This is a genomic window from Mucilaginibacter sp. P4_A11 (assembly GCF_056402535.1).
The window spans coordinates 1-57671 of the sequence record NZ_JBFUHE010000013.1; the positions used below are offsets into that span (position 1 = coordinate 1).

At 42.9% G+C, this 57671-nt stretch carries 50 protein-coding genes and 1 pseudogene (1 of these 51 running past the window's edge); 30 read left to right on the top strand and 21 right to left on the bottom strand.

Features of this window, described 5'->3' with window-relative positions:
- Positions 1-175 precede the first annotated feature (175 nt).
- Positions 176-832 carry a 3-oxoacid CoA-transferase subunit B gene (locus AC1DUD_RS22385; protein ID WP_477378502.1) on the bottom strand — a complete coding sequence of 219 codons (657 nt, stop codon included), beginning with the start codon at positions 830-832 and terminating at the stop codon, positions 176-178.
- 140 nt (positions 833-972) lie between these two features.
- Entirely contained in the window at positions 973-1671 is a 699-nt protein-coding gene (locus AC1DUD_RS22390; protein ID WP_477378504.1) for a CoA transferase subunit A, read from the bottom strand.
- 168 nt (positions 1672-1839) lie between these two features.
- Here AC1DUD_RS22390 and AC1DUD_RS22395 point away from each other — a divergent pair, with 168 nt between their 5' ends.
- Positions 1840-2397 (top strand): hypothetical protein, encoded by a 558-nt coding sequence (locus tag AC1DUD_RS22395; RefSeq protein WP_477378506.1) that lies wholly within the window; start codon positions 1840-1842, stop codon positions 2395-2397.
- 100 nt (positions 2398-2497) lie between these two features.
- Here the strand turns inward: AC1DUD_RS22395 and AC1DUD_RS22400 are convergent, their stop codons facing one another.
- From AC1DUD_RS22400 to AC1DUD_RS22415, 4 genes are all read right to left on the bottom strand, one after another.
- A complete protein-coding gene (locus AC1DUD_RS22400; RefSeq protein WP_477378508.1) occupies positions 2498-3583 on the bottom strand; it encodes an SGNH/GDSL hydrolase family protein in 1086 nt (361 codons plus the stop codon).
- Between the two features lie 91 nt (positions 3584-3674).
- A complete protein-coding gene (locus tag AC1DUD_RS22405) occupies positions 3675-4037 on the bottom strand; it encodes a VOC family protein (RefSeq protein WP_477378510.1) in 363 nt (120 codons plus the stop codon).
- A gap of 207 nt (positions 4038-4244) precedes the next feature.
- Complete coding sequence (locus AC1DUD_RS22410) at positions 4245-6608, bottom strand: endonuclease MutS2 (protein WP_477378513.1); 2364 nt, start codon at positions 6606-6608, stop codon at positions 4245-4247.
- A 4-nt stretch (positions 6609-6612) separates the two neighbouring features.
- Positions 6613-7182, bottom strand: coding sequence for a DUF4296 domain-containing protein (locus AC1DUD_RS22415; RefSeq protein ID WP_477378515.1), 570 nt, complete (start codon positions 7180-7182; stop codon positions 6613-6615).
- Between the two features lie 43 nt (positions 7183-7225).
- On the opposite strand from AC1DUD_RS22415, the gene AC1DUD_RS22420 reads away from it, so the two are divergent.
- From AC1DUD_RS22420 to AC1DUD_RS22435, 4 genes are all read left to right on the top strand, one after another.
- A complete protein-coding gene (locus AC1DUD_RS22420) occupies positions 7226-7915 on the top strand; it encodes a YggS family pyridoxal phosphate-dependent enzyme (protein WP_477378517.1) in 690 nt (229 codons plus the stop codon).
- Positions 7916-8452: 537 nt separating this feature from the next.
- Positions 8453-8956, top strand: a complete 504-nt coding sequence (locus tag AC1DUD_RS22425; protein ID WP_477378519.1) for an N-acetyltransferase family protein — start codon at positions 8453-8455, stop codon at positions 8954-8956.
- A 12-nt stretch (positions 8957-8968) separates the two neighbouring features.
- Positions 8969-9766 (top strand): DUF3298 and DUF4163 domain-containing protein, encoded by a 798-nt coding sequence (locus AC1DUD_RS22430; protein ID WP_477378521.1) that lies wholly within the window; start codon positions 8969-8971, stop codon positions 9764-9766.
- A complete protein-coding gene (locus AC1DUD_RS22435) occupies positions 9767-11023 on the top strand; it encodes an aspartate kinase (protein WP_477378523.1) in 1257 nt (418 codons plus the stop codon).
- Positions 11024-11091: 68 nt separating this feature from the next.
- Here AC1DUD_RS22435 and AC1DUD_RS22440 read toward each other — a convergent pair whose 3' ends face one another.
- Positions 11092-11565, bottom strand: coding sequence for a DUF4920 domain-containing protein (locus AC1DUD_RS22440; protein WP_477378525.1), 474 nt, complete (start codon positions 11563-11565; stop codon positions 11092-11094).
- A 115-nt stretch (positions 11566-11680) separates the two neighbouring features.
- Between AC1DUD_RS22440 and AC1DUD_RS22445 the strand changes: the two genes are divergently transcribed.
- Complete coding sequence (locus AC1DUD_RS22445; RefSeq protein WP_477378527.1) at positions 11681-12541, top strand: YitT family protein; 861 nt, start codon at positions 11681-11683, stop codon at positions 12539-12541.
- Positions 12542-12628: 87 nt separating this feature from the next.
- Here the strand turns inward: AC1DUD_RS22445 and AC1DUD_RS22450 are convergent, their stop codons facing one another.
- Entirely contained in the window at positions 12629-13012 is a 384-nt protein-coding gene (locus tag AC1DUD_RS22450; protein WP_477378529.1) for an acyl-CoA thioesterase, read from the bottom strand.
- A gap of 82 nt (positions 13013-13094) precedes the next feature.
- Positions 13095-14093, bottom strand: a complete 999-nt coding sequence (locus AC1DUD_RS22455; protein ID WP_477378531.1) for a beta-ketoacyl-ACP synthase III — start codon at positions 14091-14093, stop codon at positions 13095-13097.
- A gap of 219 nt (positions 14094-14312) precedes the next feature.
- Between AC1DUD_RS22455 and AC1DUD_RS22460 the strand changes: the two genes are divergently transcribed.
- The 3 genes from AC1DUD_RS22460 (at position 14313) to AC1DUD_RS22470 (ending at position 16323) form a co-directional block, all read left to right on the top strand.
- Positions 14313-15053, top strand: a complete 741-nt coding sequence (locus AC1DUD_RS22460) for a dioxygenase family protein (protein WP_477378533.1) — start codon at positions 14313-14315, stop codon at positions 15051-15053.
- Positions 15054-15119: 66 nt separating this feature from the next.
- Positions 15120-15623, top strand: coding sequence for a hypothetical protein (locus AC1DUD_RS22465; RefSeq protein ID WP_477378535.1), 504 nt, complete (start codon positions 15120-15122; stop codon positions 15621-15623).
- A gap of 1 nt (position 15624) precedes the next feature.
- Positions 15625-16323, top strand: coding sequence for a pirin family protein (locus AC1DUD_RS22470; protein ID WP_477378537.1), 699 nt, complete (start codon positions 15625-15627; stop codon positions 16321-16323).
- Between the two features lie 362 nt (positions 16324-16685).
- On the opposite strand, the gene AC1DUD_RS22475 is transcribed toward AC1DUD_RS22470, so the two are convergent.
- Positions 16686-17450, bottom strand: a complete 765-nt coding sequence (locus AC1DUD_RS22475; protein WP_477378539.1) for an SDR family NAD(P)-dependent oxidoreductase — start codon at positions 17448-17450, stop codon at positions 16686-16688.
- Positions 17451-17560: 110 nt separating this feature from the next.
- Positions 17561-18352 (bottom strand): carbon-nitrogen hydrolase family protein, encoded by a 792-nt coding sequence (locus tag AC1DUD_RS22480; protein WP_477378541.1) that lies wholly within the window; start codon positions 18350-18352, stop codon positions 17561-17563.
- Positions 18353-18539: 187 nt separating this feature from the next.
- On the opposite strand from AC1DUD_RS22480, the gene AC1DUD_RS22485 reads away from it, so the two are divergent.
- Together AC1DUD_RS22485 and AC1DUD_RS22490 are read left to right on the top strand one after the other, a co-directional pair.
- Positions 18540-19583: an NAD(P)-dependent alcohol dehydrogenase gene (locus AC1DUD_RS22485; RefSeq protein WP_477378543.1), complete on the top strand. Its 1044-nt coding sequence runs from the start codon at positions 18540-18542 to the stop codon at positions 19581-19583.
- A gap of 183 nt (positions 19584-19766) precedes the next feature.
- Complete coding sequence (locus AC1DUD_RS22490; protein ID WP_477378545.1) at positions 19767-20303, top strand: hypothetical protein; 537 nt, start codon at positions 19767-19769, stop codon at positions 20301-20303.
- A 543-nt stretch (positions 20304-20846) separates the two neighbouring features.
- Here AC1DUD_RS22490 and AC1DUD_RS22495 read toward each other — a convergent pair.
- Positions 20847-22525, bottom strand: a pseudogene (locus tag AC1DUD_RS22495) (GH39 family glycosyl hydrolase).
- A gap of 233 nt (positions 22526-22758) precedes the next feature.
- Between AC1DUD_RS22495 and AC1DUD_RS22500 the strand changes: the two are divergent.
- From AC1DUD_RS22500 to AC1DUD_RS22515, 4 genes are all read left to right on the top strand, one after another.
- On the top strand, positions 22759-23592 hold the full coding sequence (locus AC1DUD_RS22500) for a phosphatase PAP2 family protein (RefSeq protein WP_477378548.1): 834 nt from the start codon (positions 22759-22761) through the stop codon (positions 23590-23592).
- A 133-nt stretch (positions 23593-23725) separates the two neighbouring features.
- Entirely contained in the window at positions 23726-24127 is a 402-nt protein-coding gene (locus AC1DUD_RS22505) for a BlaI/MecI/CopY family transcriptional regulator (protein WP_477378550.1), read from the top strand.
- A gap of 16 nt (positions 24128-24143) precedes the next feature.
- Entirely contained in the window at positions 24144-25739 is a 1596-nt protein-coding gene (locus AC1DUD_RS22510) for a M56 family metallopeptidase (RefSeq protein ID WP_477378552.1), read from the top strand.
- A gap of 155 nt (positions 25740-25894) precedes the next feature.
- Complete coding sequence (locus AC1DUD_RS22515; protein WP_477378554.1) at positions 25895-26743, top strand: hypothetical protein; 849 nt, start codon at positions 25895-25897, stop codon at positions 26741-26743.
- Between the two features lie 173 nt (positions 26744-26916).
- Here the strand turns inward: AC1DUD_RS22515 and AC1DUD_RS22520 are convergent, their stop codons facing one another.
- Positions 26917-27495 carry a Crp/Fnr family transcriptional regulator gene (locus AC1DUD_RS22520; RefSeq protein WP_477378556.1) on the bottom strand — a complete coding sequence of 193 codons (579 nt, stop codon included), beginning with the start codon at positions 27493-27495 and terminating at the stop codon, positions 26917-26919.
- A gap of 133 nt (positions 27496-27628) precedes the next feature.
- Here AC1DUD_RS22520 and mgrA point away from each other — a divergent pair, with 133 nt between their 5' ends.
- The 6 genes from mgrA (at position 27629) to AC1DUD_RS22550 (ending at position 37736) form a co-directional block, all read left to right on the top strand.
- Positions 27629-28624: an L-glyceraldehyde 3-phosphate reductase gene (gene mgrA / locus AC1DUD_RS22525; RefSeq protein ID WP_477378558.1), complete on the top strand. Its 996-nt coding sequence runs from the start codon at positions 27629-27631 to the stop codon at positions 28622-28624.
- A 591-nt stretch (positions 28625-29215) separates the two neighbouring features.
- Positions 29216-29809 (top strand): RNA polymerase sigma-70 factor, encoded by a 594-nt coding sequence (locus AC1DUD_RS22530; RefSeq protein ID WP_477378560.1) that lies wholly within the window; start codon positions 29216-29218, stop codon positions 29807-29809.
- A 56-nt stretch (positions 29810-29865) separates the two neighbouring features.
- On the top strand, positions 29866-30948 hold the full coding sequence (locus tag AC1DUD_RS22535) for a FecR family protein (protein WP_477378562.1): 1083 nt from the start codon (positions 29866-29868) through the stop codon (positions 30946-30948).
- A gap of 159 nt (positions 30949-31107) precedes the next feature.
- Positions 31108-34452, top strand: a complete 3345-nt coding sequence (locus AC1DUD_RS22540; RefSeq protein ID WP_477378564.1) for a TonB-dependent receptor — start codon at positions 31108-31110, stop codon at positions 34450-34452.
- Positions 34453-34482: 30 nt separating this feature from the next.
- Positions 34483-36039: a RagB/SusD family nutrient uptake outer membrane protein gene (locus AC1DUD_RS22545; protein WP_477378566.1), complete on the top strand. Its 1557-nt coding sequence runs from the start codon at positions 34483-34485 to the stop codon at positions 36037-36039.
- Between the two features lie 212 nt (positions 36040-36251).
- A complete protein-coding gene (locus AC1DUD_RS22550) occupies positions 36252-37736 on the top strand; it encodes a family 43 glycosylhydrolase (RefSeq protein WP_477378568.1) in 1485 nt (494 codons plus the stop codon).
- A gap of 62 nt (positions 37737-37798) precedes the next feature.
- Here AC1DUD_RS22550 and AC1DUD_RS22555 read toward each other — a convergent pair whose 3' ends face one another.
- Positions 37799-38896, bottom strand: a complete 1098-nt coding sequence (locus AC1DUD_RS22555) for a redoxin domain-containing protein (protein ID WP_477378570.1) — start codon at positions 38894-38896, stop codon at positions 37799-37801.
- 212 nt (positions 38897-39108) lie between these two features.
- On the opposite strand from AC1DUD_RS22555, the gene AC1DUD_RS22560 reads away from it, so the two are divergent.
- Positions 39109-39543: a CBS domain-containing protein gene (locus AC1DUD_RS22560; protein ID WP_477378572.1), complete on the top strand. Its 435-nt coding sequence runs from the start codon at positions 39109-39111 to the stop codon at positions 39541-39543.
- An 18-nt stretch (positions 39544-39561) separates the two neighbouring features.
- On the opposite strand, the gene AC1DUD_RS22565 is transcribed toward AC1DUD_RS22560, so the two are convergent.
- Positions 39562-40527 (bottom strand): TolB family protein, encoded by a 966-nt coding sequence (locus AC1DUD_RS22565; RefSeq protein ID WP_477378574.1) that lies wholly within the window; start codon positions 40525-40527, stop codon positions 39562-39564.
- Between the two features lie 115 nt (positions 40528-40642).
- Here AC1DUD_RS22565 and AC1DUD_RS22570 point away from each other — a divergent pair, with 115 nt between their 5' ends.
- The gene (locus AC1DUD_RS22570) at positions 40643-41938 is read left to right on the top strand and encodes a DUF885 domain-containing protein (protein ID WP_477378576.1); all 1296 of its coding nucleotides are present in this window, start codon (positions 40643-40645) and stop codon (positions 41936-41938) included.
- 124 nt (positions 41939-42062) lie between these two features.
- On the opposite strand, the gene AC1DUD_RS22575 is transcribed toward AC1DUD_RS22570, so the two are convergent.
- Entirely contained in the window at positions 42063-42689 is a 627-nt protein-coding gene (locus AC1DUD_RS22575) for a CatA-like O-acetyltransferase (RefSeq protein ID WP_477378578.1), read from the bottom strand.
- A 151-nt stretch (positions 42690-42840) separates the two neighbouring features.
- Here AC1DUD_RS22575 and AC1DUD_RS22580 point away from each other — a divergent pair, with 151 nt between their 5' ends.
- Both AC1DUD_RS22580 and fabF read left to right on the top strand, forming a co-directional pair.
- Positions 42841-43680: an isocitrate lyase/PEP mutase family protein gene (locus AC1DUD_RS22580; RefSeq protein WP_477378580.1), complete on the top strand. Its 840-nt coding sequence runs from the start codon at positions 42841-42843 to the stop codon at positions 43678-43680.
- A 166-nt stretch (positions 43681-43846) separates the two neighbouring features.
- On the top strand, positions 43847-45091 hold the full coding sequence (fabF, locus tag AC1DUD_RS22585) for a beta-ketoacyl-ACP synthase II (protein WP_477378582.1): 1245 nt from the start codon (positions 43847-43849) through the stop codon (positions 45089-45091).
- A gap of 58 nt (positions 45092-45149) precedes the next feature.
- Here the strand turns inward: fabF and AC1DUD_RS22590 are convergent, their stop codons facing one another.
- The 4 genes from AC1DUD_RS22590 to AC1DUD_RS22605 form a co-directional block, all read right to left on the bottom strand.
- Entirely contained in the window at positions 45150-46823 is a 1674-nt protein-coding gene (locus AC1DUD_RS22590; RefSeq protein WP_477378584.1) for a patatin-like phospholipase family protein, read from the bottom strand.
- Positions 46824-46916: 93 nt separating this feature from the next.
- Positions 46917-47090, bottom strand: a complete 174-nt coding sequence (locus AC1DUD_RS22595) for a hypothetical protein (RefSeq protein ID WP_477378586.1) — start codon at positions 47088-47090, stop codon at positions 46917-46919.
- Between the two features lie 510 nt (positions 47091-47600).
- Entirely contained in the window at positions 47601-48779 is a 1179-nt protein-coding gene (locus AC1DUD_RS22600) for a GAF domain-containing sensor histidine kinase (protein ID WP_477378588.1), read from the bottom strand.
- Positions 48780-48951: 172 nt separating this feature from the next.
- Entirely contained in the window at positions 48952-50769 is a 1818-nt protein-coding gene (locus tag AC1DUD_RS22605; RefSeq protein WP_477378591.1) for a PAS domain-containing sensor histidine kinase, read from the bottom strand.
- Positions 50770-51065: 296 nt separating this feature from the next.
- Between AC1DUD_RS22605 and AC1DUD_RS22610 the strand changes: the two genes are divergently transcribed.
- From AC1DUD_RS22610 to AC1DUD_RS22630, 5 genes are all read left to right on the top strand, one after another.
- Positions 51066-51533, top strand: a complete 468-nt coding sequence (locus tag AC1DUD_RS22610; protein ID WP_477378593.1) for a nuclear transport factor 2 family protein — start codon at positions 51066-51068, stop codon at positions 51531-51533.
- A 175-nt stretch (positions 51534-51708) separates the two neighbouring features.
- Entirely contained in the window at positions 51709-54615 is a 2907-nt protein-coding gene (locus tag AC1DUD_RS22615; protein ID WP_477378595.1) for a ligand-binding sensor domain-containing protein, read from the top strand.
- A gap of 2 nt (positions 54616-54617) precedes the next feature.
- Entirely contained in the window at positions 54618-55244 is a 627-nt protein-coding gene (locus tag AC1DUD_RS22620) for a response regulator transcription factor (protein ID WP_090524105.1), read from the top strand.
- 297 nt (positions 55245-55541) lie between these two features.
- A complete protein-coding gene (locus AC1DUD_RS22625) occupies positions 55542-55904 on the top strand; it encodes a VOC family protein (RefSeq protein WP_477378599.1) in 363 nt (120 codons plus the stop codon).
- Positions 55905-55919: 15 nt separating this feature from the next.
- Positions 55920-56786: a helix-turn-helix domain-containing protein gene (locus tag AC1DUD_RS22630; protein ID WP_477378601.1), complete on the top strand. Its 867-nt coding sequence runs from the start codon at positions 55920-55922 to the stop codon at positions 56784-56786.
- Positions 56787-57577: 791 nt separating this feature from the next.
- On the opposite strand, the gene AC1DUD_RS22635 is transcribed toward AC1DUD_RS22630, so the two are convergent.
- On the bottom strand, positions 57578-57671 hold the 3' portion of the coding sequence (locus AC1DUD_RS22635) for an alpha-galactosidase (protein WP_477378603.1). It continues 1985 nt past the right edge of the window; 94 of the gene's 2079 nt are visible here — the last part of the coding sequence; its start codon lies beyond the right edge, outside the window; it ends in the stop codon at positions 57578-57580.

The window sequence follows — 57671 nt, forward strand, 5'->3', positions numbered from 1 at the left end:
TTCCGTTACAAGTCCTCGCCTTTCCTACCCGCAACCCTTACAAACGCTGTGGGCTTTTCACTGCAATCCCTAACGCGGCCCCTGCACAACATCCCTAAAATATATTTTTTCTACGTCATTACGGTTTTTTCCTGGGTTCCGTGGTGGATACTCGCAATGACGGTTGAGTAATGGATTAAACCGCTATTTCCGGAATCTCCCCCTCTACAATAAGCTTCCCGGCCGTAGCCTGTTTTATTTCCTCAACGCTTACACCTGGCGCACGTTCTATGAGCCTGAAACCTCCTTCGGGTAAAACATCAAATACACCCAGCTCAGTCACGATTTTTTTAACGCAGTGAACCCCGGTTAGGGGCAGTGAGCATTGAGGCAACAGCTTTGATTCCCCTGCTTTGTTTACGTGTTGCATGGCTACAATGATATTTTCGGCCGATGCTACCAAGTCCATAGCTCCGCCCATGCCTTTAACCATTTTGCCGGGAATTTTCCAGTTGGCGATATCGCCGTTTTCGGATACTTCCATAGCGCCAAGAATGGTTAGGTTCACTTTCTTAGCTCTGATCATCCCAAAACTCATAGCCGAATCAAATATGGCCGAGCCGGGCAGCATGGTGATGGTTTGTTTGCCTGCGTTAATGGTATCCGGATCTTCCTCTCCCTCAAAAGGGAAAGGACCCATTCCTAATAAACCATTTTCAGATTGTAATACCACGTCCATGGTATCCGGGATATAGTTGGCTACCAGCGTAGGAATGCCGATGCCGAGGTTAACGTAGTAACCGTCTTTTATTTCTTTCGCAATTCGCTTTGCGATGCCTTGTTTGTCTAACATAGATTCAATTTGAAAATGTATTAACTCCCCGTCATTGCTGTAAGGGTAAGAAGCAATCCCCGAGAAGCAGAGCGGCTAAGCAAGTCCCTCTGTATTGTTCGCGATTGCTTCGTGCCTCGCAATGACGTGGTGTTTAAAGCTTATTGTTTGCTCCTTACTGTCGCATGCTCAATCCGTTTTTCATAATTTTCTCCCTTAAAAATCCGGTGCACATAAATGCCGGGAGTATGAATGTGATCAGGGTCAAGCTCGCCGGGTTGTACAAGCTCTTCTACCTCGGCAATGGTTATTTTACCGGCCATAGCCATTACAGGGTTGAAATTGCGTGCTGTTGACCGGTATACAAGGTTTCCCATGGTATCACCCTTCCAGGCTTTTACAATGGCAAAATCGGCATCAAAAGCCATCTCCATTAAATAATCCTTGCCATTAAAGTTGCGTACTTCTTTGCCCTCGGCTACTTCGGTGCCGATACCTGCAGGAGTGAAAATTGCAGGCATACCATAACCAGCGGCCATGCAGCGTGTGGCTAAGGTGCCCTGGGGGATCAGTTCAACTTCAAGTTCGCCGCTTAGCAGCTGGCGTTCAAACTCGGCGTTTTCACCTACGTACGATGAGATCATTTTTTTTACCTGGCGCTGCTTCAGCATCAGGCCAATGCCAAAGTCGTCAACCCCGGCATTGTTGGAGATACAGGTGAGTTGTTTAACCCCCTTTTTAACGAGTGCGGCAATACAATTTTCGGGCAATCCGCATAAACCGAAACCGCCTAACATCAAAGTCATGCCGTCGGTAATGTCGCGGATGGCCTCATCGGCACCACTAACTACTTTATTCATATATTATAATTGGTTGCTATAAAAATAAGTAAAATAAGCCTTAAGCTTATTGTTATGTAGATAACTTATTATTCCCCGACTCTGTTTTTATCTACGTCGATTTATGAGTTTATTAAAACAATTGGAAATTAATTCTATTAATAATTAATACATCAACTATCAAAACCTATGGAATTAAAAGATAATGAGTTCAGGAGCGATGAGCTTAATCGGCCCGAACATGAAGAAAACAAACCCAATGCTTACCGCGTGGACGACGATAGCAATGAGGAGGAAAAAGACCTGAAAAGAAGCTTCCTGTTTGGCAGTTCGGAAATGAAAAGTCCGGATGATGAGGGTATGGAAGGCAAAGGCATGGGCGGACAAAATTTCGGCCAAAATAACATCACGCCGGCCGGGAACGATAAAGACAATCCATCGCAAATGGCGGGTAATAATAACGAATATTTTAATCGTACCCAGCCTGCGGAAGAACATCCTGAAAACAGCAACTTCAAAGATCCAAACCAGGCAGGTAACGCCAATTACAGTAATGTGATCAACGTGTCACAAAACGGGCGTTCGGATGAAGGTGAAGGGCAAACAGAAACCAATGATAAGAAACCCAATCCCCAGCAGCAATACCAGGAAGGGACTGCGGACGATGACGGAGATAGCGAAAGTAAACAACAAACTAATATTCCGGGCCCAAATGAAGTGCCTGACCAGCAAAAGGTAGGGGAGTAAGGTTAAATTTATGTCATTGCGAGGAGGGACGACGAAGAGCGGCTCTGCCTCTGTGAGGTTGCCACGCTATGCTCGCAATGACATATTTTATCAACTTTACCTACCATTTAACCGTCTTCTCCAAAAAGGGGATCAGATCATCGGCCATGGCCTGCTGCTCTTTTAAACTCGGGTGACCGGGAGTGTTTTTATACGGGATAAAGTGGGTATAAATCTGATTATCGTTAAGCGCAGCAACTGCTTTTTCAATATAACCGGGCCATGGAGAACCTGCTTTGGTTGCATCCATACTGCCCAATGCACAAACGATCTGCGCTTTGGGATAAACCTTGCGGATGCTTTTCACAAACTCTTTATAAGCTTTAATGAGCTGCTCCGGCTCGGGTGCTTTGTTGCCAAAGCGATCTTTAAACTGAGGGTTGTTGGGCTGATTTACGATCCATGAATCATTCTGAAACAGGTTGATCACTACCACATCAGGCGTGTATTTTTTAAAATTCCAAATGCTTGTTGGGTCGGTAGGGTCAAGGCGGTTATACATTTCGGGCATAATGAGCGGGAACCAGCTCACGGTAACACCGATACCGCTTTTTGAGGTGCATACGTACTGTGCATCAAAATAACGTGCCGTTAGGGCTGCATAGCTCAGGTAGCCGTTTTCATATGGGGCGCTGCCGCGATCCTGTCCGGTGGTATCTTCGTCGGCATAACCGCAGGTGATGGAATTGCCGAAAAACTCGATCTTGCGCTTTTTAAGCTCCGGTGGAGAAAGGGCTGTTGCATCTTTGGCTAAGGTAAACTGGTAAAAAAGGGTTTTTCCTTTGTCCCATTCAGTGCGTTTAAATAACTCAAGGGTATGCTTGCCCTCGGGTAAATTTTCGGCAAGGGTATAAGCCTGTTTAGTATTATCGAGGTGAATGGTATTGATCACCTTGCCATCAACGATGATCGTATAATAGTTTTCGCCTCGTTCATCCTGCATTAGGGCCGATGCGCCGGTTCCATTAAAGTTGATCTTTAAAGATGAGCCTGTCCAATAGAGTTCGGCTGCTTCGTCGGTTTGGTTGATACGCCCGGTATAACGGATGCGCTGGTCTTTGCTTTTTAAAATAACGCTTTGAGCGGCGCAGCTTATTGTTGAACCGGTAAATACAATAAAAAGTACAAGGAAATAGAGTTTGCGCATTTTATGAGGGTTTGGCTGACTTAAAAATAGGAAACTTATATAAAAGCGGAAAGGCTATTAACCTATCCGCAAAATATTTGTTAAGAAAGTATTATTCAATCGGCATCCCGAATTGTAGCAGATAGCCGTTAAAATCAAAAACGCCAAACTCGCGCATGCCGTAATTGAAATCTTCAATAGGGTAACAAATCACAGCCCTGTCTTTCAGCTCGCTCCATAAAAAATCAACTTTATCGGTACGGATATAGAAAGAGCCGGTAAATTTCGGCACAGTGAATGACGTATTATCAACAGGCAAAGCCAGCATGATCTCAATATCATCGCGGCTTACGGTTGCCCATCCCCAATCCTCATCATAACCAATGCAGGTAAACCCGAGGTTGTTTATATAAAAATCAACACTTTCCCGTACCTGCCGGGTGTATAACATAGGGGCAATAGATTTTAAAGACATATTATTTTGAAATAAGTTAGGTTGCACTGGTGTTAAACAAAATGCGTCATGGCGAGGTACGAAGCAATCCCAAACTATACAGAGCCGCCCTGCAGATCGGGGATTATTAATAATTATAATTTGATTTTTATAGATATTAATGAGCTCCTTACGGTCGGTTGTCTTCGTACCTCGCAATGACGTTTTTATGATATTTTAACGTTATGGTTACTTCAAATATACATAAGTTATTCCATCTCCGCCGCGATCGGCATGCTCATCTTCCATACGGTCAACCTGCTCATATTTTTTGAGATACTGCCTGATCATCTTTCGTAAAATGCCATCGCCTTTACCGTGAATGATCTTAAGGCTGTTAAAGCCCATCATCAGTGCACGGTCGAACAGTTTTTCAATGGCGTGCAGCGCATCTTCGGTACGTTGTCCGCGCACGTCTATCTCCGGACTAAAACTGGCCATATCATTGGTTTGTGCGCTGAAACTTCGTCTGATCTCTTTAGGCACAGATGATTTGGAAACTTTGATCACCCGTTTCTTTTTAGCAACGGTACGCAAATCGCCAATGGCTATCACAACGTTCTCTTTTATGATCTCAATCACCTGACCTGTAGTTTCCGAATCGGTGAGTTTTACCCAGTCGCCCGGTTTTAATTCCTCATCAACGGGGGCAGTTTGTTTTGGTGCTTCAACCTTAACGGTGTTCTTTTTAAGCTCAACATGCAGGTTTTCACGCAACTGGCGGGTTTTTTCCTTATCGGCATTACTGCTCTTGATTTCGGATATGGTGTTTTCAACCAGCTTGTTAGCGTTCAGGATAATATTCTTAGCCTGATCTTTAGCCTCCCTGATGAGTGAGCGTTGATTTTCCTCGAGATAGCTTTTCAGCTTCTCGTTTTCGGCCAGCAACTCGTTTACCTTACGTTGTTGCTTATCCAATTTTTGTTTAGTTTCAAAAATTGAACGTTTTTCGCGTTCCAAATCAACTAACAGCGTATCAACCTTTTTTTGCCCTTCGCTTATTTTGTTTTTGGCGAGATTAAGCACGTTGGCCGGTAATCCTATTTTCTGGGCTATTTCAAAAGCATATGAGCTGCCGGGCTTGCCAATTTCTAACTGGTAAAGCGGCCTCATCTCAATATTGTTGAACAGCATCGATGCATTTTCGATGCCCTCGGTATTACTGGCAAATATTTTAAGGTTGGAGTAGTGGGTGGTTACCATGCCCTTAACCTTTTTTTGGTTAAGCGATTCAAGTACGGCTTCGGCAATCGGGCCGCCAAATTGTGGGTCGGTACCGGTACCAAACTCATCTATCAGGATGAGGGTTTTACCGTTAGCCTGTTCCACAAAGTTTTTCATTTTAGATAAGTGGGCGCTGTACGTACTCAAATCACTTTCTATCGACTGATCATCGCCTATATCAACAAAGATTTGTTTAAATACGCCAACCACACTGGTTTCATCGGCAGGGATGAGCAAGCCGGCCTGCACCATCATCAGAAGCAAGCCCACGGTTTTCATACAAACAGATTTACCGCCTGCGTTAGGCCCGGATACCACGATGATGCGGGTACCTTCGTCTATCTGCATATTAAGCGGGACAACTGTTTTCTTTTCGGCCTTAAAATTCAGGAACAACAGCGGGTGACGTGCATTATATAGTTTAACCCTGGATTCGTTTACTATCTGCGGCATTTCGGCCTCTATATCAATAGCAAACAGTGCTTTAGCACGAACAAAATCAAGTTTGGTTAACAGACTATGATAGGAAAGCAGTAGTGGCACATAAGGCCTTAATTCGGTAGTTAAGGCGGTCAGGATCTTTACTATCTCACGGCGGCGTTCAAACTCCAGGTCGCGGATGCGGTTGTTGAGCACAAAAACCTCTTCTGGCTCCATGTAAACCGTTTGGCCTGATGCTGACTCGTCATGCACAAACCCTTTCAGTTTACGCTTGTTTTCGGCCAGCAGGGGGATCACCAGCCTGCCATCGCGTACGGTTAATGAACCATCAGCAGCCCAACCGTTTGATGTGGCATTTTTAAATACCATATCAATCTTTTTGCGGGCTTCCTGCTCGGCCTTAGCAATGCCACTGGTAATTTCCATCAGCTCGCGCGAGGCATTGGGTCTGATCTTGCCTTTTTGATCAATCACGGCATCTATCTTTTTAAGGATAGCTTTTTCAATAGGCAGGTGCTCAAAAAGGGCTTCAAGATTTGGGTACAAACCTTCACGTTCGTTAAAGTACGCTATAACGGAAAATACGGTATTGAGCGAAGCCTGAACCTGGTAAAATTCTTCTTCACTTAAAAAAACGCCCTCAATACGGGCTTTATTGGCAAGGGACTTTATATCGAAAAAATGCTGGATGGGCAGGGCCTCATCATTAACCAGGATATTCTTAAACTCGTTTGCCTGGTTCAGGAACTTATGTATCTGGTCGTAATTACTCATCACCTGGATCTTGTCAACCATTTGTTGACCCATTTCGCTCAGGCAATGCGCTTTTATCAGTTCTTTTATCTCGGTAAAACCCAGCTTATCTACACTATTTTGGGGGTAAAGCATCAGGTTATATGTTGGGATTAGTTAACGGTTTGGATTTCTTGCTCTTCTTGTTTTTATGACGGTGGAGCTTTTTATCCAAATAAGCTTTAGTTTTTAAATTTTCCAATGAGTCGGCTTTGCGGGCAGCCTGGTTTTCATGAGGAATAACTTTTCTTGCCGAATCCGTTTTAGTTTTAATATTTAAATTTTTTAGCGAATCGGCTTTGTGGGCGGTCTTGCTTTGTTCAAGCTGTACCTTTGCAAGCGAATCGGTTTTACTTTTAATTTTAATATCTACCTGGTCATAAATGGCCAGTAGTTTATCGGGCTGTGTGGCGTAATAACGCATACTCCGGTTAAAATGCGCGGTATCGGTATGCAGGCGTTTAAACATAGCAACGTATTTGCCTGCACCGTATTTATACAAACTATCTGGTGCCTGCATAACATTATACAAACTACCATCAATGATGTGCATCTCGGTTAATACGCCGGCCATTGCCTCGGGTTTAAGCACATCGCCGGGGACACTTTTGCCATTGCAGGCACATAAAAAAAGTGCTGCTGAAAAAAACAAGGTTATATATTTATGCATTCAGTAATTTAGCGGCTGATTAATTAAGCAAATTTACGGATAAATGAGCATTGCAGATAACATCAAAAGCTTAAAAAAGGAAACGGAAGCAGATAAGGTAATATTATTGGCTGTATCAAAAACAAAACCTGTTGAAGATGTACAGGAAGCTTATGATGCGGGGCAGCGCCTGTTTGGCGAAAATATAGTGCAGGAGATGGTTGAAAAGTATGAGCAATTGCCCAACGATATTGAATGGCACCTCATCGGTCACCTGCAAACCAACAAGGTGAAATACATTGCGCCTTTTGTCAGCATGATCCAGTCTGTTGATAGCCTGAAGCTTTTGCACGAGATAAACAAGCATGCCGAAAAAGCCGGGCGGGTAATTGACTGCCTGCTGCAGATCTACATAGCCGACGAAGAAACCAAATACGGGCTGGGCTTTGATGAAGCGATAGAGTTGTTGCGGTCGGACGAGTTTGCTACTATGAAAAACGTTCGCGTCCGCGGATTAATGGGCATCGCTACAAATACCGATAACGAGAAACAGGTAAAAGAAGAGTATTACGAGTTGAATACCTTTTTTGAAGGTATAAAACTAAGCTATTTCAGAAAGGAAGAAAGTTTTGATATCTTGTCTATGGGCATGTCATCAGATTATAAGCTGGCTATTGAACAGGGCAGCAATATGGTGCGACTGGGCAGCACGATATTTGGCGGCAGGGTAATTAAGCATTGGAAGAATAACTAACCGGAATTTGTCTGAACCTGAATTTAAGGAATTTAAGAATTGACAGAATGAAAACACAATTCAAATAATTCGCCTAATTCGATAAATTCCGGTTCATAAAAATTCCCGCCCGTTGTTGGTGTTGTCACCAAGAACATCTTTTTTGAAGCGAAATTTAAGTGTTCAGTTTTTTAAAAACGGGTGTTCAGCTTTTAAAATTACGAAAAGTTAAGTGATTGATTGTCAGTGCATATGTGTTCGCTTTGTTTGAATGAGTAATAAATTGCAAAATTAAATCGCTGATTGTCAATTAGATTTGTTTTGAGAAATAACTGCAAGTGTTTACACCTAAAAAAGTTGAACACCTGTTAAATAGATAGGAAGTTGTTGGTGACAACACCAACAACGGCGGGGTGTTGGAAAAATAATTAATAAAATATGTCATTGCGAGCGCAGCGTGGCAATCGCACGGAGGCATAGCCGCCCTGTACAGTATGCGGTTGCTTCGTCGTTCCTCCTCGCAATGATATAACTTTTCGGTAATTGCGAAACAATAAAATGAATAATACAGAAAATAAAACTGAACAGGGAACATCTGAAGTAATTATCAGGGAAGCTATTCAGGCCGATTGCCCGCGTTTGATGGAATTGGTACATGAGCTTGCCTTGTATGAAAAAGCACCCGACGAGGTTACCGTTACGCTACAGCATTTTGAAGAAACCGGTTTTGGCCCCAATCCTATTTGGAAGGCTTTTGTTGCCGAAGTTGATGGCCTGGTTGTTGGTTTTGCGGTATACTATATCCGCTACTCAACCTGGAAAGGCAGCCGCATGTATCTGGAAGATCTGATAGTGACCGAAGATATGCGCGGCAAAAAGATCGGCAAGCTGCTTTTCGACAGGCTGATCCGGGAAGCTAAGGAGCGTGGTTTCAGCGGTATGGTTTGGCAGGTGCTTGACTGGAATGAGCCTGCTATTAACTTTTACAACAAGTACGGCGCGAATATTGAGGCTGGCTGGTTAAATGCTTCGCTCTCAAGGGAGCAGTTGCTAAACTACTAAAACATAATATCTATGAAAAATCTGTGCCTGTTGTTTTTTATTGCGTTAGGGTTATCATCGTGCCAGTGGGGCGTTCCTCATAAGGTTGCTGAAAAGTCGTTCGATACCCTGCACTATGCCTATAAAGTAATAAAAGCACGGGCGGCAGATTGCGGCACAAAGCCTGACAGTGCCTGTACAGTAGTGAAAATTAACTATCCTTTTTTTGACAGCGCCAAAGCTTTAAATGATACTATAACCCATAAGCTTACAGTGATGTTTGCCATGGATGGCAAACCAGACAGCAGCCTGGAACTGATGACCAAAAAATTCCTGAAATCATATGACGATTTTAAGAGGGATGATTCGCGGTCGGGAATGTTTTTTACGCTGGATGATTCTGTTAAGGTGATCCACCAGGATTCGAGCCTTACCACACTCCAGGTGAGCGGTTATAGTTACCAGGGTGGGGCTCATGGAGGATCATTTACCGGCTTTATCAACTGGAATACAAAAACCGGTAAGAACCTCAAACTTAGTGATGTTTTTGTCAGCGGTTATGACGATAAACTAACTGCTGTTGCCGAAAAGATCTTCAGGAAGAATGAAAAGCTAAGTGACACGGCTTCGCTGAAGGATAACTATTTTTTTAAGGATGATAAATTTGCGCTCAACGAAAACTTTTCTATTACACCACTTGGGATCAAATTTTTGTATAACCAATACGAGATAAAACCATATGCAGCCGGTATTACCGAATTGTTTATTCCCTATACACAGATCAAATCATTAGTACAACCGGGTTCGGTTGTAAGTCAATTCATCAAATAAATGCTTGTTTTTAAATTCGGAGGAGCATCGGTTAAGGATGCTGCGGGTGTTACCAACCTTGCTAATGTTGTAAAACAATATACTGATCAACAACTGCTCATCGTGGTATCGGCCATGGGCAAAACCACCAACGCGCTTGAAAAGCTTACCAAAGCCTATATGGATCAGGCTGATGATATGCACGACATCTTTAACGAGATCAAAGAATATCATTACAACATCCTTGGCGGATTATTTGAGCCGGGCCACCCGGTATTTGATGAAGTGGCCAATACTTTTGTGGAGATTGACTGGGCTATAGAAGATGAGCCGCATGATAGTCACGATTTTGTGTACGATCAGATCGTATCCATCGGCGAACTGGTGTCAACCCGTATTGTCAGCGCTTACCTGAATAAAGAAGGCCTGAAAAGCAAATGGCTTGATGTGCGCGGTTATGTTCATACAGATAATACCTACCGCGAAGGTATAGTTGATTGGAATAAAACAAAGGCAAGTATCGTTAAGGATATTCCGGCCATGCTCGAAAAAGGCATCGTAGTTACACAGGGCTTTTTAGGCGGCACATCTGAAAACTTTACTACTACACTTGGTCGCGAAGGATCGGATTATACTGCTTCCATATTTGCAGCCTGTTTGGGTGCCGAATCGGTTACCACCTGGAAAGATGTTCCCGGCATCCTGAATGCTGATCCTAAATATTTTACTGATACCGTTAAGTTTGATGAACTTTCGTACACCGAAGCCATCGAAATGACTTATTACGGTGCCAGTGTTATCCACCCCAAAACCATTAAACCCTTACAGAATGCCCGGATCCCATTGCTGGTAAAGCCCTTTACAGATCCATCAGCACCAGGCACGATAATTAAAGAGGATGGGCACAACCAGTTTATCAAGCCGGTGATCATCCTGAAGCAAAACCAGGTACTACTGTCGGTATCAGGCAAGGATTATTCATTTATTACCGAAGATCACCTGAGCGATGTGTTTCGCCTATTTGCCCAGAACAATGTTAAAGTAAACGTAATGCAAACTTCGGCATTAAGTTTTTCAGTTTGCTTTGATTTAAATGAGGAACGATTTGAAAAACTTTTAACGGGGCTTAAGCAGGACTTTAAGGTGAAGTACAATAGTGGCCTGACACTTATTACCGTGCGCCATGACGGGATAAACACCATCAAAGAATTAACCGATGGCAAAACTATCTTGTTAGAGCAGATCAGCAGGAATACGATACAGGTGGTGGTGAGGTAATTAATTTACTAAAGACTTACGAAGTTTCAAAAACTTCGTAAGTCTGCTTTTAAAGTAGTTAATATTCATTAGTCCACCACCAAAACGCCATCAGCCATAATTTCAATATCTTTTTTAGGCTGATCGATCTTTGCTATTTCTTCTTTGCTTTTACCAGCATCAGCGGCATAATGCTGCAGTTTGGCTACGCTGGTTTCATTTACGGTTGCTGTGCCTTCAATCACTACGTTTTTACCTACAATGTTTTGCGGCATAAAGTAGGCATAGTCTGTAAAATGGATCATTACAGGGGCTGCATTTTCACGCGCTATTTTCATGAAACAGCCTTTTTTTCTACATACTTCAACTACTTTGCCAGTTACCTGGCCTTTATAAACAGGATTGGTATTTAAGGCAGCGCTTAGTGTCGTGGTATTGATAGGTTTGTCGGCATTAATGCTTTTACCATAGCTAATGCCCGGGGCGGCAGGAGTTATGCTGCTTTGTGCGAAGCTGATACTGGTAATAAATAATGCGGCAATTAACAGGCTAAATGTTTTCATAATTTGCAGTGATAAACAGTGTGATATGAACGAATATAATAAATAAAACAATTACAGGCCTAATGTTGCAGGGCTTTTCATGCCAGCCTTTAGCCTCAAAAAGCTATATTTGGGCATGAAGGCAATCAACATTATCAAGGATTCAACTAATATCGGACTCGGGATTTTATCTGCAGCGTTTGGCCTCAAAGGTTTTTTGCTTTCAAGCCATTTTATCGACGGCGGCGCTACCGGGGTTTCCATGCTGATATTCGATATTACCTCCATACCTATATCAATATTGATCTTCGTAATCAATGTTCCTTTCCTGTGGATCGGTTACCGGAAGCTTGGTCTTTGGTTCGCGATAAAAAGCACAATTGCTATAGCCTTATTAGCTCTTTGCCTCGCGCTGGTTAGCTTTCCCGACGTTACTCATGATAAACTGCTCACGGCAGTATTTGGTGGGGTATTTATTGGTACAGGCAGCGGGTTGGCCATGCGTGGCGGTGCTGTGCTTGATGGTACCGAAATAGCGGCCGTATTGGTAAGCAAAAAAACACAGCTGCTAAAAGTGAGCGATTTTATTTTGCTGCTTAACGTTTTGATATTTGGGGTTGCGGCATCGGTATTGGGTGTTGAACCGGCCATGTATTCAATATTAACCTATATGGCTGCCGCCAAAATGATCGATTTCTTATTGAATGGTATCGAGCAGTATTCAGGCGTTACCGTCATCTCAACCAAAAGCGATGCTATCAGGCGCGCCATAACGGTTACTCTTGGTCGTGGGGTTACTATTTACCAGGGTAAAAGCGGTTATGGTAAAGATGGACATGTGAACGACCCGCGTGACATTGTGTTCACTGTAGCTACACGTTTGGAGATCCCATCATTAAAACAAACCATTTTGCGGATAGACCCCAAAGCTTTTATTGTGCAGCAAAGTATTGATGATACTACCGGCGGCTTGTTAAAGCGGAAGAAACTACATTAATAAGCTGAAAGCTCAAAGCGTAAAGCAGAAAGCTTTTTACTTTAAAATAGTCTTTGGCTTTTAGCCTTCTGCTTTCAGCTATATGCTCTACAAAACGCTTATCGGGTGCTTATGCTCGTCAATTGCAACAAAGGTAAAAGTACCGGTGATGGCTTTTTCACGTACAAAAGAGTACATTTCTTCAATATAAATTTCAACTGAAACTTTGAGGCTGGTATTACCTATGTGGGCTACGCTACCAACTAATTCAATAATAGTACCTGCGGGAATAGGACGTTTAAAGTCGATCCTGTCTGAAGATACAGTGACCATTCTTTTGCGGGTGAAGCGGGTGGCAGTAATGAAAGCCACCTCATCCATCATGGCCATTGCCGAACCTCCGAAAAGCGTATCGTAGTGATTGGTGTCGCTTGGGAACACAGTTTTAAATATTCTCGACTCCGATTCTTTAATTCGCTCTTCAGTTGTCATAATCTTTTGGTGTATTAACAAATAAGGCTTTCCTGTAATAAAGGAAAGCCTTTGTATTTTTAGTTTGTTTTATAAAAGGTTGTTATCTCAATTTACCCCACTTCAAATAAGTGGCACCCCATGAAAAGCCCGCGCCAAATGCTGTCAGGATCATGTTATCGTTCTCTTTGAAATCTTCTTTGAAATCCCACAATGCCAGCGGAATGGTTGCAGCCGTAGTGTTACCATAACGATCGATATTGATCTTAACACGGCTTTCAGGCAAGCCCAAAGCATCGCCAACAGCATGGATAATACGGTAATTAGCCTGGTGGGGGATAAGCCAGTTGATATCGTTTATGGTAAGGTTATTGCGTTGCAGTACAGATGTGCAGCTTTCAGTCATGCCTTTTATGGCAGCTTTAAAAACCACGCGACCGTCCTGGCGTATGTAGTGCAGTTTACCGTCGAGTGTTTCTTCAGAGGCCGGGTTCATAGAACCGCCGCCTGGTACATATAAATGTTCCCTACCGTGCCCATCTGTTTTAAATACGCTGTCGATAACGCCGATATCTTCAGTTGAAGGTTCAAGCAATACAGCGCCGGCACCATCTCCAAAAAGGATACAGGTGTTGCGGTCGGCGTAGTTTACAATGGCGCTGTTTTGATCGGCACCGATAACTATTACTTTTTTATAACGATTGCTTTCAACCAGGCTTGAGCCAAGGGTAAAGGCATAAAGGAAACCGCTGCAGGCGGCATTAACATCAGATGCCCAGGCGTTGCTTAGTCCGCATTTGTCGCAAACAATGCTGGCGGTAGAGATAAGCAGGTAGTCGGGAGTTGAAGTAGCTACAATAACGCAATCTATTTCAGAGGGATCAATTTTGGCATTTTCAAGTAAGTTTTTTACTGCAAAGGCCGCCATATCCGACGTAGCGAGCGACCTGTCGGCAAGGATCCTTCTTTCTTTGATCCCGGTACGCGAAATTATCCAGTCGCTGTTAGTTTCAACCATTTTTTCTAAATCGCTGTTAGTTAAAATGTTGTCAGGAACATAGCCGCCTACACCGGTGATCACCGCACTGCTTTTTAATGCCATAAGTATTATCTATTCTCAAAAAAACATGCAAAGATAGAGAATTTTGCCGGTTTAAGCTTGTCATGTAACTGTATGTTTATAATCAGATGTTTTCATGCTACTGTAACTTACTGTTTGTCGACACAAAAAGGCAATTAAGCGACACATGTTTCAAAACTGAGCATGCAGCTTTTACTTTTGAATCAACACATTAGATTAAAGTTAAAAGGAGAACATGCAATGGAAAGAAAGAATTTTTTAAAAAGCCTGGTGATCGGTGCGGTGTCATCATCGGTATTGGTTGAAGCCTGCAAAAAGGATACTGATACTGCCACAACTACAACTACTACTTCAGGAAGTTCATCTTCCGGAAGCACTTCGGGTTCAACTGATTCAGGCAGTTGTAGTGTTGCGCCTACAGAAACTGAAGGGCCTTATCCAACAAAATCACCTGCATCTTATGTAAGAAGCGATATTACTGATGGCCGTACCGGTTATAAACTTACCGTAAACATCACAATTAACAACAGTAATAATAGCTGCGCCGCACTTTCGTCTGCATTGGTCGATATCTGGCATTGCGATGCCGAAGGAAATTATTCAGAATATGGTGGCAGTGGTACGCAATCAACCAATTATACCTCGGTACACTTTTTACGAGGCAGGCAAACTACCGACTCAAATGGTCTGGTAACTTTTACCTCTATATTTCCGGGGTGGTATACTGGCAGGGCTACACATATCCATGTGCATGTGTATAATTCGTCGGGTACGTCGTTGAAAGTGACGCAAATTGCTTTCCCCGAAGGTACAGGTACGGCCTTGGCTGCCGTTGGCGGTTACAGCAAAGGCATGAGCGGTTATACGTACAATGCAAGTGACGGTGTATTTAGCGATGGCTACACGCTTGAGCTTGCTACAGTAACCGGTAGTACCACCGCCGGCTTTGTTTTAACTATCAGTTTGAGCGTACCTGCTTAAAGTTTTCATTTTTGTTTTGTAACAGGGTGCCGGCTTGTGTTGGCGTCTTGTTTTTTAAATCATAATATGCAAAAACGTGTGATCATTTTGTGTTATCGTAAAATCATCGATACCGGGTTGGTTAAACAATGGGATAAGCTGGTTTTTGAAAATACATACCTGGAATTTAAAATGCAGGCCCAGAATTTTAGCCATGGAACCGCCTATACTTCCTATGCCGAATTAATGAGGAATGTGCCTAATGCCCAACGTATAACAGGCCTGGTTACGCCATCGGTTACGGCTTATATTCAGCAGCTTGGCAGTATCATGCCCGATATTTTAAATAATATTGGCAGGCGGTTTCTTACATTTAACAAGTTTCAGCTGGAGATTATCAATTCGGATATTAATGATAAAGATAAACACCAGGTTGCCGTTAACTTTTATTCTGAACCGCTGGTGTGGCATGATACCATAGATAGTTACTTGCTCTTATCCGTCAATTCGCCCGAAAATAATAGCATATCTACCAACCTTATGCAGTTGCAGCCGTATATAAACATAAGTTCATTAGAATATCACAATTAGCATGGAAAAGATCTCACCGGGACAAATACATTTGGCCGACGAAAGAGGCTTTACGAAAAGTAATACCCTGATGCGTTACAGTAATTTTAACTATGGTGATTATTTTAATAAACATCGCACACCCTTTGGCCGGCTGGAGGTATGGAATGATGAAATGCTGGCAGGCGGCAATTCAACCACCGTTATTATCAAAAACTCATGCTGGTTTGTTTTGATACCGGTAACAGGCGAAGTATTGTTGAAAAGGTTGAACGGAGACATTCGGTTGATTGATGTTGGGGAGGTTTTTGTAGGTTATGTAGTTGCCGGTGAGGCTCTTGAATTGGCAAATCTTTATAAAAGCGATTGGATCAATTATATCTATCTGCAGTTAAAAGACAATGGGGATATAAATGTACCGCATGATGAGGTTTTTAAGTTTGATTTCGCCGGCAGGCAAAATGAACTGATTGACCTGGTTCCGGGTTACAGAAATTACCCGTTTCGCCTGCATTTTGGGGTGTTTAGCGGAAGAGCAGACGCGCTTTATCAACTTCAAAGCAAATCATTATTTTACGGATTTGTGCTTGCCGGAGCGTTTGAACTACAGGGCCGCCTGATGCATGAACGTGATGGTTTGGCACTGTGGGAGTTGGACGAAGCCGATCTGGAAGCGCTAAGCAATAACGCGGTGATTGTGATATTAGAAATGTTGCAGTGATTTTTGTAGAGGCTGTATCATAAATCAAATTGACCACCCTTGGTGCTGTGTTACCTATGAATTGAAATTTAGCCGATAATATTTACACAAAAGGGGGTTAACATATTTTTTGAAAAGAATATACTTAATTGATTGATTATTAAGCATATGTGTAAATGGTAGCCCCGGATTGTGTTAACCCTATTAACCCCCTTTGTTAGTAGAGTCAATCTAACGCAAAACTATATATCGCTTAGGTATCTGAATACGAAAAAAAAGAGGCTGATCAATACAGTCTCCTAAAGTGCTAATCGGGTTCCAAAATCAAGGGAATATCTCACAAGTTGTTATGAGATATTCCCTTGACTCAAATCTTTACCATTTTAAACAAACATGCCGCCCGAAGCTTCAATACGCTGAGCGTTTACCCAGCGGGCATCTTCGGTACAAAGGAAAGCTACCACGCCTCCAATATCTTCAGCAACGCCCGGCCTGCCTAAGGCTGTTATACTGCTCACCATTTTCTGTGTCTCTTCGCTGTTGCGAAGATGGCCTCCACCAAAATCAGTCATGATGGCGCCGGGAGCCACTACGTTAGCCCTGATACCTCTTGCCCCAAGTTCTTTAGCCAAATAACGGGTGAAGACTTCTACTGCCCCTTTCATTGAAGCATAGGCCGAAGAACGGGGAACCGATACACGTGTCAATCCGGACGATACATTCACAATACCACCACCATCAGCCATCAGCGGGATCAGTTTTTGGGTTAAAAAGTATACGCCTTTAAAGTGCACATTTAAAAGGTCGTCAAAAAACTCTTCGGTAACATCAGGGATAGCGTTGTAGCCACCTTGCCCGGCATTATTGATCAGGAAATCAATATGATCGGTTTTGAATTTATCAGTTAATACTTCGCGGAGTTTTTCTGCAAAGGCATCAAAGCTTTTAATTACTCCGGTATTTAGTTGCAACGCTGCCGCCTTTGCTCCGCTTTGTTCAATTAAGTTAACAACTTTCGCCGCTTCATCGGCATTGGTGTTATAAGTTAATATAACGTCAATGCCTTTTTCGGCAAGCCTTAAGGCCATATCCCTGCCTAATCCGCGGCTGCCGCCGGTTACTATGGCTATTTTATTTTTGTTTTCCATTTACTTTTGATTTATAGTACAAAAGTAAAACGGATGGGGAGTGAAGTGTTTGAATAAATCAATCCATTATTTGCAAAATTCAAATAATAGATTGACGGGCCTGTTTGATTTTAATAATCATACAGCTGCGGTTTAAATCTTTTTGCAAGGTAGCTGGTAGCTTTTTCCAAGTCGATATCGACTACAATTACACCTGTTGTTCCGTAGGCCTGGTAAACTAAACAGGTACCATCCGGTGCAATAACCGAACTTGCCGACTCGGGATAAAGTGAGCCATAGTTAGAGCTTGCGAAATAAATGGTGTTTTCCAACGCGCGCATCATCATGGCCTTTTCATAATATGGGTTGGCCATACTGCCCCATTCGGTAAGCAGCACGCCTTCAGTATTGCTACCCGAAAAATGCGGATGAAAAACAATATGCGCTCCATTACGTGCCGCCCATCTTACTGATTCAGGATAACGAAATCCTTCGTGGCAAATAGTAACGCCAAATTTTAAACCATTCACTTCAAAAATGCTTCTTTGAGTACCCGGAACCCAGATTGCATCTTCCGATGGATCTAACTGGTTTTTGGTTTGGTAGCCAAGTACTTCGCCGGTTTGGGACACTACATGGGCAATGTTCAAGAGCCCGTCATCACCATACCAATCCATTGGCATTATTACTGCTATCTTATTTTCAGCGGCCATCCTGCATACTTCATTCAATGTCGATTGCAATATTGCAGGCGATGTTGGTTCCGGATCGGCTATCATGCCCGGATAGCCCGGTATGTATGATTCAGGAAAGCAAATCACTTCTGCATGCTGCGCTGCGGCTTCCCTAATCAGCTTTTCTGCTTGCAATAAACCGTTATTAATTGATTTCGGAAAAGGGGGAGTGGCTATGGCTATTTTCATGCGATGCTGATCTATAATGCTAAATTAAAGGTTTGCATTTACCTGCGGTTAACATTCTCTCCTCATGTGTCACTTTTTTATTTCAACGTCATAGTTGGCTAATATTTATAAAAATATCATTGTACATTTGTTATGGAGATCCTCTCCAAACTCATAAATCATCATTCACAAACTAACATTTACTACTATGATTGAAACTAAAGCGTATGCCGCGCGAGATGAAAAAACGCCGCTAGCTCCCTGGACTTTTGAAAGGCGTGAAGTTGGTGCTCATGACGTGCAGTTTGATATTCTATACTGCGGCGTTTGCCACTCCKATTTACATCAAATTAAAAACGACTGGTTCCCCGGTATTTTTCCAATGGTGCCTGGGCACGAAATTGTTGGCCGTGTAGTTAAAGTTGGCGAGCATGTAAAAGGTTTTAAAGTTGGTGACCTGGCTGCTACCGGTTGTATGGTTGACTCATGCCGTGTATGCGAGAATTGTAAACGCGACCTGGAGCAATATTGCCTAAATGGCAGCTCCCAAACGTATAACGGCCTTGAGCAGGATCATAAAACACCTACTTACGGTGGCTATTCAAATACTATTGTTGTTAATGAGGATTTTGTGCTGCACCTTAAAGAAGGAGTTGATCTTGCCGCTGTATCTCCATTGTTGTGTGCTGGTATCACCACTTACTCGCCGTTAAGGCACTGGAAAGTTGGCAAAGGCCACAAGTTGGCTGTGCTTGGTTTAGGTGGCTTAGGCCACATGGCTGTTAAATTTGGTGTAGCCTTTGGTGCAGATGTTACCGTATTAAGTACATCGCCTAAAAAAGAAGAAGATGCTAAGAAATTAGGCGCTCACCACTTTGTGGTTACTACCGATCCTGAACAGGTTAAAGCCGCTAAAAACTCGTTCGATTTTATCCTGGACACAGTATCTGCCGAACACGACTTTAACATGTACCTCTCGCTACTGCGTACCGATGGTGTTCATATCTGTGTAGGCGTTCCACCTAAACCAGCCGAGATCGCTGCTTTTAGTTTGTTAGGTGGTCGTAAAAGCTTAGCTGGTTCGGGTATTGGGGGCATTAAGGAAACCCAGGAAATGCTTGACTTCTGTGCCGAAAATAACATTGTTTCGGATATTGAAATGATTGATATCAAGGATATTCACACCGCTTATGACCGTATGGAAAAAGGTGATGTGCGTTACAGGTTTGTAATTGATATGGCTACGTTGTAAGCAACGTATTGTTTGTTAAGAAAAGGCCGTGCGAAAGCATGGCCTTTTTGTGAAGCATCGATATTGAGCTGCATTATATCTAAGAGTAACAGGCGATATGTAGCCATTATAAAAAAATCTGCAACCCAAGGCAACGCCAACCTTAAAATGGTAGTAATCATTATGTACACAAAATATCACTACATGAAATTACTATCAAAGTTAACAGCAGCAGCCCTTGTGATAGGAGCCCTGTTTTTTACAAATACGGTAAAAGCGCAAACCACTCCTGCAAATGCGTTCCGTTTAGGTTTAGGAATTGAAACCGGCTTACCTACTGGTGTGGCAAAACTTGGCAGCACCTTTACATTAGGCGGTACAGCCCGTTTGCAATACGGTATAAGCGATAGCTTCGCACTTACTTATACCATGGGCGGTTATCACTTCTTTCCTAAGAAAAACCCGGTTACAGGTAAACGCTATGGAAGCTATGGCGAAATTCCCATCAAATTTGGTTTCAAGGAGTTTTTTGTGCCCAGTATATATGTTGCCGGCGAAGCAGGTATAGCCTACGAAAAACTGGAAGAAGGCTGGGGGCCACACAGGCTTGATCTTTCGCCGGGTTTAGGCTGGGCTAATAAAAGCTGGGATGTAAGCCTGCGCTACGAAAACTTTTCGGGTGCTAATCAAGACCACTTTGGTATGGTTGGCTTGCGTTTAGCTTATGGATTTGCCCTGTAACGTGGTTCTTCTTAACTATTAACTAACAGACCCGACTCACCCCAGTTACGTTAGGTTGACTGACCCTCTTTCGGCTTTACCGGAGGAGGGTTTTTGTTTAGTGTAGATTGCAGCTTTGTTTTGAATAAACCGTTAGGTTTTACCCATACCAAGTGCAATCATCGCCATACGATGATGTCAAATTGAAAATTAGTTATGATTTTATAGTCTTAAGTTATAACAGTGCTGCTGCCGGATGTGTTGCGTTTCTACTGTAAGTTCGGATTAAATGGATTAGACCCTTGTTTTGATGCCTGCCTTGAAAAACTCAAAAACAGGATATTGTATCATACCCAATTTGACAGTAATTTTTTTAATATTGAGATACTTGAAGATTTGATTTTCGAAAAAACGGGGCGTGAAATTAATCCCAACGCCCTTGATATGGCATTTGGCGTTATTTCTTACAAATTTAAGTCGTCAACCTATACGCTTGATCCTTTGTCTATACATTATGTTTACGCCAACTTAGATGATTTTTACATAATAATATAGAAGGTTTACCTACCAGCTAAACTTTAAAAAAGCCACTCCCTGTCTTGGTAAAGTTACCGTAGCGCCTGATAATCCTGATTTAGCTATCAGCGAAACAGATTTTCCAAATTTTTGTAGCTGCCCTTCTTTTTCAAGCTCCTTAATTTGCTTAGCAGTAGGATTTTGCGGTGAGCCCATCTTTTTCCAAGCTTCGTAGGCATTGCTATGCTCATCATCTATACGATACTGAGTAAGTTTTACAAAAGTGGGCGGAAGGTTTTCTATCCTGACCTGTACTGTTTTTCCTTTATCATGCAGGTCATCGTCATGGTAATTCCACAGCAATACGGTCATTTCTTTTTTATCTACAGATGCCAATGCACCGATATCTGTATTGCGCCCCCTGATGCTTGAATCGGCTACAGTTTTAAGCGGGTACATCTGGTCGCCGGTTACTTTAAGGCGTTTGCCTTTCATCATGCCCAGCATTCGGAAAACGTTGAGTACCGGCTTATCAACCCCATTGGTAGCCAGATCGCGGAAGCCGTAAAACCAGGGCTGGTTTTCAAACTCGAATGACCATGATACCGAGCCCATAAAGTTTACACCTAACGAATCTGCCAGCTGGTATTCTCTTGCTATCGAAGCCGCTGTATAGCTCGAATACATGGTGCCGTTACGGTAAGCGTTTGATGGATTGGTAGCCATACCGCAGGCTGCACAACCTTCCGGGTCAGATTCACCTATCACTATTGGCGTGTTTTTAGTTTCGGGATATGACGCTACAATTTTAAACCCTTCCCTGATATCACGGATTTGCGGCCCCATGTTCATGCGTACTTTACCATTAACCAGCGATGGTTGTCCTTTGGCATGGAAAGAGATCACGTCAATGGGCGAACCTATTTTGCCGGTTGCATAATTAGTATCGGCAATGCAATGTTTAATGAACGCGTTCAAAAACTTCATCCCGCCAGGGCTGGAGCCACCAGCAACTTCAGGGCCGCCGACGTGCGCGGTAGGCAGTGCCGTTTTACGCCCTGCGCGGCATAATCGTATAATTTAAAAAACTCTTGCATGGTGCCTTTCCAATAGCCGATATTGGGTTCATTCCAAACTTCCCAGTACCAGCTTTCAACCTCAACCTGGCCATAACGCTGTACCGAATGCTTTACCCATTGGTAAACAAGCTCTTCCCATTTGTTATAATCTTTTGGCGGATACGCCCAGCCGGTGTAAACATCATCATAATTATCGCCGGGTTTCCAGTAGTGGCGATAAGGTTTTGGGTGTGTTGATAAAGCTTCAGGCATAAAGCCAATCTGTGCGTAGGGTTTCATACCCAGTTTAACGTAAGTGTCAAATATACTATCTACCAAATGCCAGTTGTAAATCGGGTTGCCGTTGGCATCCTCAGTGTAAGCATTGGTCGATCCCCATTTCAAAGCCGCTGTGCCATCGCCGCTGGTAAGCAGGTTATGAACGCGCATGCGGACCGGTACCGGGCTCAAAGCGGATAACTCAGTAAGGAGTTTGCGGCCGTCCTTCATGTAGGTGTAATTGGGCTCATCGTGGCCAAACCATGCCCAAATGGGGTACATGTCGCCAACCTGGTCATGTAAACTGATGGTGATATGGGCCTGGTCCTGGGCAAAAATATGGGTGCTGATAAGCAGCAGGAAACAGGGGATAAGTTTAAGGATTTTCATTCAGGTAGTTTGGTGGTTATTGGAAGTGTAAGCCAAACATAAGTAAATTTATTTATTGTTAAAAACACAATTAAAGCAAAATCTATCCACCTCAAAATCAATTTGAAAGTGTGTACAACATATAGGGTGTAATTTACGTTAACAGCGTGTTAATTTATTGTTTATGCGCTTCAGAAATTCTACAGAATTAAAGTGTATAATTGTGTTTATCAGCGCTTAATAAGGGGGATTCTTTGCAAAAGTTCAGGTTTTATTTTATTTCGATGCTATTGGCGGCTTCGTTTACGCTGCCATCATATGCCCAGGTTAAAGATACATTACAAAAAGTTGCAGTAAAGAAGGATTCTTTGCAAAAAGACTCTGCCAGGAATATCCTGACTTTGCCGGATACTGTTAAACATCTTGAAAGTAAATTTCCATCATACATACCGCCGGCCGCATTTATTACTTATGGTTTATTATCGTTAAAAGTAGGATTCATACGCAATATCGATTATCGTGTGCGGAATGATATGAACACAGATCATCCGGGTTTTCATACCAAGGTGGATAATTATATGCAATACGCGCCGATAGTATCTGTTTATGCGCTGAACCTGGCAGGCATACATGGTAAAAATACTTTTATTGACCGTACTATGCTGCTTGTACTTTCAGAAGCCATATTTGCCGGTACTACGTTCGGTTTAAAACGTATTACTCACCGTGAGCGGCCCGATGGTTCAGATAAGTTTTCATTCCCATCGGGGCATACCGGCAACGCCTTTGTTTCGGCCGAATTTATGGCCCAGGAATATGGCGACCGCTCGCCTATATACGGTGGTGTAGGGTATGCCTTTGCAACTACAACAGCTATATTGCGTGTATACAATAATAAGCACTGGTTTAGCGATATCATTGCCGGTGCCGGTTTCGGAATCCTGTCTACCAAGGCTGCTTATTATTTGTATCCACTGATCCGTAACGGTGTGTTCCGAGGCGGAAATGGGAAGAGCAACAATAATTCTTTATTGCTTCCAACTTACCAGGATGGAAAGGTAGGCTTAACCTTCGCCAAAAGTTTTTAAAACACTGATCTTATTATTTATAATATGCAACCACCTTAGCATTAGGGTGGTTGTTTTGTTTTAGGTAGAAATTTTTTTCGATAAAAATAACTTAGCTATTGCAACGTACGTTTTAAATACATACCTTTGGTTTATGAGTTTGTTTAAAAAGGATATTACTGCTGATTTAACGCCCACCAAAACCGAAATGGATGTATTGCAGGTGTTATGGAAGTACGGCCCCTCAACAGTGAGGTTTGTGCATGATAAGCTTAACGAGCAAAAGGAAGCCGTAATTTATACCAGTACCCTTAAGTTGATGCAGGTAATGAAAGAGAAGGGGATGCTTGAACGTGACGAAACCAATATGAAGCACATTTATAGCGCTGCGGTTGAAGAAAACAAGGTAAAAGGAAATATGCTTGGTCGCTTTGTTGATTCAATGTATAATGGTTCGCCGAGCGATTTGATGGTTGCCTTGCTGGGTAACAATAAAACATCGGCCGAAGAACTCAAAAAAATAAAAGAGCTGCTCAAAAACATGGATGATAAATAATTAAACCTTTACAAATATGTACCTGCTCCTTAATTCCAACACCATTTCCCACAGCCTGATACAGGCTTTTAGCTGGATGCTGATCCATTCACTATGGCAGGGGATGTTGCTGGCAGTTATCAGCGCAGTGGTAATGCTCCTTACCAAAAAAACAAGCGCCGCAGTAAGATACAACCTGGTACTTGTACAGTTTATATTATTTATTGGTGCATGCGTGTTCACTTTCGCCTGGGAATGGAGCAAGCCACAACAACAAAGCATGGTGCAGTTTGGTAATGCTATAGGAGGGAGAGCATCGGCTTTATTTAGCCTTAATACCGATGGGATCCGGGCTTTTGCCAATACCTGTGTTGGATATTTTACTGCTAATGCCCCTATGGTAGTGTTGTTATGGCTTGTGTTTTTCCTGTTCCGTTCGGTGCGGATGTTGCGTGGACTCATATTTATCAATACCGCTAAACACAGGCAGGTATCGGAGCCGACTGATTATTGGAGAAACAGGGTAGAACAGCTTTGCGAAAAGCTGCAATTGAAGCGGGCTGTGAAACTATTGGAATCGGGTTACGTGAAAATGCCCATGGTTATTGGTCACCTGAAGCCGGTTATCCTCATCCCCGTGGGGTTGTTGGCAGGCTTGCCGCCCGAACAGGTTGAGGCCGTATTACTTCATGAACTCGCCCACATCCGCAGGCATGATTATTTTGTTAATTTTTTACAAACTATAGCTGAAACCGTTTTCTTTTTCAACCCGGGCTTGCTATGGATTTCGGCCCTGCTGCGTGATGAGCGGGAAAACTGCTGCGATGATATCGCCATTGCCCAGACAAAAAATAAGCGGGAATTTATCCAGGCGCTTATTAGTTTTAAAGAACACTCTATTTACGGAGCAAACTATGCAGTTGCGTTTCCAGGCAAAAAGAACCAGCTGCTGCAAAGGGTAAGCCGCATCCTTGATAATAAAAACCAAACCGTAACTCCGGGCGAGAGGGCGTTTCTGATAGGCGGTGTTATTGTCCTTTCTGCCATTATTGCTACCGCCGCCATTGCACAGATCAGGAAAGTTAACTATCCTGAAAATAGCAGTGCTCATGTATACAAGCAGGAACAGCGTGCGGTACAATCTGCCGCTACGCAATCTGCAGCAATTGTTAAACAAGCTGATAAGCCCAGACACCTGAAACGCAAATACATTGCTGATGTTCAGAAACCTGTCCAAACCAATGAAAGTGCAGTTATGGCTAATGCTGAACCTGCTACGCCGCATGAGCAGGTTGAAGCCGACGCATTGACTGCAAAGCAGCGGGCTGAGCAGGAAAACCAGCAGATCTTAGCTGATAAAGCACAGTTTAACCGTGAGCAGGAGCAGTCCAAACGCGATCAGGAGCAAGCGAGGCTTGATCAGGAGCATTCGAAAACAGATCAGGAACAAGCCCGGCGTGACCAGGAGCAGGCCATGCGCGATCAGGCGCAAGCTAAGCTTGACCAGGAACAAGCCGAAAGGGATCAGGTGCAAGCCCGGCGGGATCAGGAGCAGGCCAAACGTGACCAATTACAGGTAAGTAAAAAGCCCAAAATAGAACCTATAAAAAGTAAAACAAGCTTTCAGGAGTAAGTAAACCCTTTTGTTATTGGTTTGTAATGCGGTAGTGCACCCCGTTTATAGGCCTTAGTGTAAAATAATCATTATTGTAGCTATCAGTTTTTAAACTGCCAATCGGCGGATGGAAAAGCTATTGCCCAATTTTTAACTTTTAAATCAACAGAAAAATGAAAACAAATTATTTAAGAAGCGCCCTGTTGCTGATTGCGGCAACAGCGCTGACAACTGCCGCAAATGCTCAAAAGCCGGGTAAAAAAACGCCCTACGCATCGTACAACAATTACGATACCTTTGATGGTAAAGGGCGCGAACGCATCCAAACTAACTGGAAAGGAAAAACATATCAAATGGAACTGGCCAATAACAAGCTGATGGCCCTGGCAGTAGATGGTGAAATTATACCTTCAACCAAATGGAATGAATACAGTACGGTTATAGCAGCTATTCGTGAGCAGATCAGGAAAGACAGGATCCAGGCAAAAAAAGATCAGGCGCAGGCCAAACGAGACCAGGAGCAAGCCGGCAGGGATCAGCAGCAAGCCAAACGAGACCAGGAACAGGCTAGCCGCGATCAGCAGCATGCAAAAGTTGAACAGGAGCAGGCCGAACGCGACCAGGTGCAGGCTAAGCGTGATCAAGAACAGGCTGCCAAAGACCAGCAACAAGCTAAACGCGACCAGGAGCAGGCAGGCCGTGATCAGGAGCAAGCTAAACGCGACCAGGAGCAGGCATCCCGCGATCAGATCCAGGCCAAGCGCGACCAGGAGCAGGCCGCCGAAGATCAGCGGGTATTAAAACAGATGATCAACGATTTTGTGGCTGATCGTATTATCCCGAACGAAAATGCACTGCGTGATCTTTCTTTTAACGGCGAACAACTGATCATAAACGGCAAAAAACAACCAGATAGCATATTTAAAAAATACAGCGAAAAATATCCCCGCTTTGCTAAAGGCAACACTTCCTACGAAAATGGCAAAAGGCAGTTTAATGGGTTGCATATTCATCGGAATTAAAATAGCAAAATTTTTAACTAATGCCGTGAGCTAAGCCGTCATTGCAAGGTCCGAAGCAATCCCCGATTTACGGAGCGAATCTGCATAGTTCGCGATTGCTTCGTACAGCAATGACGCTTTTAGATTAAGATATCTCCTTAAACTATTTTAAAAACAAGACGTGGCTTTACCGTTTACTTTTTCAAATTCCTCGCTCTTAACTTACTCAAAAACTCGGGCGAAATACCCAGATAGGAAGCAATATAATGCTGCGGCACCCTTTGCGGAATACTGGGGTAGCGATTAATAAACTCCAGGTATTTTTCCATTGCCGTAGTGGAGATTGTTTTAAACAACCTTTTTTGAACCACGGTTAAATGCCTTTGCAACATGAGCCTGAACATGCGCTCCAGTTTGGGCACCTCGGTTAACAGGCGCTCTTTCGAATCGCGGGTGAGGATGAGCAGTTCGCAATCTTCCAGGGTTTCAATGTACATGGTGCAATGGCTTTGGTCCTGGAAACTGGCCAGGTCGCTTACCCACCAGTCTTCAACGGCAAATTGCAGGGTTACTTCCACGCCGTTTTCATCAATAATATATTCGCGGATACAGCCTTTGTTTACATAAGCTTCAAAGTTGCAGATATCGCCGGCGGCAAGCAGGCGGGTCTTTTTGGGTACTTTACGATATTCCAATATCTCGTTAAACAGCGCCGTTTCGTCTGTAGTTAAGTTAACCGATCGTGCCGCGTAATTATTGATATTTTGAAACATGGTTCAAATATAAGTCAGGCTATAGCCATACCAGCAAATATCGGACTGTAAATAATTTCATTTCTTGTTCCAGTTCAATGGATTTTCAGGATAGATAAGTCAATTTTACAGCACATAATTTTATTGATCAAATATGACCTATCTACCCAATCAAAACCGTTACCAGGATATGGAATACCGCCGTTGCGGTAACAGCGGTTTAAAGCTGCCTGCGGTGTCGCTTGGCCTGTGGCATAACTTCGGTGGTATCGACAGCCTGGAGAATGCCCGTAATATTTTACGTTTGGCCTTTGACAAAGGCATTACCCATTTCGATCTTGCCAACAACTACGGTCCACCGGCAGGATCAGCAGAAGAAACTTTCGGCCATATTTTTAAAGATGATTTCAAAAGCTACCGCGATGAATTGATCATTTCAAGCAAAGCCGGTTGGGGGATGTGGCCTGGCCCATATGGCGACTGGGGCTCAAAAAAATATTTGGTGGCCAGTCTGGATCAAAGCCTAAAACGTATGGGCCTTGAATATGTGGATATTTTCTATCATCACCGCCCGGATCCGGAAACTCCTATCGAAGAAACCATGGGCGCGTTGGACCTCATAGTACGCCAGGGCAAAGCTTTGTATGTTGGTATCTCAAGTTATAGCGCCTCTGAAACTGAAAAAGCGGTTGCCGTATTGAAAGAACTTGGTACACCATGCCTGATTCATCAGCCTAAATACTCTATGTTTGACAGGTGGGTTGAAGGCGGCTTGCTTGATGTGCTGGAAGATAAAGGTGTTGGCTGTATTCCGTTTTCTCCGTTGGCACAAGGGCTGTTAACCAATAAATACCTGAAAGGTATCCCCGAGGGTTCGCGGGCTGCAGCTCATCGTGGTAATGGCGCTATTGATGAAGATGCAATAACCGACCAAAACATAGCCAAAGCTGCAAAACTGAATGAACTTGCCTTACAGCGCGGTCAAAATCTGGCGCAGATGGCACTATCATGGATATTGAAAGATAAGCGTATTACTTCGGTATTGATAGGCGCGAGTAAACCTGAGCAGGTTACAGACTCTATCGGTTGTTTAGCCAATACTTCATTTACCGATGAAGAGCTGAAGCTGATCAATAGCATATTGGCATAAAATTAACTAATTGAATCATTATGATTAAAATAGAGGGGCGCCGCATTATATAGAATAATTGTGGCCTCCTTTAATTTAATAGGAATAAAATTATACCAATCCTCCCATCACACCTGCTAACTTATAAAAATGAACTCAAGCAGGGATTCTCTAATAAAAAAGCGGTTTTACTATCTGGCGGCACGGCTATGTTTAACAAGTTAGTGGGCCATGTAACAATATTTTGTAAATCAGGTCCGGTTCGATTTTAATTATTGTTTAAATGACAATTAAAAGTATTTTTTTGAAACCTTAGATAAGCGCGGTTGATACGTTATTTTTAACTCCCCTCAGTCTCAATTAATACCTTGCTCGTTTTCGGCATTTGAATGCTATTAAAACAATTTAGCATCATAGACGGATGATAACCAGAATAGTGCTGGAAAAATATTTTAATTGTTTTTTGAACAATTAAAATAAAATATTATACCTTAGATTTTAATTAAAGGAATCGCCTTGCTTTAATTAAGACCAATTACCAATTATATTGATTTGAACCATACAGGAACCGTTCTCCGGTTTTTGATAAAAGTAATTATAACAGGTTAAGGAATGTTGGATACCGAAATTAAGTACTTGCTTAATGATATTGCTCTAAACAGCAGCAGAGTTTCCTTTAAGAGGTTGTACTTGTTTTATCATGGCAAATTATTTAATCTGGCAAAGTCATTGGTAAAGCAGGATGAACTGGCCGAAGAGATCACCAACGATGTTTTCATGAACCTTTGGGCCCGCCGGGCTTCATTGGCCGAGATCAATAACTTTACCTGGTACTGCTATACATCAATAAAAAATAAGGCGCTTACCTGCTTGTCCAAAAATCAGCTCAAAAGCGTAAATATTGATGATGCGAATGTAGATGTTGCCGATTCAAGTGCAACCGGCGAAGATAAACTGGTTTGCGAGGATCTTACCAAACTGATCAATACTACATTAAGCAAACTCTCCGATCAATGCCGCCTTGTTTTTAAACTGGTAAAAGAGGACGGCTTAAAATATCGTGAAGTAGCCGATCTGCTCGATATCTCCATTAAAACTGTTGAATACCACATGGGCAATGCGCTGAAAACCCTCGCTCTCGGGCTAAAAGACACCTCAAAAACGTCGGGTACAGTTAACCCCGAAAAAATTTCAAAAAATATTTAATCTTCCCACTGGGGTATCCTGATTATTTACAGTCTTTATTTATAGAGCTGTAAATAATGATCAACAACATCTGGATACTTATTGGTAAAAAGTTAAATGGTGAAGCCTCGCCCGAGGAGTTACTTGAACTTGAGCAACTGTTGCAGCAACAGGGGGCAGCCGGTATGTACCCGATGGATGAGCTGGAGGAAATCTGGAAAAATGATCAGCAAACCGCCCAGGATGAAAAACTGCTGAGCAAATGGGATGCTTTTGAAGCCGAACTTGATGCCATTGAGGAAAAAGAAGCTGAAGAAGCTGTGCAGGTTATCGCTATCCAAACCAAAAAGAAAAAAGCCAGGATCATTAAATTAGGATCGTTATTAGCCGCCGCCTGTTTATTGCTGGGCGTGTTTTGGTTCACCCGCAAAGAAACCATTGTGGGGGACAAATCCAACGAGATAACTGCTCCTAAAAATGGCATCAGCAAAATCCAGCTTCCGGATGGTAGCCGCGTTTGGCTTAACATGGGGAGTAAGCTTACCTATAGCAATGATTTTGGTGCCGATCAAAGGAAGGTGTCTCTTGTAGGTGAAGCTTTTTTTGATGTGGTTAAAGATCCGCAGCGCCCTTTTGTTGTTACTACCCCAACCATCAGCATCAGAGTGTTGGGCACTAAATTCAATGTACGCTCATATAATAACGATAAAACATCCGAAGCAGCACTCATTCGTGGTAAAATTGAGCTTACTGTTTTAAGAAATCCTGAAAAAAAGATCATCCTTAACCCTTCAGAAAAACTTACGGTGATCAACAACCAGGAACCCCAGCTTAAAAGCAATATCCCAACAAACAGGGTGGCCGAAGAAACGCCGCTTATAGCATTGAGCCGTATCCACCAGGCCAAAAAGGATACGTTGCCATCAGAGGCGTTGTGGCTTGAAAATAAACTGGCTTTTGATGCCGAGGATTTTGAAAACATCGCTCAAAAGATGGAGCGCAGATATAACGTGAATATCGTTTTTGAAAATGAGGATGTAAAAAAGCTGCGTTTTACTGGAAAATTTCAAAAGGAATCGATTAGCAGGGCTTTATTGAGCCTGCAAAAAACGGCTGCATTCAATTATAAAATTGACACTAACCAAATTGTAATTTATTAATTATTAAACCTTTATTAAAAAGCCTATGCGTACATAAGTATCAAACCTTAAACCATAAAAAATGGAGAGATGTTCCCGCATCCCCCCATTATAATGTGGTACAAGTTAACTACCAGTCCTTCTATAAACCAAATAGTTAAATAACCTTAATGCTAAATTATGAAAAAAAATGCACACCGCATTAACCCATTGCGGCTGAACCAATTTTTGAAAGTACTTCTTATGTGTAAATTTATCCTTATCCTGGTCCTCGTCTCCTCGTTGCAGGCGTTTTCAAAAGGATATGGTCAGACAAAAATCAATGTGAACTTCCAGAATGTGTCCCTGAAGAAGGCGCTTAAGGAGATTGAAAAAAAGTCAGACTATCGCTTTTTGTACAATGACGACATGTTGCTTAAAAACGACGTGCAGGCCAGTTTAAATACAAAAGATGCATCCCTTGAAGAGGTGATGAAAACCGTACTTAGCAATACCAACCTAAGTTATTCGCTGAGCGATAATAACCTGGTTATCCTTACTGAAAAGGGAAAAGAATTTGCTGCCAATACAGTAACGGGTAAGGTAACTGATGAAACGGGTTTACCCATTCCCGGCGTAACCGTAAGGGTAAAAGGTACTGATGTGAGCACCCAAACAGATGTTCAGGGCCGTTATATGCTCAACGTACCCGATGCCAATGCTGCTAACGCGGTACTTGTATTTACTTTTATCGGCTATACCACCCAGGAGGTACCTGCAGGTGGCAATTCATCACTTAATATTCAATTAAAGGCGGCATCAAACTCATTAAATGAGGTAATTGTTGTGGGTTACGGCACGCAGAAAAAGGAAAACCTTACAGGTTCGGTTACCGTAGTAAACCTAAAAGATGCTACTAAACGTACGACTCCAGATGTTGCAAGAGCTTTGCAAGGCCAGGTAGCAGGTGTACAGGTAAACGGATCAGGTGTACCGGGCGAAGGTGTATCAATCCGCATTCGCGGTGTAAGCTCGTTAATTAATAACAACCCGCTTTATATCATTGACGGGGTGCCAACTATGGAACCATTTGATTTTCCGCCTTCAGATATTGAAAGCTTACAGGTGATCAAAGATGCATCGGCAGGTGCTATTTACGGTTTCCGCGGCGCTAATGGTGTAATTATCATCACTACTAAAAAAGGCAAAAGCGGGGCTATGAAAATTAACTATAACGGTTATGCAGGCTTCCAGAAAAATCCTAAAACTTTATCAGTTACAGATAGGGTAGGTTATCAGCAAATTGCAAACGCTGCCGAAACCAATGCGGGTTTATCATTGGCGCCGGGCAATGACCCTTCATCAAGCAAATTTATCAGCAATGTAAATACCGACTGGCAAAAATCAGGTTTTCAGACAGGGCATACCCAAAGCCATGACCTTGGCTTATCGGGCGGTAACGAAAACATGAGCTACAATGTTGCTTTAGATTACTTTAACCAAACAGGTACAACCGTATCCGGCCCGTCATATACCCGTTATAACCTGAGCGGTAATATCCAGGGTAAAAAAGGTATCGTATCGTTCGGTACCAAGTTTGCCTACACCGAAGGCGACTATAATAACCTTGCTTACCCGCATTTACACGGAACAGGCAACCAGATAGTTGACCTCGTTACAGCTATCCCAACCATGCCTATTTACGATCCTAACCGGGTTGGGGGCTACGGTGGTGTTGACCAGAATACGCAAAGGGCTATCTCCCTCAATATTATTGGCGTAAATAATTTATTGAACAGCACTGGGCAGCGCAACCGTATGCTGGCCTCGGCCTGGATGGAGGTAGAAATTATTAAAAACCTGAAATACCGTCTTAGTGCAAGCTATGACCGTAACGATTTCAAGAACACCTATTTCGACCCGATTTATGACCTGGGCTGGTTCTATCCAAATACAACCGCCTATTACAGCGACGCACGTGGTAATTACTATACCGCCCTTGTTGAAAATACACTGAGTTATAAATTCAATATCAAAAAACATAACGTAGAGTTACTGGCAGGTACGGCTTATCAAAAAGATAAAAATGATAACCTTACAGGCATTGCCTACAATTTGCCGCAGCCATACCTGTTTGCGTTTGACAATGTAAGCAACACTGCCGATAAAACAGTATTTGGTAATAGTAATGAGCGTAAATTTTACTCACCAATATTCGGTCGTGTAAACTATAACTATGATGACCGTTACCTGTTAACTGCAAACTATCGCCGTGACGGCACATCGCAGCTGCCTGCTTATAACCATTTTGGTAATTTTGCCGGTGTATCTGTAGGCTGGAATATCAACAAAGAGAAATTCCTGCATCTTCCCGAGACTATTAGTCAATTAAAATTAAAAGCGGGCTATGGTACATTGGGTAACGTGAACGCGCTTGCTTTTTATCCATACCAGGCTGTAGTAAATGCAAATGCCAGTTATGTATTTGGGAATGCCCTGGCACCGGGCGCAACCCAAACACAGGTATTTGACCAAACCAACAAATGGGAGCAAAAACGTACTACCAATATTGGTTTGGATTTAAGCCTGTTTCATGACCAGTTGAGCTTTTCGTCAGAATATTATGTGAACAAAATTATAGGCATCTTACTGCCGGTGCCAATCCCGGTTTCGGTAGGCGCAATTAATACGCCGTTGGTAAATGCTGCTTCGTTTACCAATAAAGGTATCGAGTTTACGGTAACCTATCGCAGCAGGGACACCGGTCCGTTTAATTATACCATCAGTGCAAATGCTTCAACCGTTAAAAATAAAGTATTATCGCTGGGTAACGGCGGTAACCCAATTTACGGAGCATACAGTAAAACAGCTGTAGGCGGCGAAGTTGGAGAACTATACGCTTTTAAAACAGAAGGTATTTTTAAAAATGCCGCCGATGTTGCAGCTCACGCCACCCAAACAGGTGCGGCCCCGGGCGATGTTAAGTTTGTTGATACCAATAAAGATGGTATTATCAATGATGCCGACCGTGTTTACTTAGGATCAGCCATTCCCAAATTGTATTATGGTTTTAACTTCAGCGCAAGCTACAAAAGTCTTGATGCCTCGATATTTATTCAGGGTAACTATGGCAGCAAAATAGCCAATGGTGTTTATCAGTCTTTGATGACCGGTCAGTATACCAATGCAAGCACCGATGAGCTGAATTACTGGACACCAAGCAATACTAACACCAATGTGCCTCGCCCAATCATCGGCGATCCTAATGCCAATAACCGCAACTCCGACAGGTTTATTCAAAGCGGCTCGTATGCCCGCTTACAAACTGCGCAGCTGGGTTACACTTTACCAACAGGTTTGTTAAACCGCACACATGTATTCAGAAGTGTAAGGATCTATCTGTCGGGTCAAAATCTGTACACCATTACTAAATACAAAGGCTTCGACCCGGATTTTATTAATGACGGTACAATTAACCGCGGTTTTGATTATGGCTCGTTCCCTAACCCGCGCACTTTATTAGTTGGCTTACAGGTAGGGCTTTAAAAATTGATTAACGATTTAACATTATTTATAATGAAAACGATATATACAAAGGCGGTATTTACACTATTGTTGGTAGCTGTATTTGCCATGGGGTGTAAAAAAGGCGATTTAACCACGGTAAACCCTAATGCACAAACCACCCAAACATTTTGGCAAAATGCCAGCGACGCTGTAAAAGGAATAAACGCAGTATACGGCAGCTTAATTATTGATGGTTCATACATGCGCTTTTCGCCAATAGTTGAAAACACAAGGGGCGATGACGCTACAAGCTATAGCCCCTGGGACCAGATTTACAACATGGGTAAGTTTAACATGCAAAGCACCGGTGATGGTGTGTTGTTTTCATGGACTGCCTATTATCAAGGTATTTTACGGGCAAACGAGGTGCTGAAATATGTACCCGATATTAATATGGATGCGGAGCTAAAGAAACGTGTATTAGGGCAGGCTTATTTTTTACGTGGCTTGTATTATTTTCACCTGGCCGATTTTTATAAAAACGTGCCTATGCCATTGGCACCAGCTGCTTCAAGTGCCGATTATTTCCAAAAGCAACAACCGCAGGATGTAGTTTGGGCACAGGTGATCAGGGATTTTAAAGCAGCCGAAGGTATGCTGCCGGCTACTTACAGCGGTTTATCGCCCGATGGGCAAATTGGCAGGGCTACAAAAGGCGCTGCGGCAGCATATTTGGGCAAAACATACTTGTTCACTAAAAAATATACTGAGGCGGCAGCTGAGTTTAAATCAGTAATTGATATGGGGACCTATAACCTGGTGCCTAATTATTACGATAACTTTTTTGCGAATAACGAGAACAACTCAGAATCAATTTTTGAGGTTCAGTTTTCAAGGGATGCCGGAGGTACAGATCTGGGCTGGGGCGGTGATCCCTCATCAGGATGGGGGCGTACATCATCTCGTGCTATCACTTTTGGTGCGGCAAGTTTCGGTTTTACCGATGTGCAGCCGACACCGGCATTATACAACGAGTATCTGCAGGAAAAAACTACCACTGGTGGTGTCGATCCTCGTTTGGATGTAACCATGTATTACAACAAACCAGGCGAGAAATTATATAACCAGGATTTTGCCACTCGTTACGCCGGTAGCTCATCATTGAATGCCCTGTTTTGCCATAAGTATGAAAATGGCGACAGCGGCCAGACCGATGAGTACGACTGGAGATCGGGTATTAATGAAAGGTTGATGCGATATGCCGATGTATTGCTGATGTATGCTGAATGCTTGAATGAACTGGGCCAAACAAATGACGCTTATCAATACATCCAGAAGGTACGTAGCCGGGTTGGTTTGCCAAACCTGGCCACAGTAAAGCCGGGCCTGAGCCAGGCAGATATGCGTGAGCAGATAGGCCATGAGCGTTTCCTGGAGTTTTCGCTGGAAGGTCATAGGTTTGATGATATCCGCCGCTGGGGCTGGTTACAGGATGCAACCAAACTCGCCTGGTTAAAGGCCCGCGACCCGGAATTTAATACCTATACAGTAGGTAAAGAGTATTTACCAATACCGCTTACCGAGGTGCAAACCAACGTCGGGTTGGTGCAGAACGCGGGGTATTAACATTAACAGTTTTAATTCCCCTCTTTAGAGGGGGTGCGGAGGGTAAAGGTGATGGTAGGGGTGTGTTATGCGTGCGATTATTAAAGCAGAAACACACCCCTCCACCCCTCTCAAGAGGGGAATCGCACAGTCCTGCGCTTTTCGCAAGGGTTAGTTAATAAATAAACAAATAAAGAAAATCTCTTCTGTCAGGGGAGATATAGAGGGGGCTTATGAAAGCGAAAAATCTATACTTAATAGCAGCACTGGCAACAGCAATGTTTTCCTGTTCAAAAAAGGAAACGCCAACGCCAACCAAAACGGATACTACTACCACCACACCGGTGACAACAGCGTTTGATATCAACAGTATCAGTGATACTTATGCTGATATCGCTGCATTTACCTACTATCCTAAATGGACAGTATATAATGTGCATGACCCGTCTATAAAAAAGTTTGGTGATTATTATTATTGTTATAGTACCGATGTGGCTTTTGGTACCGATGTAAGGTCGGGCCTGCAAATTCGCCGGTCGAAGGATTTGGTGCAGTGGGAGTATGTGGGCTGGGTATTCTCTTCATTGCCTGCGCAGGGCTCTGCCTATATTACCGGCAAGGGCGGTGCGCCTTACAATGCTTTATGGGCACCCTATGTAATGAAGGTAGGTTCGGAATACAGGTTGTATTATTCATTGTCATCGGCAGTAGCCCGGTTAAGTGTTATTGGAATGGCGACAGCTTCGGCTCCTGATGGTCCCTGGACTGAGAAAGGCATTGTAGTAACATCGGCCAATGATGCCAGTATCCAAACCAATGCCATCGACCCAACTGTAATTACCACAACCACCGGCGAACAGTATATGTATTATGGCTCGGCCTGGGATGGGATCTATATCCTGAAGCTTGACCCTTCAACTGGCCTCGCTGTATCTCCCGGCGATAAAGGCAAACGTATTGCCAACCGCGGTTTTACCGGAGGCAAATACAATGGCAACATAGAGGGTGCTGAGGTGATCTATAACCCCGATCTTAAAAAGTATTTCCTGTTTATCAGTTATGATTGGCTGCAAACCAAGTACAACGTAAGGGTAGGGCGGGCTGATAGCCCAACCGGGCCGTTTTATGATTATAACGGGCATGATGTCAATACTGATGAAGATCACGGGCCGATGATCCTGGCACCGTACCAGTTTACCAACCAAAGCGGCTGGCAGGGTACAGGCCATTGCGCAGTGTTTGACAACGGCAGCGGGCAGTATTTTATGGCGCATCAGGGTAGGCCGGGTATCAACTCCTTCTTTATGGACCTCCACGTTCGCAAAATATCATGGACACCTGATGGTTGGCCTGTAGTATCGCCTGAAAGATATGCCAATGTTGCCCAAACAACTATAGCATCAACTGATGTTGCCGGAACCTACGAAAAGATCACGCTGAATTATCATGTTGTACCGGGATATGGTACTGAGCAAACCAATCCGGATTTCCAGGTGTCAACAACCTTTAAACTGGATGCTACAGGTACTATTGACGGTAATGCAGCCGATAAATGGACATTCACCGCTCCTTGGCTTGAGCTTAAATACAGTAGCGGTGACACTTATAAACTAAAAGTTGAGCGTGAGCGCGACTGGGAAAATAAAATAACATCAACCCTGATATTTACCGGGTTAGATAACCATGGCACTGCCATTTGGGGAAAGAGAAAACAATAGGTTTGTTTTTATATAGGTTGGTAGCCCCTCGGTTTAATTACTGAGGGGCTTTTTTGATGTTTTTATTTCAGCAGTACATTCAATTTTTCGGTAAGTTGGTCGGGATAAACATTATCCTCAATAATCTTTCCTTGTTTATCTATCAGGAAATTATGAGGTATGGAGTTGATGTTATACAGTATAGCAACCTCGTTTTGCTGACCTTTCAGATCAGATAGTTGCGGCCAGGTTAGGCCATCATCTTTAATGGTTTTTAGCCACGTTTGCCTGTTAACATCGGTTGATACACTGATGATCTCAAAGTCCTTACCTTTAAATTTATTATAGAGTTTCACCAATTGCGGATTCATAGCGCGGCAGGGCCCGCACCATGATGATGAAAACTCCAGCAAAATATATTTACCTCTAAAGGCAGATAGCTTTACAGGCTTTCCCTGCTGATTTACCTGTTCAAAATCCGGCGCTATTTGCCCAATTTTTATTTGATTGTAGCTTTTGTTCAATTGTTGTACAAGGTGACCGTATTTTGAATTTTGAAGTTCCGGGTCAAATTGTTTTAGCAATCCGTTGGCTTCTTCTGTAGAAAGAGTTTTATCAATTTTGTTGTAATAAAGCAGAATTATACCTGCGTATGAATGCTGGTTCGATTGAATAAAAGTCGTCATCGTGGTTTTCTTTACCTCAGCAACACTATCCAGGCGGCGTTTAATACTATCCTGGTTGTGATAAGGGAAACTAATAACAATCTCGTTCCGTTTATCTTCAATAGGGCCGGTTATTTCGTGCAGTTTGATTAGGCTATCCCATAAAGCCGAGCCTGAAACGGTCATGCCTTTGCGATGTGCCGTGTCCCCGGTAATTTTAATGTCGTGTTTATCGCTCCAAAAGCTAATCAAAAGATCATTGGCCATGCCACCCATATCCTTTACCCTGCCGATCGCAAGCGCGTCTGGCTCACCTGTATATTTAAAATAAAGGTGACCATTTTGAACTATACATGAGTCCAGTCCCACTACGCTGGGACCGTTTAAATAATATTTATCATGATCCTTTAAGCCTTTTATCTCAACAGATATAGTAATAGGGGCTTGTTTTTTGTGTTGGGCGTTTAAATTAAGTACCGTAAATAGGCTAAACAGTAGCAGCAGGAAGGTTTTCATAATTCAGGTTCAGGTAAATAACAGGTTAAGTAATGCAAAACTAAGGCAATGCTTTAACCAAACAATGGACCTAATAATTAATTAGATGGATAATACGCTCATGTTGTATATGGTATTATTGAATTATGCTGGATTTGTAGTTTTAAAAAATAATCCATTGTTTTTCTGCTACTTATTCGTAAATTGGAATTACCAAATTAACCTGAGTATTTATGAAAAGTGTAAAGCATATCCTGGCTCGCAAGGGGAGCAATGTTACTGCCGTACCTGCCGAAACTACTGTGTTTAATGTGTTGAAGTTGATGGCCGATAAAAATATCGGTTCGGTAGTAGTGACCGAAAACGGCAAATATGTGGGCCTGATGACCGAGAGGGATTACTCCCGTAAAATTATCCTGATGGGCAAGCACTCCGACGAAACCACTGCCGGCGAGATCATAAGTACCAACTTCCCGAGGATCACTCCCGAATCATCGGTTGATGAATGTATGCTGATCATGAGCGAAAACAATATCAGGTATTTACCGGTGTTTGATGTGGCAGATCAGCTATGTGGTATCATTTCTATGAGTGATGTGGTATACGAAACCCTCCACTCACAAAGGGAGACCATTGAGCAGTTGCACAGCTATATCCAGTCAACATAAATTATAGTTGGGCTCATTTTACCAGGCTTCGTTAAACTTTACCCAGTAAATATCATCCCAGCCGTTGCCGGGGCTGTTCAACAGTGCCTGTAGTTGTTGATATGTTTTGGTTTGGCCGTTGCTCAACTGGCTATTAATGCGATTACTGGTAAAGATCAGGTATTTTTTATCGGCAGTTACAAAAGGGCAGTAGTCAAGTGCTGTACTGTTAATAGGTGCAGGCAGATGTTTGGCTGGCAACCATTTGCCTGTTTTATCTTTATGACTTATGTACAGATCACCATGCCCCAGGTCATCGGCGCGGCCGTAACAGCTAAACATAATGAACTGCTCATCGGGGTCAATAAAAGCGTTAAACTCATCGTATTTGGTATTCACGTCTTCGGGCAGGCTTTCGGGTTTGCTGTAGCCAGTTACTGTTGGTTTACAAACTACAATATCCTCACTTCCTTTGCCATAATCGGCCTCTACGGTAAAATAGAGGTTGCCGCTTTTAGCCACACTGGGATAATACTCATTTTTGGAAGAGTTAACTTCCGGCCCGAGATTTTCGGGTTGATCCCAATTGCCATTCCTGGTACGTTTAACCCGCCATATATCGAAATTTTTTTTGACGATGGAATCGCTCAGAGGCCTGTCTGATGAAAAATAAATGGTTTGTCCATCTGGCGAAAAGCTTGCTTCCAGATCACGGTAGCGGCCCGAAAAGGGAGCAACTTCGGGCTTGCCCCACTTGCCGTTTTTCTTTTGGATGTGTAAAATGGTGCTGGTTACAAAACGAGGCTGCTGAAGTGTAAAAAAGATCTCATCACCCTGTGGGGATACAGTAAAATCGCGGTTGCTCAGGCCATCTGTAAGAATGCATTCGGAAAACAGGCGTGGCGTATCCGCTGGCAGAGATGCATCTGGATAGCTTACCTGCGCGAGGCTCCTGCCAACTATCAGTATAAAAACACAAAGTGAAATTAATTTCCGATACATCATGATTATCAAATTTATGCCGTAGAAATTACTGGCTTATCACCCCAACCGGGGGATATTGGGTTTGGCTTAAGTAAAATACAGTTTATTATTTATGTTTGTTAACCAGATCCAATTTATGAAGGTTTTTATTGTAGCTATCGGCGCGTTTATATTGTGTGTATTCCCGGCAAAAAAACAACAAACATTTGATGCCTTTTGCAAAGATTTTGTAGCAGGGTATAATGAACTGCGCTTACCGCAGCTGGAGTTAAGCTATGTAAGCGGATTGGAACATATCGGTAGCGCCGCAGATGTTCAAAAGCAATTGGACTTTTTTACAAAAGTAAAGGCTGGTTTAGCTGCTTTTAAGGCAGATCAGCTCACCGGGTCAGAAAAAGTAGATTATCAGTTGATCAGCTATGAAACTGGCCTCAACATGGAACGGATTGCCCTTGAGCAGGATTGGTTGGCGCACAAGCCTGCTACTATTCCAACAAACGGCATCATCAATATCCCTAACGGAAAAGCCTGGTATGCTTATCTCCTAAAGCGGTGGACAAGCGCCAAGGCCACGCCCGACGAGATCTACCAATTTGGATTAACAGAAGTAAGCCGGGTTCAAAAGCATATCGAAGCAATTCGTCTACAAACCGGTTTAAACGATGACGACTTTTATAAACACCTCAATGATCCTTCCTTTTTTATCAGTGATCCGAAAGTGGTGCAGCAATCGTTCGAAAACACCAAAGCGGTCATTTATGCTAACCTGCCCAAGCTGTTTAACAATACTAATATAGCACCGCTAAAAATTGTAAAGGGTGAAAGCAGGCAGCTTGCTCAAACACCCGGTTATTATGACAGCAACGTGTTTTACTACAATCTATTTGATAAACCCTATAATAAGCGGCAGGTTGACTGGCTTTTTATCCACGAAGGCGTGCCGGGACACCATTACCAAGCCAGTACCGAGGCTCAAACCAAAACATCGGCAGTACAGCAGCTTTTTTATTACATGGGCTTTGCTGAAGGCTGGGGGGCTTATACTGAAGAGTTAGGCAAACAACTTGGGGTATACAAAACGCCATATGATGAGCTGGGCAAGTGGGAGTGGGATATTGTGCGCTCTGTTCGCGTACCGCTGGATGTGGCGCTGAATTATTATGGCTGGACAGATGAACAGGCACTGGCCTTCTGGAAAAAGAATATCCGTGGGCAGGATGATATAGCCATGCGCGAGATAGCCCGAATCCGTCGCTGGCCGGCACAGGTAGTAACCTACAAATATGGCGCACTGCAAATACTACACTGGAAAGAGGAGCTACTGCAAAAGCAAGGTGCCCAGTTTAATATCAGGGATTTTCATTCACGCATACTTGATCACGGTTCGCTGCCATTGTTTATGGTAAAGGAAAATGTGTTTAAAAAAGATTAAAATCCTTTCATTAGGCCAGGCAATTTATAGGTTGCACCAGAGGTGCAAAAGGTTTGTAGAATTAAAACGGTAATAGATTTTAGCATGCCAGAGGTACGCCACTCCTTAGCCGGATAACGTTACTCTAAAATCCTTTGTTCAGCAGCTCCTGGTAGCAATCAATATACTGGCCCACGTGAATGCCATCAATCAACGCATGGTTTACATGAATGGATAAGGGCATGGTGCGCTTACCATGATGTTCAGTCATTTTACCAAACGAGATCTTGGGGCAGCTATCCACAAATGAAAACATGCGCGCATGTGACAACGAGGTAAAGTTGATCCAAGGCAGTGAAGAATAGCGGATCACGTTGTTTAAAGCCTTACGCTCAAGCAGGTTGTTGCTTTGTACCCGTTCAATTTCTTTAGTGGCTTCGCTGTTAAAATCCTCAAACGAAGGATAAAACGCCCATTCGCCAAAACCAAACGTGCCATTAGCCCGCGGAACGGTTGAGCTGGCATCGATCCGGTCATAAATAAAAACCTCGTCGCCTTCCATGCGGTATTTGAATGGCTCAATGATTTGCGAGGCGGCTAACGACTGGTACATGGTATAAAGGAAAAATGAGATCCCGTTATCCTTAACAAACTTATAAGCCGCGGTTACATCAATATTTACGTTTAAGCCGTAATAAGGCTCCTCAAACTGTTTGAAAAAGTTGTAATGCTCTTTCCTGATCCAGTTTTCAATATCTACTTTTTGTTTCATAGTTTTTACTGATGCAATATTAGGGATATTAATAGTATTAAGTCGTAAGTTAGAAGTACTAAGCCTTAGTCCAAAGCTTGTTTTTTGACTTAAGACTTACGGCTACAGATTATATTTAGCTTAATTTCGAAACAAACTAATCAGCCTCAAAATGTCTGCAATAAATAATTCCCAATATCAAAAAGCCGAAGTTTTTAAAGCGTTGCATGAACGCGATGGTTTGTTCATCATCCCTAATCCATGGGATGCCGGTTCGGCTAAAATTTTAACGGGATTGGGTTTTGAAGCTTTTACCACCACAAGCGCCGGGTTGGCCTATGTGCTTGGCCGGCCGGACGGGCATGCAATGATCAGTAGAGAGGAAACGCTTGATAACGCGCTGGCCATTATCAACGCCACACATTTACCAGTAGCTGCCGATTTGGAGAATGGTTTTGGTGATACCCCTGAAGCATGTGCCGAAACTATTTTAGCAGCGGCAGGAGTAGGCTTGGTGGGTGGTTCAATAGAAGATGCTACAGGTAATGATCAAGATCCTATTTATAACTTCGACCTGTCGGTGACACGGGTAAAAGCGGCAGTTGAAGCAGCGCGCAGCCTGCCTTTTCATTTTACACTAACTGCCAGGGCAGAGAATATGATCCACGGGAAAATAGACCTGCAGGATACCATCAAACGGCTTGTTGCTTATGCTGAGGCGGGAGCTGATGTACTTTTTGCACCCGGTCTTAAAACAAGGGAACAAATAAGCGAAGTGGTAAAAGCTGTCGCGCCAAAACCCGTAAATATTGTGCTTGGCGCGGCGGGTTTCGATATCAGTTTTAATGAACTTGCAGATTTGGGCGTAAAAAGGGTAAGTCTTGGTTCGGCATTGGCGAGGGCGGCTTTAGGTGCTTTTCAGCGGGCCGCTATTGAGTTAAGCAAGGGCAGTTATAATTTTGTGGATGAAGCTGTGCCTTATCTGGAATTAAATAAAATTTTTGGAAAATAATTCAATCTCTTTTCTATCGCTAACCATGCTGGTTTTTGAACTGTTTCTGCTTTTGGTCACTGCCATAACCCGGTAATATTCAGTAGGTAAAGCCTGTTCGGATTGATATATCAAAATACCAAATGGTATATATTTATATCTTTGCGCCGATTTTAATAAAACCATCATGTTAAACAGAGTAGTTATAACAGGTCTGGGCGCATTGACACCGCTTGGAAATAATGTAAAAATTTATTGGCAAAACTTAGTTGCCGGTAAAAGCGGGGCGGCCACCATCACCCGTTTTGATGCATCCTTGTTCCGTACGCAATTTGCCTGCGAGCTGAAAGATTTCAATATCACAGATCATCTGGATAGAGCCGAATTAAAACGTACCGATACATTTACGCAGTACGCACTTGTAGCAGCGGATGAAGCTATTAAAGATTCGGGTTTTGATTTTAGCAAAATGGATCCGTTTGATGTTGGCGTTATCTGGGGCAGCGGACAAGGTGGTATGGAAACTTTTGAAGAACAGGTAACCGAATATGCTAAAGGTAACGGCCAGCCAAGGTTCAGCCCTTTCTTTGTGCCTAAGTTTATTTCTAATATGGCATCTGGTATGATCTCTATCCGCAATGGTTTTATGGGGATAAATTATACCACGGTTTCGGCCTGTGCAACATCCAACACCGCTATTATGGATGCCTTTAACTACATCCGTTTAGGTAAAGCTAAGATCATCGTAACAGGTGGTTCTGAAGCGCCTATTACGCCTGCTTCTATCGGTGGTTTCAGTTCAATGAAAGCGATGTCGGCCCGCAATAATGATCCGCAGCATGCTTCAAGGCCATTTGATATAGATAGGGATGGTTTTGTAATGGGCGAAGGCGCGGGTGCTCTGATCTTAGAAGATTACGAACACGCTGTTAGCCGCGGCGCACATATTTATGCCGAAGTAACCGGAGCATCTATGACCGCCGATGCTTACCATATGACTGCAACCCATCCTGAAGGATTAGGTGCTGCCCGCGCTATGCAGCAGGCCCTGAATGAATCGGGATTAAACATTGAAGATGTTGACTACCTGAACATGCATGCCACCTCAACCCCGGTTGGTGATCTTTCAGAGATCAACGCGTTATTGGCTGTTAGCAAAAATAAAGAGATCAATACCATTATAGGTTCAACCAAATCAATGACCGGTCACCTGCTCGGTGCTGCCGGTGCTATTGAAGCAATTGCAGCTATAAAATCGATAGGAGATCAGGTGATCCCACCAACTATCAATACCACAACGCTGGATCCTGCAATTCCTGGTAATTTAAAGTTTGTATTGAAAGATGCCATCGACCATAAAGTGAAAGTAGCCATGAGCAATACTTTCGGCTTCGGTGGGCATAATGGCATTGTAGTATTTAAGGCTATATAAAGCAATTGAAGACTTACGAAGTTTCAAAAACTTCGTAAGTCTGAATTTTATAGACTATCTAAGGCAACAGTTTCCAGGTTTTAAGTTCGCCTTTTATCACTACCATAATTTTGTTGGTTACCATTTTATTCAGGATAACTTTTGCACCTATCCACAATAAGCTTTTGGTAAGCCAGCCCAAATCTGCTACATTGAGCATAATGGTTTGGATCCGATTTTTCATGCCGTCACTAAACCGGTCGATATCCTGTTCTTTAATGGTAGGCCAGTTATTGCCCGAACTGAATTTAATATCGGGGAATTTGATGTCTTCTTCAAACACGGGGATGATCTGGTAACTATCGTTTTGGGTTGATTTAAATTTGGCTTTATCGGCATTGGCATAACCATCTTTAAAAATAGCGTTGGTTGTAAGTGCCTTGGCTGGTACGGTAAAGTAGTCGCGCAAAAAGATCTTGCAGTTATGGCGGCCCAAAAAGAAATCGTGCACCCTGAACTCTTTATTTAAAAAGCCGCTGAACCCGCTCAAGGCACCACATGCTATGGCTTGTTCGCCGGTAAGATCGGTGGATTTACCATCTGGCGTATCTACCCTTCGTGATGGTGTGATCAGGTACTGACCTGCACAATCTGCATCCATGGCATCTTTAATATTAACCGCTTTTGAGCGCATTTGCGATAACATGGATGACAGTGTTAAGCCTATCACGTTTGACACAGCCCTTGATTGTGAAATTGGTTTGGGTGCCTGGGTAGGGAAGGGCTCAATCATCAGCACGGTTGAAACAAACTTGTTATAATTGTTGTAATCCACATCCGGCTGACCGGTAAGATCATCCAAAACACTCCTTACTTTATCAAAAGGCTCGTTATTGATCATGCCGCCGTCAACATTCAGGGTTTGATAGCCGCCGTCAGCAATAGGGCTATTGGTTAAATAATGGCTTAGCCAGGGGTTATTGTTAACATATTGAGCGTCACGTTTAACTATGCGGGATTGCAGGCCAACCGGAAATGCACCGGTAGCCATAGCGGCGTCAGCGGCTATATCGGTATTAACTTTATTTTTCAGGTCGAGCGGCATCCAGCCGTTGTTATGCCCGGCGATGGCATTTTCAGTAAGTTCAAAACATGCATAGTCATTATGGATACGCATATTATATTTGGTAGGCACCGGCGATGAAGAGTTGAACGGAACATTGTAAGCGTAGCCCTGCAGGTTGGTTAACGTCGTGAAAATCTTCAAGCCCGGTTTGATATATGCAGGTAAGGGTTGCCATTGTTTTGGATCGGCAGCAACTACCCGTTTGGCAACATCATTAATAAAATCTGAGTTAAGGGCCGATATTACACCTGAATTTTTAATATCGCTGGTATCCAGCATTTTTGTGAACATATCTGCCTGGATAAGATCTACCCACGAATGGTAGAGTTTATTTTCGGGATGCTCGGCTAAAATATCTCCCGATGGCTTATCGAGATGGGTTATAGGATTGTTAAGAGAGGAAGCTGCCATGATACTTGTCATACCGCCTGCAGATGCACCGCCCATTACCGGGATCTGCACCTTGTGAGATGGTACACCAGGCTCATTGCGGCGTTTGTCCCACTCGGTTAATGCCTGAAGCAGGTAATCAAGAACACCTGCGGTATAAGCACCGGCAGATACGGCACCGGCCATACAAAGTCCTACATAAAATACTTGCTCATCTGAAGTTTTATCTGCTGCCATAGGGTAGATTTTAGGTTTGGTGGTGAAATTTAAAAAAAGGATGTTGTAAAAAAGCACGTAAAAATACGTTAGTTGATAGCGGGTTTTACCCAATTAAATAGCTTTGCCAGCTTTTTGAGGTTTAGGGTGCTCTCTGGGCTTAAGTTCCTGATCAATAATCTGTTGCTCAAAGCTTTTTTCGTCTTTACGGTCGGTTTTAACTATCCATATCATTAATGCTATTAACAGGATTATCACAATGGCTATTATGAAATAATTGATCTGCATGTTTATATATTTGGTTAACTAAATTTAACCGACCTGTATTAACTGGCGATTAAATTTGAGTGTGAAATAAAACAAGTCAGTATCCTGGTTTTCGGGAATTGATAGCATCCGATAAAATAATTACATTATGCAGGCCCATCTAACTTCAATTACCCTTGCTGTTAAAGATCTTGCTGCGATCAAGGCATTTTACGCCATAAAATTCGGATGGTAAATTCTTGCCGAAAATGAAAAGGTAATAATGTTAAAGTTTGATAATTTGGTGCTCACCCTATGCGATGAGTTGCTTTTTGAATAATACACAAATATAAGCAATAATGCCCGGAGTAAGAGTTTTTATCTCACGATAAACCTTGTTTCAAAGAATGATGTTGATGCAAAAATAGCCCAGTTAGATCAAGCGGGTGTGCAAATACAGAAGCTGCCTGCGGAAACATTTTGAGGCGGCTATGCAGGTTTTATTGCCGACCCCGAAGGGAATTGCTGGGAGATTTGCTATAATCCCTATACCTAAAGCTGAAAAGTAAAACGTGTTTCTTCGGATGTTGACATTACGAAGAGCCTGCCGCCGTGCGCTTTTGCTATCTCTAAAGAGATGTATAAACCCAAACCTAAGCCCTGCTGTCCGGGCTTAACCTCTCCGCGTGAGAAGGGCTGAAACAATCGTTCCATTGCCGCTTCCGGAATTTGTTCGCCGGCGTTGGTTACTGAAAGCGTAAAGCCATCATCGGCATTGCTTGCAGATACATTAACGGGAGCATCTTTTTTACCGTGTGCTAATGCGTTCGATAGCAGGTTGGAGAATAGTTGTGCTATCCGGGTACTGTCGCAAAATACGGTGCCGGTAATATTAAAATCGGTAATGATCTCCCGTTCGGGGGATGCCAGAAGCAGCTCAGAGATTACATGCGTAAGTGTTTTTTCAAGATGCTCATGATGAGTTAAAGATAGTGTAATGCCATCTCCAAGACGGCCACGTGCAAAATCAAGCAGGTTATCTATCAGTCCTTTCATGCGCATGGATGAATCCTGAAGGATGGCGGCCAGGCGTTTAAGGCGGTCATCAAGCGGCATCCGCAGCATTAGCTGGCCAACATTTGATACAGCCGTAACCGGATTGCGGAGATCGTGGCCTAAAATGGCAATAAACTGCTCGCGTAGCTCGGCTGTTTTTTGCTCTTCCAGAAGTTTCTCTTCAGTAAAAGCCAGCTGTTCAATTGCCTGTAAATGAAACGAGATGAGGTCGGCATAGAGCTTGAACATGTTGATAACCTCGGGCGTATTAAGCCGGGCCGGGTTTGGATCAATAGCGCAAAGTGTGCCAAAGAAACTACCATCCTTACGGATAATAGGCATTGAAATATAGCTTTGAAAGCCATACATTAAAGGCGTGTGATGGTTACGAAACCGCTCATCCTTTTCAACATGATCAATAATTACTGCTTCTTCACTTTGCCTTATTTCATGGCAAATAGTTGTTTCTAACTGTAATTCGCCACCCGGTACCAGGCCAAACTGAATGTTATCCAATACAGCACATGCTATCCATTTTTTTTCGGTAACACGGGCTACGGCTGCAAACCCCATTCCGGTTGTCCTACAAATAACCTCCAGTATCGAACTTATTACCGGAATCTTGTTTACTGCTTCCAGATCAGCCTGGAGATTGGGGTCTAATGTGCCTGTCATTTGGGGTTTTAAATTCGCGCGTTGTGTTTAAAAATACAAATATTAGTAACACAAAATAGTATGTTTTTGTTGAATTAAGAATAATTTAACCGTGCTGGTTAAATTATTATTCTTTAGTTAAAATTGTACTATTGCAGTTGTATTAATAGAAAGATAGGTACGGAATTTAAATTCAGTTTAACGGTATTGTAAACCAAAAGGTGCTGCCCTTGCCAATTTCGCTTTCAACGCCCATTTCGCCGCCATGCCGTTCAATAATTTCATAACTGATATATAAGCCCAGCCCCAGCCCTGAGTATTGAATGCCGGAGGTATCAACCCTGTAATAACGTTCAAATAAATGCGGAATATTCTCTGCCGGAATCCCTTTGCCGAAGTCCTGTACCGATACCTGGGCCATATCACCCTGTTTACTAATGTTAATGACTATCCGGTTGCTGTCGGGCGCATATTTAACCGCGTTGTTTATAAAGTTAACAACAACCTGGTCAATGCGTTGCCTGTCGGCGTATAGTTCAAGTTCAGTATCGCCGGTAAGCTCCAGTTCATGCGTGCCGGCAATCCTTACATGGTCACAGCAGTCATTGATCATTTGGGCCGCTACAAAGCGCGTTTTATGAAGGGTAAGCTGCCCCGTTGTAATTTTTGAAACATTAAGTAAGCTATCAACCAATTGCTGCATTTTATTCAGACTGTTGTTGCCGCGATTGATAAACTGGGGGATCTTATCAGACGAGGGATCAACTTTGATCAGCCTGTCAAGCAGCTGCATTGATGCCTTGATGGACGTCATTGGTGTTTTAAGTTCATGACTGGCTACACTTATAAAATCGTCCTTTTGTTGTTGCAGGTGCTTAAATTCAGTGATATCAAGCAGGGTGCCCAGGATCCTTAGAGGCTTGTTTATAGAACCGTAATAAACTTTACCTTGTACCCGGATCCAGCGCAGGGTGCCATTAGGCCAGATTATTCGCGCCTCATAAAAAAGTCTTCCGCTGGTAAGCGCTGCTTTATGGGCATTGTTACGCAATTCAAAATCGTCGGGGTGCAGTGCTTTGACAAATAAATCACGGGGCACATCCCGGTTAAACCCAAAGATAACGTTAAACCTTTCAGATGTAAGTATTTCATCAGTAAGCAGGTCAAGGTCAAATGTGCCTATTTCGGCAGCTTCAACGGCCAGCCGGGCCCTTTCTTCAGCTTCTTCAATTTTGCGGCGTGCAAAAACTTTTTCTGTTACATCAATGGCTATTACCATAATAGCGCTCATTTGCCCATCAAAACCCCTAACTGGCTCATAAACAAAATCAACAAATACCATTTCGGGTACGCCATTACGTACAAGCAAAAGTTTATGTTCCTTAGCGGTGATGGGTTGCCCTGTTTCAATAACGTTATCCATTACCGGGGCATATAGTTCGGCGGCTTCAGGTATGGCCTCCCAAATATCCCGGTTTTCCATTTCTGATCGTTTACGGCCAACGAGTTCAAGGTATGAGTCGTTAACTACTTCAATTACCAGGTTATCGCTGTTTACTATGCAAATGCCAACGGGGGCCTGCCTTACCATGTTATACAGAGTATATCTGCTCTCTTCCATGGCCTGGCGGGCGTGCTCAATTTCGGTAACATCGGTCGAAAAACAAATAACCCCAACTATTTTAGCGCGCGAGTTACGTACCGCCTGGAAGGTAAACTTGTAATAATTGATTTGCCGTTTACCGTTAATTATAAATTCGGCCGGCTCATTGTTGCCATAGTAAGTTTCGCCGTTACGGTATACCTCGCTTATCAGGCTGCTGAACGGTTGGCCTTTAAGATCAGGCAAAGCCTCATCAAAAGGTTTCCCAATTATAGATTTGTCCTTGCCCCATGCTTTTAAAGTGGCATCGTTAGCAATGGCAATAAGCTTATCAGGCCCCATGCACATATACACGGGAAAAGGCGAGGCCTCAACAATGCTTCGGAAAAAGTTTTCAGTAGGTTCCAAGTTGCGGTAGTAGTTTTATTCGGTAAACGATGCTCTCAAAAATAAAGATATTTTCGTACAGATTTAAATACCTGTGCCGGCTTCTGCTATTGTTTATTGATAATTAAAGAATTATCACCATTGGCTTCGGGTAAACAACATATCTGCCGGAAATGTGCGAAAAGCAGCCTTGATAGGCGAAAAGCACCTGCTTGCTATATTCGTAGCTATAGGCTGTACATGCCCTATGGCTTAGGTGTGATAGGCACATTTTTTTGATCAAAGCCTGCCCACATTTGATCAAAAAAATATCACAAATGAAAAATAAATTTTTATTGGCATGCATAGTAGGATTATTATCAGCCAGCACCATGTACGGCCGTCCGGTCACCGAAACAGGATACACCACCGTGATCCGCGATTTCATTGACAGCCATATGACCTCCAACTTCAAAAAATTAAAATCAATAATGAGCGATAATTCTGTACTTAAAATTCCCCGCGGCGAAAAGGTGCTTGTACAGGAAAAAGATGACCTGGTAAGTATGATGAAAAAGGATGCCGGTACCCAGCAAAATTGCCAGTCCAACTACGAAGTACTCGCTAAAAGCGATGCCATGGTAATTGCCAGGGTTGATTTTAATTACGAAAACTGTACCCAGCATGATTACCTGATCATCGAAAAAAATGATAAACAGGATTGGAAAATTACCCAGGTATGCAAACTGTTTGAAGATATTCAAACACCGCTGAATAACAATAACTCTGTAGTAGCTAAAAACTAATTTTACTTCCTTAACTGATAATAATTAATCACCCTGTTAGGGTGATTTTTTTTATTTTAATTAGCTTTAATTTAACTTTTTAATTGTACCCCCATACAAGTAATTTAAATTACGTTTTTAATTGAATAAGCTATCGCGTTTCCCCGTTTTTCTGCTTTTGTGTTCCCTGGTATGTATGGTACTATTTACAGACCGGGCCTACGCACAGAAATACATTTTTGCGCACTATGATATCGAGGATGGGCTCATCCAGTCGCAAATAAATAAGCTCTCAATGGATACCGACCACCGTCTGTGGATAGGCACATTTGGCGGGGCCTGCCGTTTTGATGGAAAAGATTTTACCGCATATACCCGCTTAACCGGCCTGCCGGATAATTATGTTTCAACCATTTTTTCGGATAAAGGGGGCTGCACCTGGTTTGGTACTATGAACGGGCTGGCAAGACTTTATAACGGGCATATTATCAGGTACAAACCTGATATACCAGTAAAACGTTATTTCGTAGGTAATATAACCCAGGACGGCGAAGGCACCATCTGGGTTACATCGGGCGGAATACTTTTCAGGATTAAAAACGATAAGATGCAGCACGTGGTTGTTGGTGATGATCCGGAACTTTTTGTTACCAGTTTGGCGGTTAACAGTGCCGGTGTATTATATGCTGCTGTTTATAAAAAAGGTATCTATCGTCTTAAGGGACAAAAATGGGAGCACGCAATTGATGTTCCATCAAAGGATGATGAGCAAATTATTAAACGGATCTTTTTCGATCGCTTTGATAAAAGCAAAACTTACCTTTTAACAAGAACTGGTTTGCTGTGCGCAAAGGGTGGCATTGCTACGCCATGTGTGATAAAGGCTTTTGTTGAAAAAATGAAAGGTCAGCTGTTGTGTATTGAGCAGGATGCTGATGCCAACATTTGGCTGGGTACAGATAACGGCGCTTACTGTATTATGGGTGATGAGGTGATCCACTATAATTCATCAAACGGACTTACCGACAACTCTATCCCCGACATTTATTTAGATGCCGATAAAAACCTATGGCTGGGTAGTCTTGGTAATGGCCTTTATCGCTGCGAAGGCGACCGGTATACTGTTTTTGACCGTACGCAAGGTATCCCCGAATCCAAAATTGTAATGTCGATAGCCCAGGATTGGAACAACAATGTTTTAATGGGGATTGACGGTGCAGGTCTTTTACGCTATGACGGAAAAAAGACCAGCGAAGTGCCTGTACCTACAGGTTTGCCATATTTAAAAGGGGTACAATGTTTATATACTGATAAAAACGGAACCGTTTGGATTGGCACAGGCGGCACCGGGTTATGGCAATATGATAAAAACGGTTTCCGGCAGATAAAAAACAGTTCGGGTTTTGCCTGCAATTTTATTACTGCCGGTGCTGACGGTACTATATGGCTGGCGACATCTATGGGCTGTTTCTATTATCAAAACGGGGAGATGAAACAGTTGGAAGGGGTTCCATCATATTCGGCGTCAATGCTTGGTCTTGGGCGCGATTCAGTTTTAATAGGTACCCAAAACGGCGTAATGCTGGTGGTGAATAAAAAGATTGTCCCAGGCTTTAAACTCAAATCATTCCCAACAACCGCGGTTTACAGTATGATACGTTACCGTGACCTGCTGTTAGTAGGTACCGATGATAGCGGCCTGTACACCTGGGATATGACAACCGGGGCTGTTAATGTTTACAATATTGATGACGGTCTTAAAGCCAACAGTATTTACAGCCTCGCGGCCGATGAACGCGGTAGGCTCTGGATGGGTACCGGTCGTGGAATTAACCGGATGCAATATGATCCTGCAAAGAAAACTTTTTGGGTAATTGATAATATCGGTTCAAAAGAGCCGGTTGTTGAAGCCAATCAAAATGCCATTATGCACCGCGGCCACGAGGTTTGGATAAGCACGACCAAAGCAGTCATGGTATATAATACCATGACTAAGATGGTAGCCTCACCGCCTCCGCATGTGTTTATCAAGTCGGTACAACTCATGAAAGAGGACGGAGAAAAACGTTCCTCGATCGACCTGAATGACTGGGCCGAACTTAAACATAACCAAAATCATTTGTCGATATCTTTCCTGGGTGTTTACCTCAAAAACCCCGATGCTGTATCGTATCAATATAAACTGGTTGGGCTGGATAGTGCCTTTAGTTCGCCTATGCGCAACAATGTGGTAAATTATCCTTCGCTGCCGCCGGGTAAATATACCTTCAGGGTAAAGGCAATTAGCCCGGATGGGCAGGTGTCGCCACAAATGGCCAGTTTTAGTTTTGTGATCATTCCACCATTTTATCAGACATTCTACTTCAGGTTGCTGGCTATTGTATTGTTGGTATTGCTTGGTTTCGGGGTGCAAAATCTGGTGCATCAGCGTAAAATAAAACGGCAAAAAGCTATTGAGGCCATGAAACGGGAAGAGAAACTGAAGATCCGCCAGCAAACGGCCGAAGATTTTCATGACGATCTTGGTAACAAATTAACCCGGATCACCGTCTTATCAGAGATACTGAATGCTAAAATAGGTAAAGAGCAGGCAGACCAGCGAGGAATTGTTGATCAGATCAAGCAAAACGCGGCGTCATTATACAACGGTACAAAGGATATCCTTTGGGCGCTCGACCCTAAGAGTGATAATCTTTATGAAACCCTCAACCACATCCGAGAGATTGGGATAGAGGTTTTTCATGACGTCCCCGTTGATTTTGAGTTCGCCGCTGTTGACGAGGATATCCAGCTGGTAAAGCTGCCTATGGAGTACAGCCGTAACATCACCATGATATTTAAGGAGTTGTTGAATAACATCCTTAAGCATGCCGATGCAGGGCAGGTAACTTTTGAGCTTGATCAAAGTGATAAAAGCGCAATAGCGCTTCGTGTTACTGATGATGGTAAAGGATTTGACAGCGGAGCAGCCCATCGGGGCCGGGGGATCAACAATATTAATGCCCGGGCCAAACGGATCAATGCAACGTTGCTCATTAACTCGCAGGAAGGCAAGGGCACATCAGTAACGTTGAAGTTTAGTAAAAACCAGTTAAGTAATTAAGCATGGCCCGTAACATTAAAGTAAGTATTATTGAGGATGATGAAACCCTGCGCGATGGTTATGCCTTTTTAATTGGTGCTACTGAGGGGTATGATGTGATAAGCACTTACTGTTCATATGATGAAGCTGCTAAAAAAATTGCTGCCGATAAACCAGATGTCATACTGCTGGATATAGAACTACCCGGTGTTAACGGGATTGACGCTATCCCCAAATTAAAAAAGCTGTTGCCTAACTGCTATATCCTGATCCTTACTGTTTACGAATCGGAAAAACAGATCTTTAATGCGCTGGCTAACGGCGCATCGGGATATCTTACTAAAAATACACCATCAACCAAAATTATCGAATCGATAAAAGAAGTACGCGAAGGCGGCGGGCCTATGAGCATTAATATTGCCCGTTTGGTGATTCGCTCATTCCAAAAGAACCAGGAATCGCCCTTATCCAAGCGTGAAACCCAGATCCTCGAGTTAATAGGTGAGGGAAAGAGCCGTGGCCAGATAGCCAATGAATTGTTCATTGATCTTGAAACCGTTCGCAGCCATATCAAAAACATATACCTCAAGCTTGATGTAAACTCCCGCGCCGATGCTATTAAACTGGCAAGGCAGAATAAGCTGATATAGTCGACGAGGCGTCCGTGGGGACACGGCCGCTGGGGTAGATAATCATATCCCCGATCCGTGTCCCACGGATCGCCTGAAGCCCGATAATAGCTCCAAACACTCAAAACTCCACTAATTCATAAATCCCCCAAATAGGGGGATACTATCCCCCTGCCGGTAAAGTACCTTTGATATGTTAAGTAGTTTTAACTGACCGGCTACTGTGAACCCGCTTCGAAAAATTATCCTGTATGCTGCCCTTGGCCAACAGGTTGGTTTCCATTATTAAATCTGGTTTCTGTTAAAAACTACTGCAAAATGAAATTGAAATATTTACCTGTGTACACAGCCGACTTTGATGGCCAAATTGACTTTTATACTCAAAAATTAGGCTTCAGGATAACAGGTAAAATGACGTTTTATGAGGGCAGGGAGAGCACAGTGATCCAGTCGGATAAATTAAATGTGGCGTTGCTTGTAACTAATAATGACAGCAACAGTGATAAGAGTAATATCATTATCAACACAGCCGACTGTTTGAACGATTACCATTTACTCCGTACAGCAGGCGTGTTTTTTTGCAAATCGCCGGCTTATTTACCGGCGGGGCTGGCAGCCGAATTTTTGGACCCGGCGGGGAACAAATTTATGTTACTGGAAGAAAGAAATTATAACGAATAATAAAATCATATCACAATGGACTATTCAAAAGTATTACGCAACAACAATAAGATTGTAAGCCGCACCGGCGGCCAGAGACAAGGGCAGCAGTATACTTCAGATTTAAGCCTACGCTTTGTTTTAAGCGGTAGTGAACGTTATGATATTGGCCGCAGGCATTTATCCATATACCCCGATTCGTTTCTGATCCTGAACCGTGGAACTCAATATTCAACCGATACCGACCTGGATCAGCAGGTACAATCGTTCGCCATCAACTTTGATCAGCAGTTTTTGCAGGATTTTAAGGATTGCTGGACTTTCGACGACGACAGCTTGTTAAACAAAGGCTATAGTAACGGTAAAACGCAACCCGAGTTTAACGAAACTATCTACCCGTTTGCCGGCGATATCAAATACAATGTATTTCATCTGAAACAACACCTGGACAATGGTATGCAGGACGAAATGCTAATCAACGAATACCTGCACCATACGCTCATCAACTATTTTCATATTTATAATGATGAGATCTGCAAAAAAGCTGAAAAGCTCGACTTTTTAAACCAGGGTACCAGGGTCGAGATATTACGCCGTCTTAACCTGGCTAAGGAGTTTTTGTATAGTAATTATAATCAGAATATTAGCCTGGAGGATCTGGCCGAACATGCTTGTCTTTCAGTTAATCACTTGCTGCGTACTTTTAAACAGGCATTCGGTTTAACGCCGCACCAGTTCTTAATCCAGCTGCGTTTAAAACGCTCATTAATGCTGTTGAAGGATACCCGTTACCCTGTGAATGAGGTAGTTGGCATGGTGGGTTTTGAATGCCCAAGCTCGTTTATCAGGCTGTTCCGTACGCATTATAAGATAACTCCTTTAAAGTACAGGCAATCAGCATGATATGTATTTTAATTGCGTGTTAAGATGGTGTTTTTCACACATGTAAGCCGCTTTTAACACCCTATGTTTGCAATACCAGATAGTTTTTTTGTTAAGGATATTTGGTCAGTTAATAGTTAATGAAAAAGTCAGTAACGCGAGGTCACTGACTTTTTGTTTTTTGGATAACGACAACTCTTCAACACGGTTACTGGTCGAAGTTTAGCGATAGCGTAACTTCGTCCTAAAACGAAGGAAGCATCCTGCTTCCATATCCTGAACTAATCATGGGTTTTATCTTATTGGGTTAAGCTGAAAGCTTAACATATTTTAGGACGAAGTTACGCTATCGCTAAACTTCGACCAGTGTAGGACTGGGAAACCATGCAAATTAGCCCTGTAAAGTTGGCGATGCTTCGTACCTCGCAATGACGGTTATTATAGTAACTGGATGTATATGAGATTAATTAGCACCCATAAATATGCGAAAATCAACATTTCCAGCCTCAATTGTAACATTCCCAAAAAAACATCGTCTTTTAAGTTAAAACCTACTGCTATGAAATTTTTTACCTTATTGGCCGTTACCGGCGGATTGTTTTTTACTTCACTTCAGATCGAAAAAAACAGCATGGCAAACACGAAACACAATAAAAACAAGTGCTGCGTGAATGCTAAAAAATCAAAATGCCCGCTTGCATGCAAACGGGCAAAATCAGTTAAGTTAAACAGTTAAAAACGATACAGGGTTTCATCCCCTCAGGAGGCGTCCGGTGATTTAAGGGGAATCTGTTACCGGCGCCTTTGCATTTTTATTTATTTAAGTCGAATTTTAATAGTTCAGCATCACCTGCTTTTACCAAAACGCTGTTTGTGTTAGCGATATCACTCCCTGATAGCAGCAAT

Bases quoted from the DNA above. Each gene is read 5' to 3' on its own strand.
- AC1DUD_RS22560 (WP_477378572.1), top strand. From the start codon at position 39,109: ATGAAAAGTGTAAAGCATATCCTGGCTCGCAAGGGGAGCAATGTTACT.
- AC1DUD_RS22460 (WP_477378533.1), top strand. From the start codon at position 14,313: ATGGAAAGAAAGAATTTTTTAAAAAGCCTGGTGATCGGTGCGGTGTCA.
- AC1DUD_RS22415 (WP_477378515.1), bottom strand. From the start codon at position 7,182: ATGCATAAATATATAACCTTGTTTTTTTCAGCAGCACTTTTTTTATGT.
- AC1DUD_RS22410 (WP_477378513.1), bottom strand. From the start codon at position 6,608: ATGCTTTACCCCCAAAATAGTGTAGATAAGCTGGGTTTTACCGAGATA.
- AC1DUD_RS22475 (WP_477378539.1), bottom strand. From the start codon at position 17,450: ATGGAAAACAAAAATAAAATAGCCATAGTAACCGGCGGCAGCCGCGGA.
- AC1DUD_RS22470 (WP_477378537.1), top strand. From the start codon at position 15,625: ATGGAAAAGATCTCACCGGGACAAATACATTTGGCCGACGAAAGAGGC.
- AC1DUD_RS22390 (WP_477378504.1), bottom strand. From the start codon at position 1,671: ATGAATAAAGTAGTTAGTGGTGCCGATGAGGCCATCCGCGACATTACC.
- AC1DUD_RS22540 (WP_477378564.1), top strand. From the start codon at position 31,108: ATGAAAAAAAATGCACACCGCATTAACCCATTGCGGCTGAACCAATTT.
- AC1DUD_RS22445 (WP_477378527.1), top strand. From the start codon at position 11,681: ATGAAGGCAATCAACATTATCAAGGATTCAACTAATATCGGACTCGGG.
- AC1DUD_RS22550 (WP_477378568.1), top strand. From the start codon at position 36,252: ATGAAAGCGAAAAATCTATACTTAATAGCAGCACTGGCAACAGCAATG.
- AC1DUD_RS22480 (WP_477378541.1), bottom strand. From the start codon at position 18,352: ATGAAAATAGCCATAGCCACTCCCCCTTTTCCGAAATCAATTAATAAC.
- AC1DUD_RS22450 (WP_477378529.1), bottom strand. From the start codon at position 13,012: ATGACAACTGAAGAGCGAATTAAAGAATCGGAGTCGAGAATATTTAAA.
- AC1DUD_RS22520 (WP_477378556.1), bottom strand. From the start codon at position 27,495: ATGTTTCAAAATATCAATAATTACGCGGCACGATCGGTTAACTTAACT.
- AC1DUD_RS22515 (WP_477378554.1), top strand. From the start codon at position 25,895: ATGAAAACAAATTATTTAAGAAGCGCCCTGTTGCTGATTGCGGCAACA.
- AC1DUD_RS22630 (WP_477378601.1), top strand. From the start codon at position 55,920: ATGGACTATTCAAAAGTATTACGCAACAACAATAAGATTGTAAGCCGC.
- fabF (WP_477378582.1), top strand. From the start codon at position 43,847: ATGTTAAACAGAGTAGTTATAACAGGTCTGGGCGCATTGACACCGCTT.
- AC1DUD_RS22615 (WP_477378595.1), top strand. From the start codon at position 51,709: ATGGTACTATTTACAGACCGGGCCTACGCACAGAAATACATTTTTGCG.
- AC1DUD_RS22610 (WP_477378593.1), top strand. From the start codon at position 51,066: ATGAAAAATAAATTTTTATTGGCATGCATAGTAGGATTATTATCAGCC.
- AC1DUD_RS22400 (WP_477378508.1), bottom strand. From the start codon at position 3,583: ATGCGCAAACTCTATTTCCTTGTACTTTTTATTGTATTTACCGGTTCA.
- AC1DUD_RS22625 (WP_477378599.1), top strand. From the start codon at position 55,542: ATGAAATTGAAATATTTACCTGTGTACACAGCCGACTTTGATGGCCAA.
- AC1DUD_RS22385 (WP_477378502.1), bottom strand. From the start codon at position 832: ATGTTAGACAAACAAGGCATCGCAAAGCGAATTGCGAAAGAAATAAAA.
- AC1DUD_RS22620 (WP_090524105.1), top strand. From the start codon at position 54,618: ATGGCCCGTAACATTAAAGTAAGTATTATTGAGGATGATGAAACCCTG.
- AC1DUD_RS22420 (WP_477378517.1), top strand. From the start codon at position 7,226: ATGAGCATTGCAGATAACATCAAAAGCTTAAAAAAGGAAACGGAAGCA.
- AC1DUD_RS22575 (WP_477378578.1), bottom strand. From the start codon at position 42,689: ATGAAACAAAAAGTAGATATTGAAAACTGGATCAGGAAAGAGCATTAC.
- AC1DUD_RS22455 (WP_477378531.1), bottom strand. From the start codon at position 14,093: ATGGCATTAAAAAGCAGTGCGGTGATCACCGGTGTAGGCGGCTATGTT.
- AC1DUD_RS22505 (WP_477378550.1), top strand. From the start codon at position 23,726: ATGAGTTTGTTTAAAAAGGATATTACTGCTGATTTAACGCCCACCAAA.
- AC1DUD_RS22545 (WP_477378566.1), top strand. From the start codon at position 34,483: ATGAAAACGATATATACAAAGGCGGTATTTACACTATTGTTGGTAGCT.
- AC1DUD_RS22580 (WP_477378580.1), top strand. From the start codon at position 42,841: ATGTCTGCAATAAATAATTCCCAATATCAAAAAGCCGAAGTTTTTAAA.
- mgrA (WP_477378558.1), top strand. From the start codon at position 27,629: ATGACCTATCTACCCAATCAAAACCGTTACCAGGATATGGAATACCGC.
- AC1DUD_RS22595 (WP_477378586.1), bottom strand. From the start codon at position 47,090: ATGCAGATCAATTATTTCATAATAGCCATTGTGATAATCCTGTTAATA.
- AC1DUD_RS22570 (WP_477378576.1), top strand. From the start codon at position 40,643: ATGAAGGTTTTTATTGTAGCTATCGGCGCGTTTATATTGTGTGTATTC.
- AC1DUD_RS22405 (WP_477378510.1), bottom strand. From the start codon at position 4,037: ATGTCTTTAAAATCTATTGCCCCTATGTTATACACCCGGCAGGTACGG.
- AC1DUD_RS22555 (WP_477378570.1), bottom strand. From the start codon at position 38,896: ATGAAAACCTTCCTGCTGCTACTGTTTAGCCTATTTACGGTACTTAAT.
- AC1DUD_RS22565 (WP_477378574.1), bottom strand. From the start codon at position 40,527: ATGATGTATCGGAAATTAATTTCACTTTGTGTTTTTATACTGATAGTT.
- AC1DUD_RS22395 (WP_477378506.1), top strand. From the start codon at position 1,840: ATGGAATTAAAAGATAATGAGTTCAGGAGCGATGAGCTTAATCGGCCC.
- AC1DUD_RS22465 (WP_477378535.1), top strand. From the start codon at position 15,120: ATGCAAAAACGTGTGATCATTTTGTGTTATCGTAAAATCATCGATACC.
- AC1DUD_RS22435 (WP_477378523.1), top strand. From the start codon at position 9,767: ATGCTTGTTTTTAAATTCGGAGGAGCATCGGTTAAGGATGCTGCGGGT.
- AC1DUD_RS22590 (WP_477378584.1), bottom strand. From the start codon at position 46,823: ATGGCAGCAGATAAAACTTCAGATGAGCAAGTATTTTATGTAGGACTT.
- AC1DUD_RS22600 (WP_477378588.1), bottom strand. From the start codon at position 48,779: ATGACAGGCACATTAGACCCCAATCTCCAGGCTGATCTGGAAGCAGTA.
- AC1DUD_RS22490 (WP_477378545.1), top strand. From the start codon at position 19,767: ATGAAATTACTATCAAAGTTAACAGCAGCAGCCCTTGTGATAGGAGCC.
- AC1DUD_RS22440 (WP_477378525.1), bottom strand. From the start codon at position 11,565: ATGAAAACATTTAGCCTGTTAATTGCCGCATTATTTATTACCAGTATC.
- AC1DUD_RS22430 (WP_477378521.1), top strand. From the start codon at position 8,969: ATGAAAAATCTGTGCCTGTTGTTTTTTATTGCGTTAGGGTTATCATCG.
- AC1DUD_RS22425 (WP_477378519.1), top strand. From the start codon at position 8,453: ATGAATAATACAGAAAATAAAACTGAACAGGGAACATCTGAAGTAATT.
- AC1DUD_RS22510 (WP_477378552.1), top strand. From the start codon at position 24,144: ATGTACCTGCTCCTTAATTCCAACACCATTTCCCACAGCCTGATACAG.
- AC1DUD_RS22530 (WP_477378560.1), top strand. From the start codon at position 29,216: ATGTTGGATACCGAAATTAAGTACTTGCTTAATGATATTGCTCTAAAC.
- AC1DUD_RS22535 (WP_477378562.1), top strand. From the start codon at position 29,866: ATGATCAACAACATCTGGATACTTATTGGTAAAAAGTTAAATGGTGAA.